At 67.4% G+C, this 54170-nt stretch carries 57 protein-coding genes and 1 riboswitch (1 of these 58 only partly in view); of the genes, 33 read left to right on the top strand and 24 right to left on the bottom strand.

All coding sequences use genetic code 11. From position 1 onward, the window contains the following. Window positions 1-20 precede the first annotated feature (20 nt). Window positions 21-980, bottom strand: coding sequence for an MBL fold metallo-hydrolase (locus tag AABN02_RS11210; RefSeq protein WP_338415018.1), 960 nt, complete (start codon window positions 978-980; stop codon window positions 21-23). Window positions 981-1122: 142 nt separating this feature from the next. Between AABN02_RS11210 and AABN02_RS11205 the strand changes: the two genes are divergently transcribed. Then, a complete protein-coding gene (locus AABN02_RS11205; protein WP_338415017.1) occupies window positions 1123-1902 on the top strand; it encodes an IclR family transcriptional regulator in 780 nt (259 codons plus the stop codon). 247 nt (window positions 1903-2149) lie between these two features. Beyond that, window positions 2150-2782: a LysE family transporter gene (locus tag AABN02_RS11200; RefSeq protein WP_338415016.1), complete on the top strand. Its 633-nt coding sequence runs from the start codon at window positions 2150-2152 to the stop codon at window positions 2780-2782. A 55-nt stretch (window positions 2783-2837) separates the two neighbouring features. Here the strand turns inward: AABN02_RS11200 and AABN02_RS11195 are convergent, their stop codons facing one another. Further along, complete coding sequence (locus AABN02_RS11195) at window positions 2838-3449, bottom strand: LysE family transporter (protein WP_338415015.1); 612 nt, start codon at window positions 3447-3449, stop codon at window positions 2838-2840. Between the two features lie 80 nt (window positions 3450-3529). On the opposite strand from AABN02_RS11195, the gene AABN02_RS11190 reads away from it, so the two are divergent. Beyond that, a complete protein-coding gene (locus AABN02_RS11190; RefSeq protein ID WP_338415014.1) occupies window positions 3530-3772 on the top strand; it encodes a hypothetical protein in 243 nt (80 codons plus the stop codon). 46 nt (window positions 3773-3818) lie between these two features. Here AABN02_RS11190 and AABN02_RS11185 read toward each other — a convergent pair whose 3' ends face one another. Together AABN02_RS11185 and AABN02_RS11180 are read right to left on the bottom strand one after the other, a co-directional pair. Beyond that, a complete protein-coding gene (locus tag AABN02_RS11185; protein ID WP_338415013.1) occupies window positions 3819-5105 on the bottom strand; it encodes a glycoside hydrolase family 125 protein in 1287 nt (428 codons plus the stop codon). A gap of 91 nt (window positions 5106-5196) precedes the next feature. Continuing rightward, window positions 5197-5706 (bottom strand): TerB family tellurite resistance protein, encoded by a 510-nt coding sequence (locus AABN02_RS11180; RefSeq protein WP_338415012.1) that lies wholly within the window; start codon window positions 5704-5706, stop codon window positions 5197-5199. A gap of 167 nt (window positions 5707-5873) precedes the next feature. On the opposite strand from AABN02_RS11180, the gene AABN02_RS11175 reads away from it, so the two are divergent. The 4 genes from AABN02_RS11175 to ribA all read left to right on the top strand — a co-directional run bounded on the left by AABN02_RS11175 (window position 5874) and on the right by ribA (window position 9677). Then, window positions 5874-6608, top strand: a complete 735-nt coding sequence (locus tag AABN02_RS11175) for a glutathione S-transferase (RefSeq protein ID WP_338415011.1) — start codon at window positions 5874-5876, stop codon at window positions 6606-6608. Window positions 6609-6678: 70 nt separating this feature from the next. Beyond that, entirely contained in the window at window positions 6679-7920 is a 1242-nt protein-coding gene (locus AABN02_RS11170; protein ID WP_338415010.1) for an acyl-CoA dehydrogenase family protein, read from the top strand. Beyond that, on the top strand, window positions 7920-9014 hold the full coding sequence (hppD, locus tag AABN02_RS11165) for a 4-hydroxyphenylpyruvate dioxygenase (RefSeq protein ID WP_338415009.1): 1095 nt from the start codon (window positions 7920-7922) through the stop codon (window positions 9012-9014). Before AABN02_RS11170 ends, hppD begins: the two co-directional genes overlap by 1 nt. Window positions 9015-9083: 69 nt before the next feature. Next, the gene (gene ribA, locus AABN02_RS11160; RefSeq protein ID WP_338415008.1) at window positions 9084-9677 is read left to right on the top strand and encodes a GTP cyclohydrolase II; all 594 of its coding nucleotides are present in this window, start codon (window positions 9084-9086) and stop codon (window positions 9675-9677) included. A gap of 4 nt (window positions 9678-9681) precedes the next feature. Here ribA and AABN02_RS11155 read toward each other — a convergent pair whose 3' ends face one another. Further along, a complete protein-coding gene (locus tag AABN02_RS11155) occupies window positions 9682-10791 on the bottom strand; it encodes a GAF domain-containing protein (RefSeq protein ID WP_338415007.1) in 1110 nt (369 codons plus the stop codon). Window positions 10792-11097: 306 nt separating this feature from the next. Here AABN02_RS11155 and AABN02_RS11150 point away from each other — a divergent pair, with 306 nt between their 5' ends. Next, window positions 11098-12618, top strand: a complete 1521-nt coding sequence (locus AABN02_RS11150) for an aldehyde dehydrogenase family protein (protein WP_338415006.1) — start codon at window positions 11098-11100, stop codon at window positions 12616-12618. Further along, window positions 12618-12992: a DUF779 domain-containing protein gene (locus tag AABN02_RS11145; protein ID WP_338415005.1), complete on the top strand. Its 375-nt coding sequence runs from the start codon at window positions 12618-12620 to the stop codon at window positions 12990-12992. The genes AABN02_RS11150 and AABN02_RS11145 overlap by 1 nt, the downstream gene beginning before the upstream one ends. Here AABN02_RS11145 and nadC read toward each other — a convergent pair. Then, window positions 12970-13827, bottom strand: a complete 858-nt coding sequence (gene nadC / locus AABN02_RS11140; RefSeq protein WP_338415004.1) for a carboxylating nicotinate-nucleotide diphosphorylase — start codon at window positions 13825-13827, stop codon at window positions 12970-12972. The two genes, AABN02_RS11145 and nadC, sit on opposite strands and share 23 nt — an antisense overlap. Window positions 13828-13993: 166 nt before the next feature. Between nadC and AABN02_RS11135 the strand changes: the two genes are divergently transcribed. From AABN02_RS11135 to AABN02_RS11115, 5 genes are all read left to right on the top strand, one after another. Then, on the top strand, window positions 13994-14491 hold the full coding sequence (locus AABN02_RS11135) for a rubrerythrin family protein (protein ID WP_338415003.1): 498 nt from the start codon (window positions 13994-13996) through the stop codon (window positions 14489-14491). A 55-nt stretch (window positions 14492-14546) separates the two neighbouring features. Then, window positions 14547-14723: a rubredoxin gene (locus AABN02_RS11130; protein WP_338415002.1), complete on the top strand. Its 177-nt coding sequence runs from the start codon at window positions 14547-14549 to the stop codon at window positions 14721-14723. Then, window positions 14723-15865, top strand: a complete 1143-nt coding sequence (locus AABN02_RS11125) for an FAD-dependent oxidoreductase (protein WP_338415001.1) — start codon at window positions 14723-14725, stop codon at window positions 15863-15865. The genes AABN02_RS11130 and AABN02_RS11125 overlap by 1 nt, the downstream gene beginning before the upstream one ends. 25 nt (window positions 15866-15890) lie before the next feature. Continuing rightward, window positions 15891-16580: a Crp/Fnr family transcriptional regulator gene (locus tag AABN02_RS11120; protein WP_338415000.1), complete on the top strand. Its 690-nt coding sequence runs from the start codon at window positions 15891-15893 to the stop codon at window positions 16578-16580. 102 nt (window positions 16581-16682) lie between these two features. Next, on the top strand, window positions 16683-17765 hold the full coding sequence (locus AABN02_RS11115; protein WP_338414999.1) for a tyrosine-type recombinase/integrase: 1083 nt from the start codon (window positions 16683-16685) through the stop codon (window positions 17763-17765). 24 nt (window positions 17766-17789) lie between these two features. On the opposite strand, the gene AABN02_RS11110 is transcribed toward AABN02_RS11115, so the two are convergent. After that, entirely contained in the window at window positions 17790-19235 is a 1446-nt protein-coding gene (locus AABN02_RS11110) for a hypothetical protein (protein WP_338414998.1), read from the bottom strand. A 40-nt stretch (window positions 19236-19275) separates the two neighbouring features. After that, the gene (locus tag AABN02_RS11105; RefSeq protein ID WP_338414997.1) at window positions 19276-19845 is read right to left on the bottom strand and encodes a hypothetical protein; all 570 of its coding nucleotides are present in this window, start codon (window positions 19843-19845) and stop codon (window positions 19276-19278) included. 131 nt (window positions 19846-19976) lie between these two features. Here AABN02_RS11105 and def point away from each other — a divergent pair, with 131 nt between their 5' ends. Next, window positions 19977-20513, top strand: coding sequence for a peptide deformylase (gene def, locus AABN02_RS11100; RefSeq protein ID WP_338414996.1), 537 nt, complete (start codon window positions 19977-19979; stop codon window positions 20511-20513). Here the strand turns inward: def and AABN02_RS11095 are convergent. From AABN02_RS11095 to AABN02_RS11075, 5 genes are read right to left on the bottom strand one after another with little or no spacing between them, the layout of a single operon-like run. Further along, window positions 20498-21439 carry an SPFH domain-containing protein gene (locus tag AABN02_RS11095; protein ID WP_338414995.1) on the bottom strand — a complete coding sequence of 314 codons (942 nt, stop codon included), beginning with the start codon at window positions 21437-21439 and terminating at the stop codon, window positions 20498-20500. The genes def and AABN02_RS11095 overlap by 16 nt on opposite strands. A gap of 18 nt (window positions 21440-21457) precedes the next feature. Further along, a complete protein-coding gene (locus AABN02_RS11090; protein ID WP_338414994.1) occupies window positions 21458-21895 on the bottom strand; it encodes an NfeD family protein in 438 nt (145 codons plus the stop codon). A 36-nt stretch (window positions 21896-21931) separates the two neighbouring features. Beyond that, window positions 21932-22672, bottom strand: coding sequence for an arginyltransferase (locus AABN02_RS11085; protein WP_338414993.1), 741 nt, complete (start codon window positions 22670-22672; stop codon window positions 21932-21934). Then, window positions 22669-23442: a leucyl/phenylalanyl-tRNA--protein transferase gene (gene aat, locus AABN02_RS11080; protein WP_338414992.1), complete on the bottom strand. Its 774-nt coding sequence runs from the start codon at window positions 23440-23442 to the stop codon at window positions 22669-22671. The genes AABN02_RS11085 and aat overlap by 4 nt, the downstream gene beginning before the upstream one ends. A 19-nt stretch (window positions 23443-23461) precedes the next feature. Then, the gene (locus AABN02_RS11075; protein WP_338414991.1) at window positions 23462-24604 is read right to left on the bottom strand and encodes an AIR synthase-related protein; all 1143 of its coding nucleotides are present in this window, start codon (window positions 24602-24604) and stop codon (window positions 23462-23464) included. A gap of 45 nt (window positions 24605-24649) precedes the next feature. On the opposite strand from AABN02_RS11075, the gene dnaX reads away from it, so the two are divergent. The 3 genes from dnaX to recR are packed head-to-tail and all read left to right on the top strand — an operon-like array spanning window position 24650 to window position 27568. Further along, window positions 24650-26557 (top strand): DNA polymerase III subunit gamma/tau, encoded by a 1908-nt coding sequence (dnaX, locus tag AABN02_RS11070; protein ID WP_338414990.1) that lies wholly within the window; start codon window positions 24650-24652, stop codon window positions 26555-26557. Between the two features lie 59 nt (window positions 26558-26616). After that, window positions 26617-26943: a YbaB/EbfC family nucleoid-associated protein gene (locus AABN02_RS11065; protein ID WP_338414989.1), complete on the top strand. Its 327-nt coding sequence runs from the start codon at window positions 26617-26619 to the stop codon at window positions 26941-26943. Window positions 26944-26977: 34 nt separating this feature from the next. Further along, on the top strand, window positions 26978-27568 hold the full coding sequence (gene recR, locus AABN02_RS11060; protein WP_338414988.1) for a recombination mediator RecR: 591 nt from the start codon (window positions 26978-26980) through the stop codon (window positions 27566-27568). A 33-nt stretch (window positions 27569-27601) separates the two neighbouring features. Here recR and AABN02_RS11055 read toward each other — a convergent pair whose 3' ends face one another. Next, window positions 27602-29401, bottom strand: coding sequence for a transglycosylase SLT domain-containing protein (locus AABN02_RS11055; protein WP_338414987.1), 1800 nt, complete (start codon window positions 29399-29401; stop codon window positions 27602-27604). After that, window positions 29398-30168 carry a hydroxyacylglutathione hydrolase gene (gene gloB / locus AABN02_RS11050; protein WP_338414986.1) on the bottom strand — a complete coding sequence of 257 codons (771 nt, stop codon included), beginning with the start codon at window positions 30166-30168 and terminating at the stop codon, window positions 29398-29400. The genes AABN02_RS11055 and gloB overlap by 4 nt, the downstream gene beginning before the upstream one ends. On the opposite strand from gloB, the gene AABN02_RS11045 reads away from it, so the two are divergent. From AABN02_RS11045 to AABN02_RS11025, 5 genes are read left to right on the top strand one after another with little or no spacing between them, the layout of a single operon-like run. Next, a complete protein-coding gene (locus AABN02_RS11045; protein ID WP_338414985.1) occupies window positions 30167-31024 on the top strand; it encodes a methyltransferase domain-containing protein in 858 nt (285 codons plus the stop codon). The genes gloB and AABN02_RS11045 overlap by 2 nt on opposite strands. A 14-nt stretch (window positions 31025-31038) precedes the next feature. After that, window positions 31039-31539 carry a ribonuclease HI gene (gene rnhA / locus AABN02_RS11040; RefSeq protein WP_338414984.1) on the top strand — a complete coding sequence of 167 codons (501 nt, stop codon included), beginning with the start codon at window positions 31039-31041 and terminating at the stop codon, window positions 31537-31539. Window positions 31540-31591: 52 nt separating this feature from the next. Next, window positions 31592-33055: a cache domain-containing protein gene (locus AABN02_RS11035; protein ID WP_338414983.1), complete on the top strand. Its 1464-nt coding sequence runs from the start codon at window positions 31592-31594 to the stop codon at window positions 33053-33055. Next, window positions 33052-33498 carry a response regulator transcription factor gene (locus AABN02_RS11030; RefSeq protein ID WP_338414982.1) on the top strand — a complete coding sequence of 149 codons (447 nt, stop codon included), beginning with the start codon at window positions 33052-33054 and terminating at the stop codon, window positions 33496-33498. Before AABN02_RS11035 ends, AABN02_RS11030 begins: the two co-directional genes overlap by 4 nt. Continuing rightward, window positions 33491-34345, top strand: coding sequence for a response regulator transcription factor (locus tag AABN02_RS11025; RefSeq protein WP_338414981.1), 855 nt, complete (start codon window positions 33491-33493; stop codon window positions 34343-34345). Before AABN02_RS11030 ends, AABN02_RS11025 begins: the two co-directional genes overlap by 8 nt. 28 nt (window positions 34346-34373) lie before the next feature. Here the strand turns inward: AABN02_RS11025 and AABN02_RS11020 are convergent, their stop codons facing one another. From AABN02_RS11020 to AABN02_RS11010, 3 genes are read right to left on the bottom strand one after another with little or no spacing between them, the layout of a single operon-like run. Next, window positions 34374-35333, bottom strand: a complete 960-nt coding sequence (locus AABN02_RS11020) for a hypothetical protein (protein WP_338414980.1) — start codon at window positions 35331-35333, stop codon at window positions 34374-34376. 56 nt (window positions 35334-35389) lie between these two features. Further along, a complete protein-coding gene (locus tag AABN02_RS11015; protein ID WP_338414979.1) occupies window positions 35390-35530 on the bottom strand; it encodes a hypothetical protein in 141 nt (46 codons plus the stop codon). Further along, window positions 35527-36315, bottom strand: a complete 789-nt coding sequence (locus tag AABN02_RS11010; RefSeq protein ID WP_338414978.1) for a hypothetical protein — start codon at window positions 36313-36315, stop codon at window positions 35527-35529. Before AABN02_RS11010 ends, AABN02_RS11015 begins: the two co-directional genes overlap by 4 nt. A gap of 210 nt (window positions 36316-36525) precedes the next feature. Between AABN02_RS11010 and AABN02_RS11005 the strand changes: the two genes are divergently transcribed. Both AABN02_RS11005 and kynU read left to right on the top strand, forming a co-directional pair. Then, window positions 36526-37383: an alpha/beta hydrolase gene (locus AABN02_RS11005; protein ID WP_338414977.1), complete on the top strand. Its 858-nt coding sequence runs from the start codon at window positions 36526-36528 to the stop codon at window positions 37381-37383. A 5-nt stretch (window positions 37384-37388) separates the two neighbouring features. Then, on the top strand, window positions 37389-38672 hold the full coding sequence (gene kynU, locus AABN02_RS11000) for a kynureninase (protein WP_338414976.1): 1284 nt from the start codon (window positions 37389-37391) through the stop codon (window positions 38670-38672). Here the strand turns inward: kynU and AABN02_RS10995 are convergent. The 4 genes from AABN02_RS10995 to AABN02_RS10980 all read right to left on the bottom strand — a co-directional run bounded on the left by AABN02_RS10995 (window position 38651) and on the right by AABN02_RS10980 (window position 44029). Further along, the gene (locus tag AABN02_RS10995; RefSeq protein ID WP_338414975.1) at window positions 38651-40933 is read right to left on the bottom strand and encodes a molybdopterin-dependent oxidoreductase; all 2283 of its coding nucleotides are present in this window, start codon (window positions 40931-40933) and stop codon (window positions 38651-38653) included. The genes kynU and AABN02_RS10995 overlap by 22 nt on opposite strands. Before the next feature lie 86 nt (window positions 40934-41019). Then, window positions 41020-41916 carry a DUF2145 domain-containing protein gene (locus tag AABN02_RS10990; RefSeq protein WP_338414974.1) on the bottom strand — a complete coding sequence of 299 codons (897 nt, stop codon included), beginning with the start codon at window positions 41914-41916 and terminating at the stop codon, window positions 41020-41022. Continuing rightward, window positions 41913-42389, bottom strand: coding sequence for a hypothetical protein (locus tag AABN02_RS10985; RefSeq protein ID WP_338414973.1), 477 nt, complete (start codon window positions 42387-42389; stop codon window positions 41913-41915). Before AABN02_RS10985 ends, AABN02_RS10990 begins: the two co-directional genes overlap by 4 nt. Window positions 42390-42430: 41 nt before the next feature. Further along, window positions 42431-44029, bottom strand: a complete 1599-nt coding sequence (locus AABN02_RS10980; RefSeq protein WP_338414972.1) for a 3,4-dehydroadipyl-CoA semialdehyde dehydrogenase — start codon at window positions 44027-44029, stop codon at window positions 42431-42433. Window positions 44030-44141: 112 nt separating this feature from the next. Here AABN02_RS10980 and AABN02_RS10975 point away from each other — a divergent pair, with 112 nt between their 5' ends. Continuing rightward, window positions 44142-45857, top strand: coding sequence for a methyl-accepting chemotaxis protein (locus AABN02_RS10975; protein ID WP_338414971.1), 1716 nt, complete (start codon window positions 44142-44144; stop codon window positions 45855-45857). Between the two features lie 18 nt (window positions 45858-45875). On the opposite strand, the gene AABN02_RS10970 is transcribed toward AABN02_RS10975, so the two are convergent. Next, complete coding sequence (locus AABN02_RS10970; protein WP_338414970.1) at window positions 45876-46331, bottom strand: MarR family transcriptional regulator; 456 nt, start codon at window positions 46329-46331, stop codon at window positions 45876-45878. 117 nt (window positions 46332-46448) lie between these two features. Between AABN02_RS10970 and AABN02_RS10965 the strand changes: the two genes are divergently transcribed. Genes AABN02_RS10965 through AABN02_RS10950 form a run of 4 tightly spaced genes read left to right on the top strand, consistent with a single transcriptional unit; the run spans window position 46449 to window position 50523 of the window. Then, complete coding sequence (locus AABN02_RS10965; protein ID WP_338415071.1) at window positions 46449-47675, top strand: 3-hydroxybenzoate 6-monooxygenase; 1227 nt, start codon at window positions 46449-46451, stop codon at window positions 47673-47675. A 16-nt stretch (window positions 47676-47691) separates the two neighbouring features. Then, the gene (locus AABN02_RS10960) at window positions 47692-48756 is read left to right on the top strand and encodes a cupin domain-containing protein (protein WP_338414969.1); all 1065 of its coding nucleotides are present in this window, start codon (window positions 47692-47694) and stop codon (window positions 48754-48756) included. Between the two features lie 30 nt (window positions 48757-48786). After that, window positions 48787-49488: a fumarylacetoacetate hydrolase family protein gene (locus AABN02_RS10955; protein ID WP_338414968.1), complete on the top strand. Its 702-nt coding sequence runs from the start codon at window positions 48787-48789 to the stop codon at window positions 49486-49488. Window positions 49489-49539: 51 nt separating this feature from the next. Further along, a complete protein-coding gene (locus AABN02_RS10950) occupies window positions 49540-50523 on the top strand; it encodes a tripartite tricarboxylate transporter substrate binding protein (RefSeq protein WP_338414967.1) in 984 nt (327 codons plus the stop codon). Here the strand turns inward: AABN02_RS10950 and AABN02_RS10945 are convergent, their stop codons facing one another. Beyond that, complete coding sequence (locus AABN02_RS10945) at window positions 50524-51435, bottom strand: LysR family transcriptional regulator (protein WP_338414966.1); 912 nt, start codon at window positions 51433-51435, stop codon at window positions 50524-50526. It lies immediately after the preceding gene. A 127-nt stretch (window positions 51436-51562) separates the two neighbouring features. On the opposite strand from AABN02_RS10945, the gene AABN02_RS10940 reads away from it, so the two are divergent. The 3 genes from AABN02_RS10940 to AABN02_RS10930 form a co-directional block, all read left to right on the top strand. Then, window positions 51563-52567 carry a tripartite tricarboxylate transporter substrate binding protein gene (locus AABN02_RS10940; protein ID WP_338414965.1) on the top strand — a complete coding sequence of 335 codons (1005 nt, stop codon included), beginning with the start codon at window positions 51563-51565 and terminating at the stop codon, window positions 52565-52567. 25 nt (window positions 52568-52592) lie between these two features. After that, window positions 52593-53792: a M20 aminoacylase family protein gene (locus AABN02_RS10935; protein ID WP_338414964.1), complete on the top strand. Its 1200-nt coding sequence runs from the start codon at window positions 52593-52595 to the stop codon at window positions 53790-53792. A 182-nt stretch (window positions 53793-53974) separates the two neighbouring features. After that, a riboswitch (glycine riboswitch) is annotated at window positions 53975-54092 on the top strand. A gap of 28 nt (window positions 54093-54120) precedes the next feature. Beyond that, on the top strand, window positions 54121-54170 hold the beginning of the coding sequence (locus tag AABN02_RS10930; RefSeq protein ID WP_338414963.1) for a D-amino acid dehydrogenase. Its footprint extends 1207 nt past the window's final position; the window shows 50 of its 1257 coding nt (coding positions 1-50); the start codon lies at window positions 54121-54123; its stop codon lies beyond the right edge, outside the window.

The following is a 54170-nucleotide window of genomic DNA, read 5'->3' as shown; positions in this document are numbered from 1 at the left end:
CAGTGGAACAGCAGAATCGATCAGCCTTCGAGGGCCTGCCACATGGCGACATCCCGCTCGGCGGTCCAGATGCGCGGGTCGCGGTGGCCGGTCGCCTCGTCATAGGCGCGGGTCACGTCGAAGGGCATGCAGTGGTTGAAGATCACCCAGTGGCCGAACTTCGGCTTCAGCGCGGCCAAGGTCTCCTCGTACACCTTGCGCAGGTCACGGCCCTCGGCGGCACCGGCCTTCACGCTCGCGTACAGCTCGCTCACGAACGCCCGCGTGCCGGCCAGACCCGCCTGCACTTGCTCCGGCGTCTGCAGCGCGGCGCCGCGGCCGGGCACCAGCTTCTCGGGGTTCAGCGCGGCGATGTTGTCCAGCGTCTGCGGCCAGTCCTGGAAATAGGCGTCGCCCGCATACGGCGTGGCGTCGAACTCGACCAGGTCGCCCGAGAACAGGATCTTTTCCTTCGGCAGCCACGCCACCGTGTCACCCTTGGTGTGGCCGCGGCCCAGCTGCAGGATCTGCACTTCCACCGAGCCTAGCCAGATCGTCATCTTTCCGGTGAAGGTGATCGTCGGCCATGTCAGGCCCGCCGGCACCGACTCGACGTTCTGGAACAGCCGGGGGAAGCGGCCGATCTCGCTGGCCTTGTCGAACTCGCCGCGCTCGACGATCAGGTCGTAGGTGTCCTGGCTGGCGATGATCTGCTCGGGCTCGTAGGCCGTGGCGCCCAGCACGCGCACCGCGTGGTAGTGGCTCAGCAGCACGTACTTGATCGGCTTGTCGGTCACCTCGCGGATGCGGCGGATCACGTCCTGCGCCATCACCGGCGTGGCCTGCGTGTCGATGACCATCACGGCGTCGTCGCCGATGATGATGCCGGTGTTCGGGTCGCCCTCGGCGGTGTACGCATAGGCGTGGTCGGACAGCTTGTCGAAGCTGACCTTCTTTTCTTCCAGGTCGGCGGCGGAGGCGAAGGTCTTGGTCTGCGTCATGGGGGAGGCTTCCGAGGTTTGTTTCTGTCGAACGTGTTCGTCTAATCCGAACGATGGGTTGATCTTAGTCAGTGTGTTTGTTAATGTCTAATGCATTCGCATTAGTGAAAACCCGTAATCCCTTGCTTGCTTGATCCCAGCCATGGCCACGTCTGAACTGTCTGAAGAATCCCCGTCCCGCGGCTCGCGCGGCATCCAGAGCATCGAGGTCGGCGGCCAGTTGCTGCACGCACTCGCCCACGCCGGCCGCCCGCTGGCGCTGAAAGACCTCGCGCGCGAGGCCGACATGACGCCCGCGAAGGCGCACCCCTACCTCGTCAGCTTCGGCGCGGTCGGACTGGTCGAGCAGGAGGCGGACACCGGTCGCTACGGGCTCGGGCCGCTGGCGCTGCAGTTGGGGCTGATCGCGCTGCAGCAGGTCGATCCGGTGCGGCTCGCGTCCGCGGAGTTGCCGGCGCTGGCGCGCGAGGTGGGGCACACGGTGGCGATCGCCGTGTGGGGCAACCGCGGGCCGACCATCGTGCGGCTGGAGGAAGGGCCACAGGCGGTCCACGTCAACATGCGGCACGGCACGGTGGTGTCGGTCGATGGCACGGCGTCCGGGCTGCTGTTCGCGGCGCATCGGCCGGCGGCGGAGGTCGAGGCGATCCTGAAAGCCGAAGGGGCGGGGCGCACGCTGGCTGATCTGGCGCCGCAGCTGGAACGGGTGCGCGCGCAGGGCTGGAGCGGGGCGGTCGATGGCTCGGTGCGGGGGGTCAGCGCGGTGGCGGCGCCGGTGTTCGACGGCTTCGGGCAGATGGTGCTGGCGCTGACGGCGATCGGGCCGAGTGCGACGCTGGAGGTGCGGGGGGAGGCGGAGGTGGTGCGGGTGTTGCGGGAGCGGGGAAGGGGGGTGTCGGGGCGGTTGGGGTGGCGGGGGTGATGGACGTGGGCCGGGTCGGCGGTTATGCTGGCGCATGAGGTGCTGTGCTCATCGCGGTGCAGGGTTTGACGGGCCATTTAGGGAGAAGTTATGCGTCACGCTGGAGAAAATCAATGCCGACAACGACTTGCGGGCGCCCTTCGCTCCGAGTTAGGCGTCACGAGCCACGTTAGACAGCAGGGCCGCGAGGTCTAAATTAAGTTAGGCCGCATAGTTCAACATCCATTTTCACTAAACGAAGAAATACATGGCCCTCTCAACTTGGCTACTTTTTGTTGCAGCAGTCTTGGTTTTAACAATCACACCAGGGCCAAGTGTCCTAATGTGCATCTCAACATCGGTTCAGTATGGGCCGCGCCGTGCGCTGGTAGCCTCAGTCGGTAGCACGATAGCAATTGCTTGCATCATGCTACTTTCGATGTTGGGTCTCGGCACAGTTCTCGCTGCATCCGAAACGCTATTCTCAGCATTAAAGTGGCTTGGCGCGGGATATCTTGCATACTTGGGAATTACTTCTTTGTTGGCCAAAGCGTCCAATCTCTCCGTTCCAAAATCCAACGCTTCGGAGTTGAGCACCAGATCGCTCTTTACTCGCGGTCTATTTGTTGGCGCCAGCAACCCCAAAGCGTTACTCTTCTTTGGCGCACTGTTTCCACAGTTTATAGATCCATCCGCACCGCAACTGATTCAGTTCATAGTCCTGGGTACCACGTTCATTTTCTTCGAACTCTTCTGGCTTTCCGTGTATGCAATCACTGCTGCGCGTGCAAGAACTTGGTTACAGAAGCCTCGGCGTGCAACGCTCTTCAACCGCATTACCGGTGTAGTTTTTCTTGCTGCTGCCGGTCTACTCGCAACAACTAGGCGTAATGCGGCCTGACCCAGCCTTCAACCGGACTTGCCTTCGGCAAGCGGGTTAAGGCGCACGTTAGCCGTCACAACAGGCCGCTGCCTATGTAAAGGGCTAGAGCGATCATGACGACGGCGACGAATGCGTCCAAATAACGCCAAACACCAGGCTGATTCACCCATCTGGCAACGTAACGTGCGCCAAGGGTTAGTGTGAGGAACCAAATTGCAGAAGCAGAAATAGCACCCGCCGCAAAAATAAATTGCTTATGGTTTGGCAAAAGTGCCCCAACTGTTCCAATAACCAATACCGTATCCATCCACGCCACAGGATTGAATAGTGAGGTAATAATAAGTAATCGTTGGTTTTTGCCGGCGCTATTTTCTAATCCTGCGGATACATCTTTCTGTGGGGCAACGGTCCGCAACGTAGCAGCAAATCCATGCCAAAGCATCAGAACGACACCAAGCCACATAGCACCTCGCTGCAGCAAGGGCTTTTCATCTAGAAAAACAGAAACGCCAGATATTCCTAAAAATATCAGTAAGGCATCACTTCCAACACCAACAGCCAATAGTTCACTTAGTGGCCTACGCTGAAGCGCTTGCCGCAAGATGAGTAAATCCTTGGGTCCTGGGCAAATGAACAGACCAAGACCAAGTGTTAAGCCTTGTGCAAAGGCAGGGAGGTCGAACATGATTCAATCCGACAACCTCCTAAGCTGAACCGGGCTGTGCTTGAAAGCTTCTATCCTACAATATTTTTGCACCTACGAAAATGGCTGATCAAGAGATCCCTGAGCTGAAGCGCGAGCAACTCGGCAAAGGTGTTCGTGGAAAGTATCTCAAGAACTTCACACAGGGCAGCAACGTCGTTGTCCTGCAGCCTGAGATCCTGAAGGCGTTTCCGACATCCGAGGCGGTCAACAAGGCATTGGCCAGCATGTTGGCTTTTGCGAAAGAAACGCAGGGTTTGACTGGCCGCGCAGGCAAGGCGCCGCGCAAGCGTACCGCCGTCTAGTGTTACTTGTGAGGCGGGTATTTCGGCTCAGTGTTGACCGTGTCTGTCACAACAGATATGGCCGCTGCGCCTCCAACCTCAGCACCAACTCCCCAAACAACGAATTCGCCCACGCGAACCAGGGCCGAGTGAACCGCCGCACATCGTCCTGGTGAAACGACTCGTGCATGAACCCGGTTCCGGCATGGCTCGCCTTGAGCATCGCCAGGCAGCGCAGGATCTCGGCGTCGTCCATGCTGGTCATCGCCTGCATCGTCAGCGCGATCGGCCAGATCATGCCCAGCCCGCAATGCGGCCCGCCAATCCCGCAGCCCGCCCGACCGCGGAAGAAAAACGGGTTGTCCTCGCTCAGCACGAAGGCGCGGGTGGCGCGGTAGCGCGGGTCGTCCACGGACAGGCAGCCCAGGTAGGGCAGCGACAGCAGGCTCGGCACGTTCGCATCGTCCATGTAGAGCGCATTGCCGTAGCCGTCGGTTTCATAGGGCAGCACCCCGTCGGTCGGCAGCGCCGCCGCGACCTCATCCGCCAACCCCCGCGCCGACTCTGCCAGCGCCACCCGCCCGAGCGCCGTGGCCAGCGCATCGAGCTGGCGCAGCGCGGTCACGGCCATGAAGTTGGCGGGGATCAGGTAGGGGTACTGGCAGGCGTCGTCCGACGGCCGGAACCCGGAGCGGATCAGCCCGTTCGGCCGCGCCGGCCAGCCCTCGCCGTCGAAGGGCAGCGTGTCGGTCGGGCTGAGCGCCATGCGCTGGAAGCGGTAGGGGCCGGGACCGTCGCGGCGCTGCTGCTCGCGCATCGTCTGCACCACCAGCGCCATCGCCCGCGCCCAGTGCTCGTCGAACGGTGACGTGTCGCCACACGCCTGCCAGTAGCCGTGGCCCAGCCGGATCACGCTGCACAGCGAGTCCAGCTCCCACTTGCGCTCGTGCAGCTCGGGGCGCATCGCCGTGCGGTCGTCCGCCCATTGGCTGCCTTCCTGGCCCTTGTTGAAGGCGTTCGCATACGGGTCGATCAGCACGCAGTCCACCTGCCGGTTCACCACCCCGGCCAGCATTCGCTGCAGCCGCGGCTCGGTCGGCGCCAGCGCGAGGTAGGGCCACACCTGCGCGGTCGAGTCGCGCAGCCACATCGCGGGGATGTCGCCGGTGATGACGAAGGTGTCGGGGTGCACGCCGTCGGTGAAATCAACCGTCGTGTCGAGCGTGTTCGGCAGCGCGTTGGCGAAGAGCTGGCCGAGTTCCTCGTCCGCGATGCGGGCGCGCACGCGGTCAATCTCGGCTTCGACGGCCTCGCTGGTGAAGCAGCGCTGGTGCAGCGGGGGGCGTTCGGTCATGTCGGGCTCTGCAAGTGACAGCGCCCCCGCTGCAGCAGGGCAGCGGGGGCGCTCGGGTCAGTCCGGATTGATCAGTTCAGATCAGATCGAATCAGTTCAGCGACAGCTTGACCTGATGCCCCGGCTGGTTCTTCGGGTGGTTCTGGTTGGTGAACACCGTGCGGTCCGCCTTGGTCATGATCACTTCGAAGAACGGCTGGAAGCGCGCTTCGGTGATGTTGAACGCCTTCAGGAACTTGGCGAACATTTCCTGCTCTTCGCGCTCCGGCTGGCCATCCGCCAGCGACGAGTCGATCAGGTTGACCATGATGCACATCTTCTGTGCGTCGCTCAGCAGCGGCGCGGCTTCAGCCAGGAAGGTGTCGACCGAGTTCTTGCGGCGGTACTTCATCGCCGCATCCAGCAGCGCCTGGTTCTGCGCGCCGACGCCGATCGTGCCCTTGCCGTCATCCTGGCCACCCAGCACGGACAGCAGATGACCAACTTCCTCGGTGTCCATCTCGCCATCAGCGCTCATCATGTAGATCAGCGAGGTGGTGAACGCCAGATGCGGCGTCATCTTGTCGCCGGTGTCGGTCTTGAACATGTCGAACAGGCCCATGCGGGAAGCTCCTTCAAAGGGGGTTGAGGTGAAAAGGTGAAATTCGAAGCCGTCTGACCGGGATGCTGGTCCGAAGTTCCCGTGGTGCCGGACGACTTTTCGAATCTGGGGCGTGGCTGCCGCAATGCAAGAGCGGCGCGGACCGTTTCGTTCGATACAGTCCGCCCATGGCATATGAACTTCATTACTGGCCGACCATTCAGGGTCGTGGCGAATTTGTGCGACTGGCGCTGGAGGCGGCGGGTGCGCCTTACATCGACATCGCGCGCGGTGACGAGGCTGCGGGGCAGGGCGTGCCCGCGCTGATGCGCCAGCTGAACGATCGCAAGGCGGTCCAGCCACCGTTCGCGCCGCCGTTCCTCAAGGACGGTACGGTCGTGATCGGGCAGACCGCGGTGATCCTGCACTACCTGGCGCTGGAGTGGAAGCTGGTCGGGCGCAGCGAGCAGTCGCGCACCTGGACCCAGCAGATCCAGCTCACCATCGCCGACATGGTCAACGAGGCGCACGACACCCACCACCCCATCGGCATCGGTCTCTACTACGAGGACCAGAAACCCGAGGCGCTGCGGCATGCGCAGGAGTTCTGCAGCGCCCGCCTGCCCAAGTACCTGCAGTGGTTCGAGCAGATCGTTGCCCGCAATCCGGCGGGCACGCGCTTTCTGGTGGGCGGCAAGATGAGCTATGCGGACCTGTCGCTGTTCCAGTTGATCGAGGGGCTGCGTTACGCCTTTCCGAAGGCGGCGGCGAGCGCACTGGCCAAGACACCCTTGATCGTGGACCTGCACGACCGCGTGGCCGAGGTGCCGCGCGTGGCGGCGTATCTGGCGAGCCCGCGGCGCATCCCGTTCAACGAGCAAGGCATCTTCCGCTGCTACCCGGAACTGGACCTGGTCACGTAGGCGACCTTGGCGGCGCGGTGGTGGTGCTTCAATCACCAGCATCCCACCGCCCACCCGCAGGAGCCAGAGCATGAACCGGGAACTCTCCCCCAAGAGCCAAGACCTCGTCGACCGCGTCCAGGCGTTTTTCGACCAGTACATCACCCCGAACGAAGCGCGCTACGAAGCCGAGATGCATGCGCTGCGTCAGGCGGGAAATCCGTGGCAGGTCGTGCCGCTGATCGAGGAACTCAAGCCGATCGCCCGCGCCGCCGGGCTGTGGAACCTGTTCCTGCCGCACCCCTACAAGGGCGAGGGCGGTGTCTCCAACCTTGACTACGCGCCGCTGTGCGAACTCATGGGGCGCGTGGTCTGGTCCGGCGAGGTGTTCAACTGCTCCGCGCCGGACACCGGCAACATGGAGACCATCGAGCGCTACGGCACCGCCGCCCACAAGGAGCGCTGGCTGGAGCCGCTGCTCGACGGCAAGATCCGCTCGGCCTTCCTGATGACCGAACCCGCGGTGGCGTCTTCGGACGCGACGAACATCGAGTGCTCGATCCGCCGTGACGGCGACGAATACGTCATCAACGGCCGCAAATGGTATTCGTCGGGCGCCGGCCACCCGAACTGCGCCATCTTCATCGTGATGGGCAAGACCGATTTCGAGGCCGCGCGCCACGAGCAGCAGTCGATGGTGCTGGTGCCGCGTGACACCCCGGGCGTGACGGTGTTGCGTCCGCTGCATGTGTTCGGCTACGACGACGCGCCGCACGGGCACATGGAGGTGCTGCTGGAGAACGTGCGCGTGCCGGTCGAGAACATCCTGCTCGGCGAAGGCCGCGGCTTCGAGATCGCGCAAGGCCGCCTCGGCCCGGGCCGCATCCACCACTGCATGCGCTCCATCGGCGCTGCGGAGCGGGCGCTGGAGATGATGGTCGACCGCCTGTCCACCCGCACCGCCTTCGGCAAGCCGCTGTCGGCACAGTCGATCTGGCACGAGCGCATCGCCGAGTCGCGCTGCATGATCGACCAGGCGCGCATGCTGACGATGAACGCCGCCTACAAGATGGACACCGTCGGCAACAAGGGCGCCAAGCAGGAGATCGCGATGATCAAGGTCGTCGCGCCGAACGTGTCGTGCAAGGTGGTGGACTGGGCGATCCAGGCCTATGGTGCTGCCGGCGTGAGCCAGGACACTTGGCTGGCCGAGATGTACGCCCACCAGCGCACGGTGCGGCTGGTGGACGGCCCGGACGAGGTGCACCGCAACGCCATCGCCAAGATCGAGATCGCGAAAAGAACGGTCGCGCGGGCCGCCGGGGAGCGCTGATGTCTGCCGCGCCGGTAGCGCCCGCCGACCTGTTCGACAACCCGATGGGCCTGATGGGCTTCGAGTTCGTCGAGTTCGCTTCGCCCACGCCGGGCGTGCTGGAGCCGCTGTTCGAGCTGATGGGCTTCTCGCTCGTCGCGCGCCACCGCTCCAAGGACGTGGTGCTGTACCGCCAGGGCGAGATCAACTTCATCGTCAACCGCGAGCCGCGCAGCGCCGCCGGCTATTTCGCGGCGGAACACGGCCCGTCCGCCTGCGGGCTGGCGTTCCGGGTGAAGGATTCCCACAAGGCCTATGCCCGCGCGCTGGAACTCGGCGCGCAGCCAATCGAGATCCCGACTGGCCCGATGGAGCTGCGCCTGCCGGCGATCAAGGGCATCGGCGGCGCGCCGCTCTACCTGATCGACCGCTTCGAGGACGGCAAGTCGATCTATGACATCGACTTCGAGTTCCTCGATGGCGTGCCGCGCCGCCCGGAAGGCCACGGGCTGAAGCTCATCGACCACCTGACGCACAACGTCTACCGTGGCCGCATGGCGTTCTGGGCGGGCTTCTACGAGCGGCTGTTCAACTTCCGCGAGATCCGCTACTTCGACATCCAGGGCGAATACACCGGCCTGGCCTCCAAGGCGATGACCGCGCCAGACGGCAAGATCCGCATCCCGCTGAACGAGGAATCCTCGCGCGGCGCCGGGCAGATCGAGGAATTCCTGATGCAGTTCAACGGCGAGGGCATCCAGCACGTCGCGCTGCTCACCGACAACCTGATCGACACGGTGGACCGGCTGGCGCTGGCCGGCGTGCCACTGATGAGTGCACCCAACGAGGTGTATTACGAGATGCTCGGCGAGCGCCTGCCCGGCCACGGCCAGCCGGTGTCGGCGTTGCAGACCCGCGGCATCCTGCTCGACGGATCGACTGCGGGGGAGCGACCGCGGCTGCTGCTGCAGATTTTCTCGCGCACGCTGCTCGGCCCGGTGTTCTTCGAGTTCATCCAGCGCAGCGGCGACGACGGCTTTGGCGAGGGCAACTTCAAGGCACTGTTCGAGTCGCTGGAGCGGGACCAGGTGCGCCGCGGGGCCTTGAAGGTCTGACACTGCGGTGTGCGGGGCGTGGCGGCGTGCCGGACTGCACGGTTCTGGGCCTCAGGCGACAATCCGAAGATGACTGACATCGACAAGGGCACCAGCGCCCGCCTGCCCACCCCCCACGGCGAGTTCACGATCACCGCGTATTTCGACCGCAGCACCGGCATCGAGCACCTGGCGCTGCACTGCGGCGACGTGGCTGGCGACGAGGTGCTGGTGCGCGTGCACTCCGAGTGCCTGACCGGCGACATCTTCGGCTCGCTGCGCTGCGACTGCGGCCCGCAACTGCAGCTCGCCTTGCAGCGCATCGCCCAGGCTGGGCGCGGCATGGTGATCTATATGCGCGGCCACGAGGGACGCGGCATCGGCATCGAGCAGAAGCTGCGCGCCTACAACCTGCAAGACCAGGGCATGGACACGGTGGAGGCCAATCTGGCGCTGGGCCATCCGGCGGACAGCCGCCGCTTCGAGGCCGCGGCGCAGATCCTCACGGACATGGGGGTGCGCTCGGTCTGCCTGATGAGCAACAACCCGCTGAAGGTGCTGGCCTTGGAAGCACAGGGCATCACCATCGTGCAGCGCGAGCCGCACGAGATCGACGCCAATCCCGAAAACGCCGCCTACCTGGGCACCAAGCGCGACAAGCTCGGGCATTTCCTGCGCGGCTGAGGCGCTATCGCTGCAAGCGGCGGTAGAGCGTCGTGCGGCTGATGCCCAGGCGCCTGGCCGCTTCTGACAAATTGCCATTGCACTCGGCGACCGTGCGCTCGGTCTCGTCGGGCAGTGGGGCGGGGATGACCGGCGCCGCTGGTTCCGGCGTGACATCGATGCCGCCCCGGCCCGCTTCCACCTGCACCCACAGGGGCGATCCATCGGGCAGACGCAGCTCGAACGGCCAGCCCTGGCTGGCGTGGCTGTGGCCGTGCAAGGCCTCCACGGAGGTGTCGAACACGGCATCGATGCGCAGCCCCGCGATGTCCTGCCGTGCCAGCCCGAGCAGCTGCAGGCCGGCCATGTTCGCCCCGATCAGCCAGCCGTCTTCGGAAAGGGCCAGCAGACCTTCGGTCAGCCCGGCGATGCCCTCGCGGTACTTGTGGATGCGCAGGCGCAGGCTGTCGCGGTGGCGGGTCTCGAACAGTCGGTGCTCGATCATCCGGGCCGCCGACCGGACGAGGCCCAGTGTGTGTCGGTGGAACTGGCGGTGGTCGCTGGAGATGTCGATCGCACCGAGCAGCGCGCCGGCCGGATCGATGATCGGCGCCGCCGCACAGGTCAGGAAGCCGTTGCGTTCCAGGTAGTGCTCGCTGCCGTGGACCACCACCGGCCGCTGTTCGGCCAGCGCGGTGCCGATCGCATTGGTGCCACGCCACTGCTCGTGCCAGTTGGCGCCTGGGCGCAAGGCCACGCGCTCCGCCCGGTTGGCGAAGCTGGTGTCGCCCAGCGTGTCGAGCAGCAGGCCCTGCGCATCAGAGAGCAGCACGATGCTGTCGGTCTCCCGGATCTGCTCGTGGATGAACTCCATCGCGGGACGGGCGTGGGCGACCAGTTCGTGCTGCTGCGCGCGGGCCTGGGCGAGTTGCACGGCCGAGGCGTGGGGCGTGCCGGTGCGCCCGGACGGCGAGAGACCCGCCGCCTGGCTGCGTTGCCAGGAGCGCAGCAGTGCGGGATCGGACACGGCCAGATCCCGCGGTGCCTCGCCCGCCTCGACCATCTCCCGGCGCGCTTCCCGCAGGCGGGCCGGGGTGAGTGCAGACGGGGTGGTCGGCTTGTTGACCTTGCTCATTCAGTAGTTACCCTTATGTTCTCGTCTGCCAATCGTCGCGGTCTGGACCGTCACCGATTCGACCAATCTGCGGCGCTGGCTTGATGAAATGCAAGGTGCCTGCGGGATACCCTGATTTCCTCCGGTGCCTGCCGTTCCAGTTGTTCACCCGGTCCAGTGGATTGAACAGGGTTCAAGCAGGAAACGGGCCATTTCTCGGCAACCGATCCTGGGGTGTCCAGCGGGTTTCAGGCTGGCACGCGGCTCGCGTAGAAGAGAGTGTTCGCAACCCTTTTCGCTACACGGTCACACCGCAGGAGACATTCCATGATCTACGCCCAACCCAACACCCCCGAAGCCAAGGTCCAGTACAAGGCCCGCTACAACAACTTCATCGGCGGCCAGTGGGTCGCGCCGGTGAACGGCCAGTACTTCGACGTGATCACCCCGATCAGCGGCCAGGTCTACACGCAGGCCGCCCGTTCCACCGAAGCCGACGTCGAGCTGGCGCTGGACGCCGCCCACGCCGCCAAGGCCGGCTGGGCCGCCACGCCCCCGAGCGTGCGCGCCAACCTGCTGCTGAAGATCGCCGACCGCCTGGAGCAGAACCTGGAGCTGCTGGCCTATGCGGAAACCGTGGACAACGGCAAGCCGATCCGCGAGACGCTGAATGCCGACATCCCGCTGACGGTCGACCATTTCCGCTACTTCGCTGGCTGCGTGCGCGCCCAGGAAGGCGCCCTGAGCGAGATCGACGGCGAGACCATCGCCTACCACTTCCACGAGCCGCTCGGCGTCGTCGGCCAGATCATTCCCTGGAACTTCCCGATCCTGATGGCGGCCTGGAAGCTGGCTCCGGCCCTCGGCGCTGGCAACTGCGTGGTCCTGAAGCCGGCGGAATCGACCCCGATCAGCATCCTGGTGCTGGCCGAGCTGATCGCCGATCTGCTGCCCCCGGGCGTGCTGAACATCGTCAATGGCTATGGCCGTGAAGCCGGCATGCCGCTGGCCACCAGCAAGCGCATCAACAAGATCGCCTTCACCGGCTCGACCGCCACGGGCCGAGTCATCGCCCAGGCCGCCGCCACCAACCTGATCCCGGCCACGCTGGAGCTGGGTGGCAAGTCGCCCAACATCTTCTTCGAAGACATCATGGATGCCGACGATGCCTTCTTCGACAAGGCGATCGAAGGCATGGTGCTGTTCGCGTTCAACCAGGGCGAGGTCTGCACCTGCCCGTCGCGCGCGCTGATCCAGGAATCGATCTACGAGCCTTTCATCGCCCGCGTGCTGGAGCGCGTCAAGGCGATCAAGCAGGGCAGCCCGCTCGACACCGACACCATGATGGGCGCGCAAGCCTCCGCCATGCAGATGGACAAGATCCTGTCCTATCTGGACGTCGGCAAGGCCGAAGGCGCGCAGGTGCTGATCGGTGGCGAACGTGCCGAACTCGGTGGTGAACTGGCCGGCGGCTACTACATCCAGCCGACGCTGTTCAAGGGCAATAACAACATGCGCGTCTTCCGCGAAGAGATCTTCGGCCCGGTGCTGGCCGTGACCACCTTCAAGGACGAAGCCGAAGCCCTGGCCATCGCCAACGACACGGTCTACGGTCTGGGCGCTGGCGTGTGGAGCCGTGACGGCAGCCGCGCCTACCGCATGGGCCGCGCCATCCAGGCTGGCCGTGTGTGGACCAACTGCTACCACGCCTACCCGGCACACGCGGCATTCGGTGGCTACAAGGAATCCGGCATCGGCCGCGAAACCCACAAGGCCATGCTGGACCACTACCAGCAGACGAAGAACCTGCTCGTCAGCTACTCGCCGAACGCGCTGGGCTTCTTCTGATGCCCGGGGACACGACGTTCGCCGTGTCCACCCGCGTGTCGGCCACCGATGCTGCGCTGGCCCACCTGGCCACGCTGCATCGGCAGCATCCCGGGATGCTGCTGTACCAGTCGGGAGGCTGTTGTGATGGCAGCAACCCGCTGGCGCTGAATCCCGGCGATCTGTCGCTCACCGTGACCGACCAGTGTGTCGGGACGGTGGGCGCCGTGCCGTTCTACATCGACACGCGCCAGTGCGGCTACCTGCTGGGACAGGCGCTGACCATCGATCTGCGGCCCGGCAACCTCGGCTCGTATTCGCTGGAAGACGGCACCGGCTGGTACTTCGTGACGCTCACGCCGACCTGCCCACTCACTTCACGATCTTCATCGTGATGTCCACCGCGCGCAGGTGCTTGGTGATCGAGCCCACTGCGACGCGGTCCACACCCGTCTCCGCCAGCGAGCGCACGTTTTCCAGCGAGGCGCCGCCGGAATACTCCACCAGCGTGCGGCCGCCGCAGTCGCGGTGCTCGTGCACCATGCGCGCCACCGTCTTCACCAGCTCCAGCGGCAGGCTCTCCACCAGCACCAGATCGATGTCCTCGTCGAGCGCGACGCGCGTCTCTTCGCGGGTGCGGATCTCGGCCATGATCGGCACGTTGAGACCCATCGCCCGCGCGTAGTGGATGGCCTCGCGCAGGCCGCCCGCGGCGGCGCTGTGCACGTCCTCGATCAGGAAGCCGTCGTACAGCCCGAGCCGGTGGTTCAGGCCGCCGCCGACCAGCACGGCGTATTTCTGCGCACTGCGCATCCCCGGCAGTGTCTGGCGGGTGTCGACGATGCGTGCACCGGTGCCGGCCACCGCGTCCACATAGCGGCGCACCGAGGTGGCCGTGCCGCTGAGGGTCTGCAGGAAATTCAGCGCGGTGCGCTCGCCTGTGAAGATCGCGCGGGCGCAGCCGGTCACTGTGCAGAGCAGGTCATCGGGCTGCACGCGACTGCCTTCCGGCATGGCCCAGCTCACCGAGATGGTCGGGTCGATCATCTGGAACGCGGTCGCGAACCACGGCTGGCCACAGAGCACCGCGGCCTCGCGCGTTGTCACGCGGGCGGTCACGATCTGCCCGCGTGGCAGCAGCACGGAAGTGACATCGCCGGGGCCGATGTCCTCGGACAGGGCTTGCTCCACGCACAGGTTCAGGTCGGCGGGCGGGGGGGTGGTGTTCATCAGGACAGTTCCGGCAAGGGCAGCAAGGGCAAACGGGGCATGGGCCGATTTTCGCCGCAGTCGGCGCACCCCATAAGATAGAACCTATCAATCGATTCGCCAAACACAATTGGTCTATCACGCCTGCGAGGTCTACGATTCACCCATCGACCACCAGGAGCACCACATGAGCACCCAGCGCCCCGAGATCAAGACCATGGCCAACCTCGAATCCGCCTTCGCCGGCGAGTCGATGGCGCACGTCAAGTACCGCTACTTCGCCAAGCTGGCCCGCGCCATGGGCGACGAGGACACCGCGCGCACCTTCGAGGCCACCGCCGACCAGGAACTCATGCATGCCTTCGGCCACCTGGACCTGCTCTACCCGAAGGCCGACATGACGCCGGCCCGCGCGCTGGAAATCGCCATTGCCGGCGAGACCTACGAATACACCGAGATGTACCCCGGCTTCCGGGCCACCGCCGAGGCGGAAGGCCAGGCCGCCGCTGTCGCTGAAATCGACGGGCAGATCAACGAGAGCCGCGAACACGCCGAGCAGTTCCAGCGTGCGCTGCAGGACACGCTCGCCAAGGCGCAGAAGCGTTTCGCTGCACTGGCCCGGGTCGAGGAGCGCCACGCCGCGCACTACCAGGCCCAGCTCGACAAGGTCCGCGCCGCGGTCTGAGTTCGTTCATCTGCCCCCTCCAGAATCCAACCCTTTTCACCGGAACCCTCACACCATGGCAACCCTCCACACCACCTACGTCTGCGTCGTCTGCGGATTTGTCTACGACGAGGCCGCAGGCCGCCCTGAAGACGGCATCGCGCCGGGTACCCTCTGGGCCCACGTGCCGGCCGACTGGTGCTGCCCGGACTGCGGCGTCGGCAAGGCCGACTTCGAGATGGTGCAGATCTGATGACGGCGCCGGTCGTCATCGTCGGCTCCGGGCTGGCCGGCTGGACGGTCGCCCGCGAACTGCGCAAGCTGGATGCGGCGGTGCCCATCGTGATGGTCACCGCCAGCCCCGGCCACTTCTACGCCAAGCCGACGCTGTCCAATGCGCTGGCCCTTGCACGCACGCCGGCGCAGATCGTCAGCACTGCCGCGGAACCGATGGCCGCCGCATCCAGCGTCACGCTGCTGGCTGAAACGACGGTGACGGGCATCGACGCGGCCGCGCACACCGTGTCGCTGTCCGACGGGCAGACGCTGGCCTACCGCGATCTGGTGCTGGCCAACGGCGCGCAGCCCATCGTCCTGCCGATGGCCGGCAACGCGGCGCAGCGGGTGTACCGCGTCAACCACCTCGAGGACTACACCGCCTTCCACGCTGCGCTGGGCGACGCGCCCAAGCGTGTGCTGGTGATCGGGGCGGGTCTGATCGGCTGCGAGTTTGCGAACGACCTCGTGATCGGCGGCCACCAGGTCCGCGTGGTGGACCCGGCGCCGCGTCCGCTCGCCAGCCTGCTGCCAGCGGAAGCCGGCTTGGGCCTGCAGACCGCACTGGCCGCCGCCGGCGTGGTCTGGCACTTCGGCACCTCGGTGGCGTCGCTGGATCAGTCCGACAGCGGCAGCCTGCTGGCCACCTTGGCGGACGGGCAGACGCTCGAAGCCGACCTCGTGCTGAGCGCAGTGGGCCTGCGGGCCGACACCCGACTGGCGCAGGCTGCTGGCGCGGTCTGCGAACGGGGCATCGTCGTGGACGAGCGGCTCGGCACCACGCTGCCAGGCGTCTGGGCGCTGGGCGACAACGCGCAGTACCCGGGCGGGCGCATCCTGCCCTTCGTGATGCCGATCATGTCGGCGGCCAAGGTGCTGGCAGCGAATCTCGCCGGGCAGTCCGCGACACTGGCGTTCCCGGTGATGCCGGTGGCGATCAAGACGCCGGCCTGGCCCGTGCTGGTGGTGCCACCGCGGATGGGACTGGCGGGCACCTGGCAGTCTGCCGGGGAGCTGCGCTGGGACTTCCGGGATGCCGACGGTGCCTTGCGCGGCTTCGTGCTCGCCGCGGGACAGCGCAGTCAGCGGGCCGCCTTGATCTCGACGCTGGTGGCTTGACGCGGACGGGGCCTAGGATGGCGGGATGCTGTCCTCTGACCTGTCCTTCATCGTCGACCACTCCACCTGGGGCCGCGCCCTCAGCCCTGCCGAACGTGCCCTGGTCATGGCCACCACGACCGAGCGCCACGTCCGTGCAGGGGAGGGCATCGTCAGCGTCGGCGATGCCGCGGCGCACTGGCTCGGCCTGATCGACGGCCTGGCCAAGATGTCGGTCACCGCCGCCGATGGCCGCATCACCACGCTCACCGGGGCGTCCCGCGGGGCGTGGTTCGGGGAGGGCTCCCTGCTGCGGCATGAGCCCTTCCGCTACGACGTCATCGCCCTGCGCGACAGCCACATCGCGGAGCTGCCCCGCGCGACCTTCGAGGCGCTGCGGCAGGGCAGCCTGCCGTTCAACCACTGCCTGCAGCACCTGATGAACGCGCGGCTCGGCCTGTTCATCGGCATGCTGCGCAATGACCGGCTGCTTGCGCCGGACGCCCGTGTGGCCGCCTGTCTGGCCAGTCTGTACAACCCGGATCTGGCGTTCGACCCCGGGCCGCGCCTCGACCTGACCCAGGCGGAAATCGCCTTGCTGGCCGGTGTCTCGCGCCAGCGGGCCAATCAGGCACTCCAGCGGCTGCATGAACGGGGGCTGGTCTGCCTGGGCAGCCGGGGCCTGCAGATCCCCGACGTCAACGGCCTCCAGACCTATGCCTTCAAGCCAATTTAAATACTAACGGCTAAGCATCAGGGAAACCGGATACCCTGCGATACCGGGCTGCGCAGTTCCCATGGGTTTGCGAATCAGGTGTATTTTCGTTAGTATCTTTTCATGCTGAACGAGACCCTCTCCCTGTTTGCCCCATCGGATGGAGATGCGCTGGCCGAGGCGCTGAATCTCCAGTTCACGACCTGGCTGGCATCGTCACCGGCCCGTGGCCCGCGCCAGCAGGGCGCCTTGCGCGAGGAGTCGGCCCAGATCTATGCCGACATGTGGCAGGCGTTCATCGCCTACTGCGCGCCCTTCGACGAGGACTCCGGCACGCGCAGCGTTCTCCTAGATCCACGGAGGGAACTGAGTCGGGACGATCTCGTCCGGTTTCTGGCGTTCGCCGCCATCCGGCCGCAACGGCAGAGCCGGACCGGACGTGTCCACGCAGAGCTGACACCGCGTTACGCGTGGCGCCTGCTCCAGTTGATCGACCGCGTGCTCAACCACGGCCGTGAAGAACTGGGGCAGGAGCCTCTCGAAGCCCCGCTGCAACTGATGCAGGAAGCGCCTTACCGTTACGCCAACGCATCGGCGCTGACGCCCGTGCCGGACGTGCTCACCGAGTCCCAGGCGGCGGCTCTGATCGCCCACTGCACGTCCGTGTCCAAGGTCACGGACGGTCTGGGCTCCCCATGGAAGGTGATCCGCGACCGCAGCGCAGTGGCATTGATGCTGGGGGCCGGTCTGGCGCCTGGCCAGGTGCGCGTGCTGTCGCTGGACGACGTGTCGATCGACGGTGGCAACGAACCCGGCGTGCCATGGCGGCTCTCGGTGGCCGCCGATGGCAGTTCTGCGGCGCATCAGGTGCCCATTGCCCAGTGGGCTGCGCGGGAGCTGCGCTTCTGGCTGGATGTGCGTGCCCGGCAAGGGGCGGCCATGTTGCAGTCACCGTGGGTGTTTCCATCGACGATCACCGGCAAGGCCTGGTCGCACCCGGCGTGTCACCGGGCCGCGGTGGCCGTGATGGAGGAGGCGGGCATCGATGGCGGATCCCCGTTCCGCCTGCGGCACACCTTTGCCGTTCGCCAGTTGCTCAATGGCCATGCAGAAGAGGAAGTGGCCCGCTGGATGGGCTACGCCGACACCGGACCGATGAAGCGCTACCGGCACGTGCTGGCCGCACCACCGAGCGGCATTGCCTGAGTCGCTGTACGGTGACCGTCCCGTTCAGAGTGGCAGGCGTTCGCAGCGTGTGAGCCGGGCGTATTCCTGCTGCGCCTGCGCGCTCGCGTGCCGGTCGAACTGGGCTTGCAGCCGCGCCAGCTGCCGCAGCCGCATCAGCTTGTCCAGTTGCGTCAGGCTGCGGTCCAGTGTCTGCTGTTCCTGTGCGATGCGGACCAGGCGATCCTGTTTCGCCACCAGCACGGGGTAGGTCGCGGTCTGGCCCAGCAGAAAATTCTGCGCAACCCCCACGTCATTGGCGAGGAACTGGGCATAGGCCGCCGTGTGCGGATGGGCGGCGGCGGGCCAGCGCTGGGTCAGTGCGCGGCGCAGCGTGGCCTGCAGGCGGTCAATTTCGGCGCCCACCCGCTGGGATTCCTCGACCAGGCGGTGCAGCCGGCCGGTCATCTCCTTCTGGCGGGTTTCCAGCGCATCGACCAGCGCACGCCCCCGCAGCGGGAGCCGAAGGCGTTCCGCCAGCGCCATGGAGACACGGCCGTATTCGTTGTCTGGCTCGGTGACGGTGTCGACATAACGCAGCCACACCGGCTGCCAGCGTTCGAGGTAGGTTTCGGTCGATGCGCGGGGCAGCTCGGCACTGTCGCCTTCGATCACCGCGTAGAGGTGGGCCTCGTGCAGGCTCACGACGCGGTTGCCGTCCAGATCCGCCGAGCGTAGCAAGGGGCTTCCGGTCCGGGTGCGGCCGGTGAGTGCCGAGAACAGCTGCGTGGTGTAGTCGCCGCTGCCCGGGTCCGCGCCACCGGCCGGGCAGCGTTGGCCCGTGCCCAGATGGTCCACCGGCTCGGCGGTGAAGGCGCAGCGGTTGTGGCGGCCCAGGCTGCGCAGGTCCCGGGCGCTCGGCCGGATGAGGCGCTGGAATCCGCTGGAATGGCACTGGGACAGGACGAAACGCATCGGGGTGTTCGCCGGCACATGGCTGGCGAGGGCGTCCAGTTCCCGCACCGAGAGGCCCGTGTTGTCCCACAGGCGCAGCGTGTTGCCCGCGGAATCGGCGGCGTCGGACAGCCCCGGGCCGGTATAGACCAACAGTCCCCGGTCGGCGGTGCCCAGGGTCGCGAAGTCCTTGTCCAGCGCGGCCGACAGCGTGTCCGCCCGCGCGCCGGCCAGCGTGCTGCCGATCCGGAAGCGTCGCCCGGACACGGCGTTGAAGGCTTGCTGGCCAAACACGCGCGCCAGTGGCTGCAGCGCCGCTTGGCCGTCGGTCGCCTTTCCTCCGGGTCGGGTTTCGATCACCTCCGGCGTCGGATCGGCGGTGAAAGTCTGGGTGCTTGAACCACCGGGCAGGCCGCGCAAGGTCTCCGCCAGCCAGAGGGTGGTCGCTGCGCTGCGGTTGTCCGGACTCCGGGCATCTGGCTCGCCCGCCACCAGCCAGGCGTGCGTGGCGCCGGCGGCCGATCCCAGCCCGCCCGCGAGCGCGCAAGCGAGCACCACGACCAGACCGGTTCGGCCGGCAGCGCGGCGTCTGCGTGGCTCAGTATTCGACGGGCTGCGTGGTCGGTGGTTCATGGGGCATCAGGGTCGGAACTGGCGGGGCGACAGGGGGTCTCGCGGGCGCAATCGGAGCGGGCGCCGGTGCAGGCGGTGACACGGGTGTCCAGGTCTGGCGGCGCTGCACCCGCAGACGGGGCCGGTGCGTGAGCGCGGCGTACAGCCCGCCAATGAGCAGCGCCACACCGCCCAGCACCAGCGAGGCTGGACGGTGCCAGCTCAATCCGACCAGCCCGCCGAGCATCAGCCCCCCAGCGCCGCAGAGCAGCCCGAGCACCAGCGAGGCCCGTCTGGCTGATCGGCCACCCATCAGGACCCCCAGCGCCCATGCCACGCTGCCACAGGCATACAGGCCGGCCATCAGCAGGGGCAGATCGGCAAAGCCTTGCCACAGCCATTCGCTGTAGACACGCTGCGCCCAGTCCTGCGTCGCGACGCTGTCGCCCAGCGTCAGATCAATGGCGATCAGGCCGAGCGCGATCAGCAGCAAGGCCAGCCAAGGCAGCAGCAGCCACGCCAGAACGGCGCGGCGGTGTATCCAGCGGTGGATCAACGAAGCAACTCCAGGGCCGGAAGCGGCCACAAAACGCCAATATTCTCACATCAAGCCGGTACCGCCTCGTTTGTCGATCGCCGTTCCCGACTGAGGTATCGTGCGTGCATCCCCCTGATCGACGACGAAACATGCCCGTACGAGACATCCTGAAAATGGGAGATCCGCGCCTGCTGCGGGTCGCCCACCGTGTCGAGGCGTTCGACACCCCCGAGCTGCACGCGCTGGTGGCCGATCTCTTCGACACCATGCACGCCGTGAATGGCGCTGGTCTGGCGGCGCCTCAGATCGGCGTCGACCTCGCGGTCGTCATCTTCGGTTTTGGACAGAACCAGCGCTATCCGGATGCGCCCCCAGTGCCACGCACGGTATTGATCAACCCGACGGTCACGGCGCTGTCAGACGAGGAGGAGGACGGCTGGGAAGGTTGCCTGTCCGTGCCCGGCCTGCGCGGTGTGGTGCCCCGCTGGTCCCGCATCCGCTACAGCGGCTGGGACCAGACTGGCGAGCGCATCGAGCGGGAGGTCACCGGCTTCCATGCGCGGGTGGTCCAGCACGAGTGCGACCACCTGATCGGCACGCTCTACCCGATGCGCATCCGGGACTTCAGCCGCTTCGGGTTCACCGACGTGCTGTTTCCCGGACTGGATGCTCAGGACGACGACTGATCGTTGTCCTTGCCGCCCGCAGGCGGCTTGCGCATCAGCGCCATCGCGGTGCCGATGAGCCCGGCGACCTCGCTCATGTTGCCGGGCACGATCATCGTGTTGTTCTTCTGCGCCAGCTGCGCGTAGGCCTCCACCGCCTTTTCCGCCACCTTCAACTGCACGGCCTCGGCGCCGCCGGGTTGCTGGATGGCGCTGGCGATCTTGCGGATGGCGTCCGCGGTGGCGTCGGCCACCAGGGTGATCGCCGCGGCTGCGCCGTTGGCCTTGTTGATCTCGGCCTGCTTCTCGCCCTCGGACCGGGCGATGAAGGACTCGCGCTGGCCCACCGCGATGTTGATCTGCTCCTGCTTGCGGCCTTCGGAGGCGGCGATCAGCCCGCGCTTCTCGCGCTCGGCGGTGATCTGCTGCTGCATGGCGTGCAGGATCTCGTTGGGCGGCGTCAGGTCCTTGATCTCGTAGCGCAGCACCTTGACGCCCCAGTTCAGCGCCGCCTCGTCGAGCGAGGCGACCACCGACGCGTTGATGATCTCGCGCTCCTCGAAGGTCCGGTCCAGCTCCATCTTGCCGATCACCGAGCGCAGCGTCGTCTGCGAGAGCTGGGTGATGGCGCTCACGTAGTCGGACGAGCCGTAGCTGGCGCGCATCGGATCGGTGACCTGGAAGTAGAGGATGCCGTCGACCTTGAGCTGCGTGTTGTCGCGCGTGATGCAGACCTGGCTGGGCACATCGAGCGGGATTTCCTTCAGCGAATGGCGGTAGGCCACGCGGTCGACGAAGGGAATCAGGAAGTTCAGCCCAGGCAAGAGGGTGCCGTGGAACTTGCCGAGCCGCTCGATCACCCAGGCGTTCTGCTGGGGCACGACCTTGAGCGCTCGGGAGACGAAGAGGATCGCCACGACCAGCACAACCAGCGCAAACATGTCCATGGGGGTCTTTCGAGGCGCTCAGGGCGCTTGGGTGGAGGGGATGGGGCCAAGCACCAGGCGGGCGCCATCGACAGCAACGATGGCGCATTCACCGGGACCGGGAGGCAGTCCGTCGCCCTGCCAGCGCGCCTGCCAGGGCGCGCCGCGGTAATGCACGGTGGTCAGGCCATCCTGCTGCCAGCGGGTGACCTTGACGTGGTGCCCGATGTCCAGATCGAACTCGGCGGCCGGCCGACCGCGGGCGGTCCGCAGCCGCCACCACCACAGCAGCGCCATCGCCACACCGCCCACCACGGCACACACCAGCATCTGGCTGGGGAGCGGGGCGCCCAGCTGCGCGGTCAGGCCCGCAGCCGCCATGCCGATCGACAGCAGCAGCAGGTAGACCGTGCCGGTCAGCAACTCGGCACCGACCACAAATCCAGCGGCGATCCACCACAGCATTGATTCGCTCATGCAGCCAGTGTAGGCCGCTGTCGAGTCAAACCGGTGTCAACCGTGGCGATGCCACGTTCCCGCGGTCAGAACCTCGTTCGGCCGGTACTGTTCCTTGTAGACCATCTTGCGGCTGTTCTCGATCCAGTAGCCCAGGTAGACAAACGGCAGGTTCAGCGCGCGGGCCTGCTCGATCTGCCACAGGACGTTGAAGGTGCCGAAACTGGCCTCGTCCTCGGGCTCGTAGAAGGTGTAGACCGCCGAGAGGCCGTCGTTGAGCACGTCCAGGATCGACACCATCTTGAGCGCGCCGGGCGTGCCGTCCGCCTGCGCAGGTTCCCGGAACTCCACCAGCCGCGAGTTCACCCGGCTTTGCAGCAGGAACTGGGTGTACTGGTCCACCGAGTCCTGGTCCATGCCGCCGCCGCTGTGGCGAACCGTCTGGTACTTCAGGTACAGCGCGTAGTGCTCCGGCACGAAGCGCAGGCGGGTCACGCTGACTTGCAGCGCCTGGTGGTCACGCCAGGCCCGGCGCTGGCTGCGGTTGCGCTTGAATTCGCCGACGCACACGCGCAGCGGCTGGCAGGCCTGGCAGCCGTCGCAGTAGGGCCGGTAGGTGAACAGCCCGCTGCGCCGGAATCCGGCCGAGACCAGCTCCGAATAGGTGTCCGCGTTGATCAGGTGCGAGGGGGTGGCGACCTGCGATCTGGCCATGCGCCCGTCCAGATAGCTGCAGGCATAGGGCGCCGTGGCATAGAACTGGAGTTCCGCTAGCGGGAGATCCTGGGGGTGCGTCACGCGGGTTCACCGGTCAGTGGATCGGAGTCGAGCGGCAACTGCCGCCACAGCGCCACATCATAGGTCCAGCGCGGAGGCGGGGGCAGGGCGGTTGCGCGGGCGATGTGGGTCTCGAAGGCGGCGCGCTCGACCGGCGCCGCGCCCAGCGAGGCCAGATGTCGGGTCTGCTGCTGGCAGTCGATCCACGCGACGCCCTCGGCGCGGCAGAAGGCCACCAGCGCAGACAAGGCGATCTTCGAGGCATCGGTCTGCAGCGCGAACATCGATTCGCCGTAGAACATCCGCCCGATGCAGACACCGTAGAGGCCGCCGACCAGCCGCCCGTCGATCCAGGTCTCGAAGGAGTGGACCCCACCCGCGGCGTGCCACCGGTGGTACGCCTGCTGCAGTTCAGGGACGATCCAGGTGCCGTTCTGGCCTTCGCGGGCCACACCGGCGCAGTGGCCGATCACCTGCGCGAAGGCGCTGTCGATGCGCACCTCGCAACCGGGTGTCGCCACGAAGCGCCGCAGCACCTTCTTCAGCGAGCGGTGCAGCCTGAACTGCGCCGTCTGCAGCACCATGCGCGGGGCCGTGCTCCACCAGAGGATCGGCTCACCGGGGCTGTACCACGGAAAGATGCCGCGCCGGTAAGCCTGTTCCAGCCGCGGCAGGCTGAGTTGGCCGCCCGCACAGAGCAGGCCCGGCGCGTCGGTCTCCGGCCCGAGCGCCCGGCTGGTCGGCGGAAACGGCGCCCGTCCGTCGTCGTTGTCCGGGAGCCAGTCGATCATGCGTAGACCCGGGGGAAGGTCAGCGCAGTTGCAGGTCGTCGTTGCTGAACGAGATGTCCAGCGGCTCGATCAGCACCTGCTTCGGGCCCGCCTCGACCACGCCAGCGTTCCAGGCCGCGATGCCCTGGGCGCGGGCGATCTCCACCGTGCGCTCGGCGTCCTCGGCCTTGACGAAGATCGCGAAACCGGCGCCCATGTTCAGCGTCGAGTAGGCCTCGCGGTCGTCCTGCCTGGCTTGTTCCTGGATGAACTTCAGCACCGGCGTGACCGGCGGCACCGTGTGGATGCGGTAGGTCAGCTCGCTCGGGTGGCGCAGCAGCTTGCGCCAGCCGTGGCCGGTGATGTTGGCGCAGTAGTGCGGCGTGATGCCGGCCTTCCACAGCGCCTCGGTGACCGGCGAATACAGCACGGTCGGGGCCAGCAGCGCCTCGCCGTAGGTGACACCCGGGGAGATTTCCGTCAGGTAGCCGTTCGGCAGGCGCTCGACCAGCTTGCGCGCCAGGCTCAGGCCGTTGGCGTGGATGCCGCTGGAGGCCAGCAGGATGATCGCGTCGCCCGCGCCAAGTTTGTCGCCGACTGACAGGCGTTCCTTCGGGTTGATCAGGCCGGTGCAGGACGCAGCCAGGTCGATGCGGCCGGCTTCGACGATGCCCGCCAGCGCCGGCGTTTCACCCCCACCCCAGGCCACGCTGCAGACCTCGCAAGCGCGTTTCCAGCCAGCGACCAGGGCTTGCGCGCGCTGGTTGTCGCCGAACCAGTCCGAGCCACCCGCGGCCCAGTAGGCCTGCACCACCAGCGGCGTGGCGCCGACGGTGATCAGGTCGTTGATCGCCATGGCGATCGTGTCCTGCGCGATGCCGTCGTAGTAGCTCTTGCCGGTGAGGGTGGCCATCTCGTCGGCCACCAGCGTCTTGGTGCCCAGGCACTCGACGATGGACGCCAGGTAGAACGGGCCGACATCGACCACGTAGGCCGATTCGCCGCGCGAGGCCGCGACTTCGGTGAAGCCATGGCTCGCCAGATGGACGGCGGTGGACGCGGCAGCACGCTGGGCCGTGACCTTCAGCGGGTCGATCAGGTCGTAGTTGACGCCGGCCTGCTCGTAGCTGAGGGTGCCGGTCTGGTCGGTGGAGTGGTCGGAGGGCGGGGCAGATTGATTCATGGGGCCGGATTATCGACCAGCCCGGCCCGCCTACAATCCGCCCCCATGTCGTATATCGTCCTCGCCCGCAAGTACCGGCCCCGCAGCTTCACCGAAATGGTGGGCCAGGAGCACGTCGTGCAGGCCCTGAGCAACGCGCTCACGCGCCAGCGCCTGCACCATGCCTACCTCTTCACGGGGACCCGCGGCGTCGGCAAGACCACCGTCTCGCGCATCCTCGCCAAGAGCCTGAACTGCGTCGGCCCGGACGGCACCGGCGGCATCACCGCCCAGCCCTGTGGCGTCTGCAACGCCTGCCGCGACATCGATGCGGGCCGCTACGTCGATTACGTGGAACTCGACGCCGCTTCGAACCGCGGCGTGGACGAGATCAGCCAGTTGCTGGACCAGTCGGTCTACAAGCCGGTGGTGGGGCGCTTCAAGGTCTACATGATCGACGAAGTCCACATGCTGACGATGACCGCGTTCAACGCGATGCTCAAGACGCTGGAGGAGCCGCCCGAGTACCTGAAATTCGTGCTTGCGACGACCGATCCGCAGAAGGTGCCGGTCACCGTGCTGAGCCGCTGCCTGCAGTTCAACCTGCGGCCGATGGCGCCGCAGACGGTGCAGGCGCATCTCGAACAGGTGCTGCAGGCCGAATCCGTGCCGGCCGAGGTCGGTGCGCTGCGGCTGCTGTCGCGCGCCGCCCGTGGCTCGATGCGGGACGCGCTGTCGCTGGCCGATCAGGCGATCGCCTTCGGGGGCGGAACGCTGGATGAAGCGGGCGTGCGGCAGATGCTGGGCGCCGTGGACCGTGGCCACGTGGTGCGCATCGTCGAGGCGCTGGCCGCCAGTGACGGCGCGGCGCTGGTGCGCACGGTCGATGAACTGCGTGGCCTGGGCCTGTCGGCCGCGGGCACGCTGGAAGAACTGGCGACCTTTGCCCAGCAGATGGCGCTGGTGCAGGCCGTGCCGGACGCCGCCGATCCGACCGACCCGGATACCCCCGCCGTGCGCGCGCTCGCGCCGCTGCTGGCGCCGGACGAAACGCAGGTGCTGTACAGCATCGCGCTGCACGGCCGGGCCGAACTCGCGCTGGCGCCGGACGAATACAGCGGGCTGATGATGGTGCTGCTGCGCCTGCTGGCCTTCCGGCCGCAGGGTGCAACCGTTGTCGCCGCACCGTCGGTGGCGGCTCCGGTGGCTCCAGTGGTTGCACCTCGGCCTGCCCCACCCGCTCCCGTTGCAGTGAAACTGGCGCCCGCCGTGGTGTCGTCGCGCGAACTGCTGCGGCCGGTCGTGGCGAGCGCGCGGGTTGCGGTGGCGCCCGAACGTCCGGCCCCAGCGCCGATTCCAGCACCGGCCGCACAGGCCAGCAAGCCGCGCACGGTCGCGCCCTGGGAAGAAGGCCCGCCCGCCGACTGGGACGACATTCCGATGGAGGGCGATCCCGCGCCGAGCACATCGGTCGTTGCGCCGTCCATCCGCGTCGTTGCTGCCGCTCCGGCTCCCATCACCGAGCCGGAGCCGTCCGTCACCTCGCAGGACTCGCAGGACTCGCTGGACGATCCCCTCGTGACCCGCTGGTCCGCGCTGTTCACCGAACTGGCAGGCCGCGGCGGCATGAACGGCCTCGTGCGCGAACTGGCGTGGCAGGCCCAGTGCCTGGCGATCGACGAACAGGCGACGCCCCGGCGCTTCGTCCTGCGGGTCGAGCGCGAATCGCTGCGCCAGCCCGGACACCGGGACCGCCTGCAGGCGGCGCTCGCCGAGTGGCTGGGCGAAGAGACCGTGCTGGAGGTCGTGGCCGGCGCAGTGACCGACAGCGCCGCCCGCCGCGACGCCGCCCGCCGCCTGCAAGCCCAGAACGACGCCGAAGCGGCCATCACGCAAGATCCGATGGTGATCGACCTGCTCGCGCGTTACCAGGGCGCGCGGATCGTGCCCGGCTCGATCCGCCCGGTCGCCTGAACCTCGGCCGCATCCTCCGATTTTTCTCTCCGCAAGACCGCTCCCAGAAAGGACACCCCATGCTCAAAGGACAGCTCGCCGGCCTGATGAAACAGGCCCAGGCCATGCAGGACAACCTGAAGAAGGCCCAGGACGAACTCGGTCTGATCGAGGTCGAAGGCCAGTCCGGCGCCGGTCTGGTCAAGGTCGTGATGACGTGCAAGCACGACGTCAAGCGCGTCACCATCGACCCCAGCCTGCTGGCCGATGACAAGGACATGCTCGAAGACCTGGTCGCCGCTGCGTTCAACGACGGCATCCGCCGCGCCGAAGCGCTCAGCGCCGACAAGATGGGCAAGCTGACGGCCGGAATGCCGCTGCCGGGCGGCATGAAGTTCCCGTTCTGATGCGGCTGGCGTTGGTTCCAGGGCGGGGCCGCGCGTGAGTGCGCCGGACGCACTGGCCACGCTGGTCGAGGCCCTGCGCCGCCTGCCCGGCGTGGGCGTCAAGTCGGCGCAGCGGATGGCTTACCACCTGCTGCAGCACGACCGCGATGCAGCGATGCAGTTGTCCTATGCACTGGACCACGCCGTCCACAGCATCCGCCATTGCGAGCGCTGCCACACCTTCACCGAGCAGCCGGTGTGCCTCACCTGCCTCGATCCGATGCGCGACGAGCACACGCTGTGCGTCGTGGAAACGCCCGCCGACCAGGCCGCGATCGAGCGTACGGGCAGCTACAAGGGCCTGTACTTCGTGCTGATGGGCAAGTTGAGCCCGCTCGACGGCGTCGGCGCCCATGACATCGGGCTGCCGGAGCTGATGGAGCGGGTGGGCGACGGGGTGGTGCAGGAGTTGATCATCGCGACCAGCTTCACCGCCGAGGGCGAGGTCACCGCCCACGTCATCGGTGAGGCGCTGCGGCCCCGCGGCGTCAAGGTCACCCGGCTGGCGCGGGGTGTACCGATCGGCAGCGAACTCGAATTCGTCGACCTCGGCACCATCGCCTACGCCTTTTCGGACCGCCGCTGAACACGGCGATCCGGGGCGGCAACGGCCCGGCGCTTACTTGCGGGCCAGGCGCGTCGGGCTGATCTTGGTGCCCTTGACCGCTGCCGTGCGGTTGCGCGGCGTCACAGCAGCCAACTCGCGCTTGGCAGCCTTGCCCGCCAGACGGGCGGCCGCCTTGTCGGCTTTGCCGCCCGACTTGCCGGCATTCAGGCGCTCTTCGCGGGCGGCCAGCGCCAGTTCCCGGCGGGACAGCTTGCGGTCGGCCTTGTCGGCCGAGGCCATTTCACGCCGCGAGGCACCGGCTTCCTTGACCGGCTGCCAGATCACGAGCGACTGCGCCTTGCGGAAGCGCGTTTCGTCGTCGATGTGGTTCCAGTTCGCGATCTGCGTGGCGGTCACGCGGTAACGCTTGGCCAGCGCGAGCACGGTGTCGCCCTTGCGTGCCTTGATGGCCACCTTGCGCAGCGGCGGCACATCCGGCGCCAGCGCCATGTGGGCGTTGTCCGCCACGTGTTCCGGCACGTCCTGCACGCGCTGCTCGCTGCGTTGCACCAGCAGCGTGGAGCCGGCCTTGACCAGCATCTTGGGCGGGATGCGGTTCATCTCGCGCAACGAGTCCTCGCTCATGCCGGTCAGGCGCGCGGCTTCGGCACTGCGCATGGTCTTGGGCACAACCCAGGCGGTCCAGGTGGCCAGCGGTCCGCGAAACTCGCTCAGACGGTGAATGAAACCGTCGGCGTTGTCGTAGGGCAGCAGCACCTGCGGCGTGCCGGCTGCCAGGATCACCGGCTTGTTCATCTGCGGGTTGAGCATCTTGAACTCTTCCAGCGTCATGCCCGCCAGACGTGCCGCCACGCTCACGTCGATGTCACGCCGGATCGGCACACTGACGAAGTACGGGTGGTTTTCGAGCGCGGGCAGACTCAGGTTGAAGTTCTGCGGCGCCGTCACGATGTTCTTGACCGCCTGGAACTTGGGCACGTAATGCCGCGTCTCCGCGGGCATGTTCAGGCTTTCGTAGTCGGTCGGGAGGCCAGCGCGGCGGTTGCGCTCGATGGCGCGTTTCACATTGCCTTCGCCCCAGTTGTAGGCGGCCAGCGAGAGCTGCCAGTTGCCGTCGAACATCTTGTTCAGGCGGCCAAGATAGTCCAGCGCTGCACGGGTCGAGGCCAGCACATCGCGCCGGTCGTCGCGGAACATGTTCTGCTTGAGGTCATAGTCCTTGCCGGTCATCGGCATGAACTGCCACATGCCGGACGCCCGGGCCGAAGACATGGCCTGCGGATTGAAGGCACTCTCGATGAAGGGCAGCAGCGCCAGTTCGGTCGGCATCTTGCGGCGCTCAAGTTCCTCGACGACATGGAACAGGTAGCGCGAGCCACGCTCGGTCATGCGCTTGACGTAGTCAGGTCGGCTGGAGTACCAGACTTCATGCTCGCGGACCAGATCACCCTCGAGCGTCGGCATCCCGAAACCAGCCCGCACGCGGCCCCACAGGTCCTTGCGGGCGTTGGCGTCGTTGAGGACCATGGCCTGACCGCTCAGCGGGTCTTCCATCGGGCCGACGGCGTTGCGCGGATCTTCGACGACGGACGGTGCAGCGGCCGGCAGCGTCGAGCGCGCCACCATCGGCTCGATGCCCGGCACCGGGGAGAGCGGACCTTCCGGGTGGATGATCGCCTGCGGCTGTTCCTTCGAACCGACGGTCGTGACCATCGGCGGCGGCTTGACTTCGTTGCTGCTGTCCGGGATCGAGGCACAGCCGGTCAGGGCGAGCATCAGCGCGGAAAGGGCGAAATGGGTCGGGCGGATGGCTCGGGCGCTCAGGGCCTTGATGCGGGCATAACGGGTCATCGAAACTGGTCTTTCCAAAGTCGTATCGTCGCGAGCACCGACACCGGATCCCGGCCCTCGGCGCCTCGGGCGACCGCACAGGCGATCACGTCAGGCTGGTCGCAACGCAAATAGGGGTTGATCTGCCGTTCCTGCCCGATCGTCGAAGGCAGGGTAGGGAGACCGCGGTCACGCAGGGACTGGCACTTGGCCTCGTACGCCGCCAGGGCGAGGCTGTGCGGCTCGACTGCGCGCGCGAAACGCAGATTGGCCAAGGTGTATTCGTGGGCACAGCAGACCCGCGTCTCTGCGGGCAGTGCGGCAAAGCGGCCCAATGACGCAGACATCTGCGCCGGCGTGCCTTCGAACAGGCGGCCACAGCCGCCAGAGAACAGCGTATCGCCACAGAACAGGATCGATCCGGTGAAAAACGCCAGATGTCCGAGCGTGTGCCCCGGGACGGCCATCACTTCGATGTCCAGTCCGAGGCTCGGCAGGGCGATGCGGTCACCGTCATGGACGGGAATCACGGGGACCGGTATCGGCTCGTTGCCCGGCCCCCAGACCTGCGCCGCCTGCGCCCGCGGATGGGCGAGCAGCGTCCGCAAACCACCGACATGATCGGGATGCTTGTGGGTCACTAGAATGCCCGCAAGCTGCAAGTCGGCCCGGTCCAGTGCGGCAATGACCGGCGTCGCGTCACCCGGATCAACCACCACCGCCTCGCGGCCGTTGTGGATCATCCAGATGTAGTTGTCGTCAAAGGCGGGTAGAGATAGCAGATTCATGGCGCAGGATTCCCTGATTATAGAGATGGCCCCCTGGCTGCAGGCACCGGCTGGCCGATATCTCCTGGCCTGGGAGCAGCGACAGCTTGACCGGGTGGTGGCGGACATCTTCGGGTACCACGCGGTCCAGGTGGGATGGCCGATGGTGCAGGCCTTGCGCGCCAGCCGCATCAGCCACCGCTGGATGCTCAACGACGGGCAGATCGACGCCGATCTCCTCTTCACCCCGGCACTCCTGGAGGATGCCGATACCGGTCTGCACGGAGGGGATGGCGCCTTGCCAGTCAGCGTGCTCACCGACTACGACGCACTGCCGTTCCCCAGCAACAGCCTCGATCTGGTCGTGCTGCCCCACACGCTGGAGATGACGGCGGACGCCCACCACACCCTGCGCGAAGTCGAGCGCGTGTTGATGCCGGAAGGCCGGGTGGTGATCGTCGGGTTCAATCCGACGAGTCTCTGGGGGCTTTGCCACCAGTTCGACACCATCGGGCGGCGCGTCGGCATGACCAGTCCGGTGATGTCCGAAACCGGCGAATTCATTGGCCCGCGGCGCCTGCGGGACTGGCTGCGCCTGCTCGGCTTCGAGATCGAATCGGGGCAGTTCGGGTGCTATCGTCCGCCCTTTGCCTCGCAAGGGTGGCTGGACCGCAGCGCCTGGTGGGACCACGCGGGCGAGCGCTGGTGGCCGGTGTTCGGCTCGGTCTACATGCTGGTGGCCGTCAAGCGGGTGCGCGCGATGCGCCTGCTCGGCCCGGAATGGAAACGCAAGCGCCGCACCGGCGCCGCGCCCGCTGTCGTCGCCCAGCGCCAGCCACACCCCACCGCCGGCCCCTCCCGGAACTCGACCGACTGAATCACCGCACTTGCATGACCGAAGACACCGTTTCCCCCGCCGCCGCCGCGGCCACCAAGCCGGCGCTCGCCGTGACCCGACCCAAGGTGGTCATCTACACCGATGGAGCCTGCAAGGGCAATCCGGGCATCGGCGGCTGGGGCGCCTGGCTCCAGAGCGGCGACCACGACAAGGAACTCTTCGGCGGCGAGGCCAACACGACCAACAACCGCATGGAGATGACTGCGGTGATCGAGGCGCTGGCCAGCCTGAAGCGCACCTGCGACATCGTGCTCTACACCGACAGCGAGTACGTCAAGAACGGCATCACCACCTGGATCCACGGCTGGAAGTCGCGCGGCTGGAAGACCGCCGCCAAGCAGCCGGTGAAGAACGTCGAACTCTGGCAGCGCATGGACGCGCTGTCGCAGTTGCACAAGATCGAGTGGCGCTGGGTCAAGGGCCACGCGGGCGATCCGGGCAATGAGCGGGCGGATGCGCTGGCGAACCGTGGCGTGGAGTCGGCACGGGCATAGCGCTGACTGAGTCAGGCCCACAGTAGGCAGGGAGCATGGAGGAGTGCTGGAGATGGTTCAGAACGAAAATGACGACAAGCGCAACAACAAGCGCAAGAATTTTCCAATCTTGCAAATTGCATTGCCGCGCACACCGTGGGAGTTCAGCCTGCTGGTGCTGATCACTGCGCTGGTGCCGCTGATGGTGGCGGTGGCGGCCATGCGCTGGGTGATGGATGACGCGTCTCATGCGCTGGTGGAAACCCAGGTGGTCAAGACCGAGGCCATCTGGATGGATGCGCTGAGGGACGAGCTGAAACATTTCGTGGAGATCACCGTCAAGTCCGTGCAGCATGTGGTGGCGAGCAACCCCAGGGATGCGACGGCGACGGCCGCCCGTGATCTCGTGCGCCGCATGGACGCCGGTGAGGACGCGTACATCTTCATCTACACGCTGGATGGCCGCAGTGTGGTCCATCCCCGTTTGCCTGAACTGGAGGGCAAGTCGATCACCACCGCGGCCTATCCCAAGTTGGGTCCGGTCATCGAGATGCTGCTGGCCGAGGCCAGAAACCCCAAGAATGGCGGCTTCGTCCAGTACGACTGGATACGTCCGTCCACGGGTCTGGTCGAGCAGAAGCTGGGGTATGTCACGGTGATCCCGGAGCTTGGATGGATGGTCGGCACGGGCCTGTACCTGAAACCGCTGCAAAAGACCTCCGACCAGATCCGTGGCACCGCGCAGACCGCCATCAGCGACACCTTGCGCAAGGTCTGGATCATTGCGCTGCTGGCCGTCGGGGGGGTCTTCGCGGGGTTGGCCTATCTGAACGTCCACAAGCAGATGGAAGCCAGCCACCGGATTCAGGCGCTGCTGGGCAAGCTCGAAACGGCCCGGGAAACACAGCGGCAGGAGATCGCCATGATCTTGCACGATGAAACGATGAGTTCGCTGTACACCGTGAAATGCAAGCTGCTGACCGCCATCGCGCGGAAGGATCGGGCCAGCGAGATGTTGCCGGAGATCAGCCAACGGCTGGATGCGGCCATCAACCAGGTGCGCGACACCTCGCACAAGCTCCGCCCGATCCTGCTGAACCAGCCCGACGGCCTGCCGAGCGCGCTGCAGGAAGCCGTCCGGGAGTTGAGCGAGCGCAGTGGCTTGGCCACGCAGGTCAGCGTGGAAGGGATGGGCATAGCGTTGCCGATGGCGCTGGCAGAAGCCACGTTCCGTGTGGTGGAGGAGGCCTTGCGCAACATCGAGAAGCACGCCCAGGCGCGCGAAGTCTCGCTCGTGATGTCCGTGTCGCTGTCCGACGGTCTGAACCTGCGGCTGCGCGACGATGGGGTGGGATTTTCAATTTCAATGTACGAGCGGCAGTCTGATCGCGGGCTGGGATTGACCAACATGCATCAGCGCATCAAGGAGCAAGGCGGCCGTTTGGTGATGGCCTCCAGTCAGGTGCCTGGAGAATGCGGCACAGAGATCACGATCCAGTTTTCGGCGGCGGCACTGGTGGAAAAGGAGAACGCATGACGACCGATGGCCTCACCCGCGTGCTGATTGTTGACCCCCACAACTCCCGTGCTGCCCAGCGAGAGTTGCTGGACGTGGTGCTGGCTGACCGCTGCACGGTGGTCGGCGACTGCGGGAGTGCGGCCGAGGCGCTGGCTCTCGTCGAGCTTGAGCGGCCACAGATCGTGCTCACTGGCTTGATGCCGAATGGGATGCCGGGGGTCGCGTTGATCCGCACGCTGGCCCAGCGGTATCCGGCACTCGGCCTGATCGTCTGGACCTTCCACGACAGCCCCGAATACGTGCGCGATGCCATGCGTGCCGGTGCGCGTGGCTACATCCTGAAAAGCGCACCCATCGACGATGTGGGCTTGGCCATCGAGTCCGTGCTGGCGGGCGGCCGGTTCTGCTCCCAGGGTGTGGTCAATCCCGATGATGCGGCGCAACGGGGTACCCATGGCTGACACGCTCGATGCACGCCCGATCCGCACCATGGCTGACACGCTCGATGCACGCCCGATCCGCATCGTGCTGGTCGATGACGAGCGCATCATCCGCGAGGGCCTCCGGGCGGTCATGGCCGACTACCCTCGGTTCGTCTTCGTGGCCGAGGCCGAGTACCCGGATGACGTCCTGCCGCTGATCGAAAAGCACGCGCCGGACATCGTGATCACCGATCTCAAGATGTACAAGAACGCGCAGGCCAAAGCGTATTCCAAGTTCGCGGGCCTCGATCTGGTGACACAACTGAAGTCCACCCATCCGGATTTGCCGGTCATGGTGACTTCGTTCTTCAGCGACAGCGATGTGCTGGTGCGGGTGTTCGAGGCTGGGGCGGCCGGCTTTGTCCCGAAGATGCGGCTGGAGGACTACCCGGCGGCCATCGAGTCCATGCATGGCGGGGCGGCCTATTTTCCAGTCGAATTGTGGAAGGCGCTGTCCGCGCTCAAGCACAAGCCGCGCCTCTCGCCCCGCGAGCTGCAGGTCAGCCATCTGGTGGCCTACGGGCTAAAAAGCAGCGAGATCGGACGCATGCTCGGCAACATGGCCCCCGGCACGGTGGACACGCACCGCAGCAGCATCATCGGCAAGCTCAACATCAGCGGCGACCGGCTGCAGAACGAATGCATCGAGCTGACCATGAACCGCTGGCCGGACTGGCACTACCGCCCCGCCGTGCCCAAGGCGGTCGATCTGCACCGGCTGGCCGTGGGGGTGGACCAGATCATCGAGCGTCTGGCGCTCACCCCCATCGAGGTGGAGATCCTCAACCTGGTGGAGCTGAAGAAGCGGGAACGGGCCGCCACCTGAGAAGCCCGCCCCCGCGCCCGTCCTCGCCTCATCCGCCGAAGCGCGTCACGCCCAGGGTCGCCTTCGTGTCGTGGATGTCCTTCCAGCCCGCCTGAAAGCGGCCCTCCTGCAGGGTGTCCAGCTGGCGGGCCAGGCAACTCTGCAGCCGGGCCACCTGGCGCCCGATCTGGCCGCTGGGCTTGAACGGCCGCGTCACCAGCAGGTTGGGCGAGCCCATGAACGTGAGGTTGTAGGCATCGAGGTTCTGGTAGCTGCGTTTGACCGCCACGAAGGGCGGCTGGATGGGCACATCGAACTCGGCCAGCATCAAGCCGCTGGTGGGCGTGTGGCGGCTGATGGATGGCAGTGGCCAGCCGCCATCGGTGAAGATGGCCTGCACCTGGTTGGCGTTCAGCAGCTCGACGGCCTTGTCGTCCGACTCGGCGATCACCAGCTCCATGCCGTGGTTCAGGGCCTTGTTGAGCGTCTGGCCGAGCAGCTGCGTGGAGCCGACCACCGCCACCTTGGCCCCCTTCAGTTCGGAGAACTTGCGCAGCACCTTCTTTTGACTGAAGACGGACAGCTTGTCCGATGGCCAGCGTGACCCCCCGCGCAGCGTCAGGATGTGCAGCAGGTTGGTGTGCAGCGGCATGACAGCCTGCAGCGCGGCAATGTGCTCATCGCCCCCCTTGGCCATTTGCTGCAGCGTGTCGAGCTGGACCAGCCCCAGTTCCACCTGGCTGGCCGACAGCATCATCAGGTTCGGCAACCCGCCGACGCTGGGCACCGCGCACACGCGGATCTCGGCGCCGCAGACCGCCTGGATGTCGCGCACCATCAATTCGTAGAGCTTGCCGGCTGGCCCGCTGCCGATGCGCAGCTCGCAGGCGGCGCCCGGGTTGGTGGCGGTGCTGGCTTCGGCCGAGCCTGTGGCCTGGGCACCGACGAACGTGCAGGCGGCACTCAACAGGGCAAGGAGGGCGGTCTTGGTGGCAGTGCAGGTACGCATGGGTTTTCTCCAGATTCCAGATTCCAGATACAGGATTCGGATTCACGATCCACTTTTCACCGGACGATCTCCGGGGCTGGGCGGCCGGCTTCCGGGTTGCCCGTGGCGGGCAGGTCAGGGCTGAACCACCACAGACCGATCACGATGGCCAGAAACAGCACGGAGGCGGTCCAGCGCAGCCAGAGCCAGAATTTCATGACCAGCTCCTTGTCGAGGACGGGGTACCTGCGCTGATGAGCACTTCCAGCGGTGGCAGCGGGCGTTCGCGGCTCCGGCTGGTGGCGGGAGCGCGTACCGAGCGCATCTCCACATCCAGTTCGGCAAACACGGTGTTGAAACGGGTCTGCACCGCGCGCAGCGCTTCGTCGGTCAACAGGCCCTGCAGCAGATCCTCGGTGGCGCTGGGGTGCAACGCGGCCATCACGACCTGGCCTGCCTGCGCAAATTCCCACTCGAAGACCTTCTGCTGCACCTGCTCGCGAAAGGCGCTGAGCGCGGCGTGTGCCTCTTCCAGGCGGGTGCAATTGGCCTCGTAGAACGCCTGCATGCGCTGCACGGCGTGTTCCTGCGTGGCGAGATTCTGGGTCGCATCGACACGGCGGCGGGCGTCGATCATTTGCTGCAACGACCTGATCTGCGCGCCAATGCCCACCAGTGCCTGCCGGAATCCCTGCAGCCGCTCCTCGCGCCGCAGGCAGTCAGTCTGCAATTGCTCGATCGGATTGCGGCGGGCCTCGCGCTTGTGCAGCCCCAGCACACGGTTTTCCAGCATCTGCACGCCCAGCGGCACGGCCTGGATGGCCGCGAAGCCCACGCCGGCCAGCAGCGCCAGGGCACCCAGACCGATGCCGGTGGACACGGCCGACCAGACCAGCCCGCTGCCTGCGGCCAGTGCGACGACGGTGCCAGCCGTGCCAGCCGCGCGCACTGTCCAGGTCTGGATGATCTGTGGCGTCAAGTTGTCAGGACGGGTGAGCTTCATGGCCGGACTCCTTTGTTGGGACCTTGTTGGGGCTTTGCTGGGTGAAAGCCTGGCTCCAGTCTCTTCTTCCGGGCGTGCAGCCGCATCTGGACGAGAACGCAGCGGGACTCTGGGCGCGAGGGTAAGTACAAACCCTTCATGCCCCCCTTCCGGTCTCTTCCAGGACGCCCGAACGTGGCGATACTGCGCATCTGATCCCGAGGAACTCCGATGCCGCTCTACCGCGATTTCACCGACCAGGCGCAGATCGACGCCCAGTACAACGCCTCGCTGCAGGTGCCGGACCCGGCCGCGGAGCTGGCGCACTACGTCCGCCAGGCCAGCCGCGCCCGCGCCACGCTGCGCGATGTGCAGGACGTCCGTTACGGCCCGACGCTCGCCGAGACGCTCGACATCTATCCGGCCGACCAGCCGGATGCGCCGGTGTTTGTCTTCATCCACGGCGGCTACTGGCGCGCGCTGTCGTCGAAGGACTTCGGCGGCGTGGCGCTGGGTCTGCAGCCGCTGGGCGTCACCACCGTGGTGATCAACTATGCGCTGTGCCCCACCGTGACGATCGACGAGATCGTGCGACAGACGCGCACCGCGCTGGCCTGGGTGCTGCGCCACATCCGCGCACATGGCGGTGATCCGAACCGGGTGGCGATCGGCGGCCACTCGGCCGGCGGACATCTGACGGCGATGGCCCTGCAGACCCGCTGGACCGAGGACTACGGACTGCCCGCCAACCCGTTCAAGGGGGCGTTGCTGGTCAGTGGCCTGTACGACCTGGCGCCGCTGCGCCACAGCTACCTGCAGCCACAGATCCAGCTCGACGACGGCATCATCCGCCGCAACTCGCCCGCGTTCAGCGTGCGGCCCTGCACCACGCCGATCCGCGTCACCTGGGGCGGAGCCGAGCCATCCGAGTTCGCGCGCCAGTCGCAGGTCTTCCACGATGCGTGGCAGGCGGCGGGCAACACCGCCGTGCTCGCGCCCGTGCCCGGCGCCCACCACTACAACGCCATCCACGGTTTCGAGAAGCCCGATGGCGACCTCGCCCGCTGGGTGGCGGACGTGCTGGCCTGAACGCCATGGCTGCCGTGACCCGCGACACCTGCGCCGCGCTGGACGCCGCCGACGCACTCGCGCCGCTGCGCGAACAGTTCGACCTGCCACCCGGCCTCATCTATCTCGACGGGAACTCGCTCGGCGTGCTGCCATGCGCCACCGCGGGCCGTGTGCAGGACGTGATCCGCCGCGAATGGGGCCAGGACCTGATCCAGAGCTGGAACAAGGCCGGCTGGATCGACGCCCCGCAGCGCGTCGGCGACAAGATCGCCCGGCTGATCGGCGCCGCGCCCGGCGAGGTGATCGCCACCGATTCGACCTCGGTCAACCTCTACAAGGTGCTCAGCGTGGCGCTGGCCAGCGTGCAGGCGGCAGACACGGACGCCCGACGCCGCGTCATCGTCTCCGAGCGCGACAACTTCCCGACCGACCTCTACATCGCCGAAAGCCTCGCCCGACAGCACGGCTTCACGCTGCGGCTGGTCGAGACCGGCGAGATCGCCGCGCAACTCACTGGCACAGCGGGCGACGAACTCGCCGTGCTGCTGCTCACCCACGTCCACTACCGCACCGGCCGGATGCACCCGATGGCCGAACTGACTGCTGCCGCCCACGCGGCGGGCGCGCTGGTGGTCTGGGATCTGGCGCACTCGGCGGGCGCGGTGCCGGTCGACCTGAAGGGCTGCGATGCCGATTTTGCGATCGGCTGTGGCTACAAGTACCTCAACGGCGGCCCCGGCGCGCCGGCCTTCCTGTGGGTGCATCCGCGGCATCTGGCACAGGCGGTGTGGCAGCCGCTGTCGGGCTGGATGGGCCACGCGGCGCCGTTCGAGTTCACGCCGGGCTATCGGCCAGCGGCCGGGGTGAAAGCCTTCCTGTGCGGGACGCCGTCCCCGATCGCGCTGGCCGCGCTGGATTGCGGCTTGGACACGGTGCTCGCCGCTGAGGCGCTCGGCGGCATGGCCTCGGTGCGCGCCAAGTCACTGGCGATGACGGAGTTGTTCATCGCGCTGGTGGCGCAACGCTGCGCGGGCCATGGCCTGTCAGTGCAGACACCCGCTGATCAAGCATTGCGCGGCAGCCAGGTGAGCCTGCACCGCGAGGAGGGCGCCTACGCCATCGTGCAGGCGCTGATCGCCCGCGGCGTGGTCGGCGACTACCGCGCGCCAGGCATCCTGCGCTTCGGGTTCACGCCGCTGACCCTGCGCTTCGTCGATGTCTGGGACGCGGTCGAACAGCTGCTGCAGGTGCTCGAATCCGGCGAATGGCGGGAGGCCCGTTTCCATCAGCGCGCCGCCGTCACCTGAACCGCCACCCCTGACAGCACCGCATTACCCGACAGCGGATCCCGCAAACGCTCGTCCAGCACTGCGTTCAGATTGGCGCCCGGCCGCTCGGCCGCGACGCTCAGCCGGGTGCCCGGCAGGTCATGCCCCCAGCCATGCGGCAGACAGACAACGCCCGGCATCACGCTGTCATCGACATGGATCTGCACGGTGATGTGCCGATCGGCCCGCCCCGCATCGTCCGCCAACCGGATGCGGGCCGCGGCGCCATCCGCCAGCCCGAGCCGCTGTGCATCGGTCGGATGCAGTTGCGCGGCGCCGCGGAATGGCCCCTTCGCCAGCGTCGGCAGGTTGTGCATCCACGAGTTGTTCGAGCGGACGTCGCGCCGGCCGATGATGACCAGCGGCGGCGCGGGTTCGTGCAGCGCCGCCAGCGCGCGGGGCAGATCGCCGAGCAGCATCGGCGGGGCCAGGTCGACCCGGCCGCTCGGCGTGCGCAGCACTTCCGGCAGGCGCGGGGCCAGCGCGCCGAGGTCGACGCCAGACGGCGCGTCCAGCAGCGCCGCCAGCCGCACGCCGCCCGGCTTGCGGCCGAAATCGTCGCCATGCGGCCCGGCGCGCAAGGCCAGGTCCAGCCGCCGTTCCGGTCCGCGCCAGCGCGAAGCGTCGGCGAAGGCTGCGTCCGCCCGGTCACCCGCAAAACGCTCGGCTTCCTGCCGCGCCAGCCGGTCGTCCAGCGCGGCCACATCGACCACGCCGTCCGGCCCGCGACCCTGCGCGATTTCGCTCAGGCGCAGCAGGATCTCCCACTCCGCCGGCTGCCCCGAGTCGGCCAGCCCGACCGGCGGGCTGTAGCGCGCGTGGTTGCGCAGCGAGAGCTGCCCGAAGGCGACGTCGAAATGCCCGTCCTCCAGCGGCGAGCGGCCGGGCAGGATGACGTGGGCGTGGCGGGTCGTCTCGTTCAGGTAGATGTCCACGCTGACCATGAAGTCGAGCGTGTCCAGCGCCGCCGCGAGCCGCGGGCTGCCGGGCGCGGACAGCACCGGGTTGGAGGCGACCGTGATCAGCGCCTTCACGGCGGGCTGGTCGGGCGAGGTGGCGGGGGTCTCGATTTCTTCGGCGAGGCAGGTGATCGGCCACTCGCCCAGCACCTCGGGCGCGCCGCTCACCCGGCTGTGGTGGCGCCCGGTGGTGACGCCACGGCCGACGCCGGGCTTGCCCATGGTGTTGGCGGCGAGCGCTGCGGCCTTCGGGAACATCACGCCGCCCTCGGCATCGAGCCGACCGGTCAGCACGTTGAGCACGTCGATCAACCATGCCGACAGCGTGCCGAAGGTCTGTCCGTTGGTGCCGATGCGGCCATAGACAGCGGCCCGCGGCGCAGCGGCCAGTTCGCGCGCCAGCCGGCGGATCGCCTCGGCGGGGATGGCGCAGCGCTCGGTCACCGCTTCCGGCGTGAAGGGCGCCACCGCCTGCCGGACGGCTTCGACATCGGCCGCACCCACGACGGTGGCCGCCGCACCCAGCCGTACCAGGCCTTCCTCGAACAGCGTGTGCGCCATCGCGGCGAGCAGGAACACGTCCGCGCCGGGGCGGATCGGCAGGTGCTCGTCGGCCACCTTGGCGGTTTCCGTGCGCCGCGGATCGATGACCACCAGCCGCCCGCCACGCTGGCGCAGCGCCTTGGCCCGGCCGCGGAAATCCGGCACCGTCCACATGCTGCCGTTGCTCGCCATCGGGTTGGCGCCGATCACCAGCAGCCAGTCCGTGCGGTCGATGTCGGGCACCGGCACGCTGAACCAGTGGCCGTACAGCAGCCCGCAGGCGAGCTGCCGCGGCATCTGGTCGAGCGTGGAGGCCGAGTAGACGTGTTTCGTGCCCAGCGATTTCACCAGCGTCGGCACCGTCAGCCCCAGCCCGAACTTGTGCACGATTGGATTGCCCAGCGTGATGCCCACGGCGCCGCGGCCGTGGCGCACCTGCACGTCAGCGAGTCCGCGGGCGATTTCAGCGAAGGCTTCGTCCCAGCCCACCGGGACATGCTGGCCGTCGCGGCGGATCAGCGGCTGGCGCAGACGGTCCGGGTCGTCGTGCAGGTCTTTCAGCGCGATGGCTTTCGGGCAGAGGTAGCCGCGGCTGAAGGGATCGGCCTCGTCCCCGCGGACGGTGGCGACGTGCTCGACCCCCTGCGCGTCACGGGCGATGTCGAGGACCAGTCCGCAGCAGGCCTCGCACAGCGGGCAGATGCGGTGGGCGGTGCGGTGTGCGGGGCTGTGGGACATGCGGACTCTCCGGCGTCGGGCTGGTCCGACCGATTCTGGCGGGTACCAACCTTGACCTGCGTCACGCAGGCGTCAGGCGTGCTGGCTCAATCCAGCGCCAGGACCGTGTCGCCTTCGCCCGGCTCGCAGTCGGCGCCGATGGGTGTCCAGCCGCTGTGGATGACCACCCGCGGCCCGGCGTGGCAGACCTCGACCCGGCGGGCGCCCGGGACCGTGGCCTGCACGAAGGCCTCGATCGACGCGGGCATGCTGACCCGGTAGCGGGCGTGCTGCAGGTCGTCCGCGGGGTGGTCGTCGTTGTGCAGCCAGGGGCTGAAGGCGCTGAGCCAGAGCAGCGGGGCGAAGCCGAGGTCCAGGACGCTCGGCGCATACCCCTGCGCTTGCAGCCATTGCTGCGCCGCCGTGCGGTCGGCGTCCACGAGTCCGCCGCGGGCGGTGGCGAACAGCTCGACTGCCCACTGGTTGCAGTTCTGGTAACGCTGTCCCCAGGCGTAGGCATTGGCGCTGTAGGTCGTGCCGAGCAGCGCCAGCGCCTGCCGGGTGTCTTGCACGGTCCGCTCCAGCGCCTCGGCATCGTCCAGCGGCAGGAAGACCAGCGACAGCGCGCCGCGGCCCGGGTCGTCCGTGCCGAACAGGAAGCCCGACAGGCCCTGGTCGAACAGGCGTGGTCGGCCCTCGTCACAGGCGTAGTAGAGCTGGCGCACCGACCACGGGCCGTTGGCGCTTTCGCGCAGCGTGAAGCCGGCGTGGGAATGGCGCAGGCCGAGGCGGTCAAGGTTCAGACCGGAGCGCGAGACCAGCGCCACCCGCTGCCCGCTGCGGGCGAGTTCCGCCTTGACGATGGCGCTGACGCGCAGAAGGCGGTCCTGCTGTGCGGCGGTGAGGGTGGTGGGGCGGTCGCACAGGCGCGGCAGTTCGGCCTGTGCATGGAACGGAGCCGCAGCGAGCAGGCCGAGCAGCGCCCGGCCGGCAGCGCGCCTCACAGCGTCACGGGATGCGACGCCAGCTCGCGGTACCACTCGTCGTGCAGCGCCAGGAAAAACGGCTCGCGTGTGTCGGTGCGGGCGAACTCGATGCCGTAGGGCTTCTGGCGGGTGCGCACCTGCTGGCCGGTGGCCAATCGGGCTTGCTCGAACGCCGGGCGCGGCAGGTAGAGCGCGAACTCGGCGGCCTCCTGCGTGGTCACGCCCTGGAGCGTCAGGCGCACCAGCCCCGGGCGGTCCGAGGCCTCGGCAATGTCGATGACGCGGTAGTCGCCGTCCGCCACATCGTGACCAGGCGACGAGCTGTTGCTGGACTTGCCGATCGACGTGGACAGGCTGCCGACCGCACTCGACGCGCTGTCGGACGCGGACGACGCCGCTGTGCTGGCCGCATGCACCGGCAATGCGGCTGCACCAGTCAGTGCAGCGATAGCGACTACAACGGCAATCCGATGGCGAGGGAGAAAGGGCATCAAAGGCTCCTGGGGCACCTGGACAAGGCGCCGATTGTGGCTCAGCGCATGGCCTGCACGCCGCCCAGTACCGCCGCACTGGCCTGCACTGCAGCACGCCGGTGGTAAAAATTCAGCGCCCGCAGACCGCCCAGTTCCTCGCCACCGCCGGCGCGACCGGGGCCGCCGTGCAGGGACTGCGGCATCACGTTGCCGTGGCCGCTCTGCAGTGTGGCGACTTCGGGCGTGATGACGTGGACGCGGCCGTGGCTGGCAGCGAGGTCCAGCGCGGTGTCGGCCAGCGTGGTCGCCGACTCGGCGCCGTCTTCACCGTACAGCGAGCAGACGAGCGAGCCCTCTCCACGCGCGACCAGCGACCGGACGTGCGCCGCGTCCCGGTAAGGCAGCAGCGTGGCGACCGGGCCGAACACCTCGGTGGTGTGAACGACCGCGTTGCCATCGGCCTCCCGCGTGCCGAGCAGCACCGGGGCGATGCACGCGGCGATGGCCGGATCGGCGTCGATCAGCGCGGACTTTCGGCCGTCGAACAGGGTGTCGGTGTGGGACTGCAAGGCGGCCAGCCCGTCCTGCACGCTGCGCAGCTGGGCGCGGCTGACCAGCGAGCCCATGCGCACGGCGTCATTGCGCGGATTGCCCACGGTGGTCTTCGCCAGGCGCGCACCGATCGCCTCGGCTGCCGCGTCATAGAGCGCCTCGGGCACGAAGATGCGGCGGATGGCAGTGCACTTCTGGCCCGATTTCACCGTCATCTCGCGGACAACTTCCTTCACCAGCAGATCGAAAGCTGGGCTGCCCGGCGCCGCCCCCGGCATCAGCACGGCCGAGTTGACGCTGTCCGCCTCGATGTTCACGCGCACCGAACGCTCCGCGACCGCCGGATGGCGCCGCAGCAGCGCCGCGGTGTCGGCCGAGCCGGTGAACGACAGCACATCGAACGGCCGCAGCGCGTCGAGCAGTCCGGCCGAACTGCCGCAGACGATGTTCAGCGCGCCCGGCGGGAGGATGCCCGCGTCGACCACGTCGCGCACCATGCGCTGTGTCAGCCATGCGGTCGAGGTGCCCGGCTTGACCACCACCGGCACACCCGACAGCAGCGCCGGTGCCGCCTTCTCCCACAGGCCCCACGCCGGGAAGTTGAAGGCATTGATGAAGAGCGCGAGTCCCTGGACTGGCACCTGCACATGCTGGCTGCCAAACGCGCCGCCCTTGGCCAGCGGCGTCACGTCGCCGTCCAGCAGGGTGCGTCGATCCCCCAGCGTGTCGCCGAGCTTGGCGTAGGTGCCGATCGTGTAGATCGCGCCATCGATGTCCACGGCCGAGTCGTTCTTCACCGTGCCGCTGTTGGCGGTGGCGATGGCGTAGTAGCTGTCGCGGTTGGCCTGCAGCACCTGCACGATGGCGCCGAGCAACCCGGCGCGCTGGCGGTAGCTCAGGGCGCGCAGCGCGGCGCCGCCGACGCGGCGGGCGTGCTCGAAGCCACCGGGCAGGTCCAGGCCGGTCGCGTCCACGCGGACCAGTTCGGTGCCGAGCACGGGATCGAACAGCGCTGTGGGCGCACCAGTGCCAGCCGTCCAGCGGCCGCCGAGGTGGTTGTGGAGCAGTTCGGTAGAAGAGAAGGGGGAAGTGATGGTGGCAGTCATTTATGCATGATAGTGCATCAATTAGATTGCTTGTTGATTTTCATGCATGAAAATGCAACTCAAGGCAATGGATTCGGTGCCGATACCCGGTCAGTGCTGACGAGGTAATTCCATGCCACAACTGAAGAACAAGATTTCCCATCGACTGGGCGGCGTACTTGGACTGCAGATGCTGGCGATGCTGGCCATCGTCGGCATGGCGCTGTGGCAGATGGGCGTCATGCGCACGCAGGGTGCGGAGGTGTCGAGCAACTGGTTGCCCAGCGTCGCGACAGTTAACCAGCTGAACACCAGCACCGCTGATTTCCGGGCCGTCGAGTTCCAGCATGTCCTGAATACCGACGATGCCCAGATGGCGACCATCGAAAAGGCGATGGCCACTGTCCAGTCGGAACTGGAGACCAGGCACCACGCTTACGACAGCCTCATCAGCAGCGACGCAGAGCGCAAGCTCCACGACACCTTCGAGGCGCGGTGGAAGCACTACCAGCAACTCCATGACCAGGTATTGGCGCTCTCGCGCAAGAACGAGAAGATCCCGGCCAAGGACCTGCTGGAGGGCGAGTCCCAGCGTACCTTCGAAGCCATGGGCCAGGTGCTGGACCAACTGATCGACCTGAATCAGGCGGGCGCCAGATCAGCGGTCGAGGCCAGCGATGCGGCCTACCGCACTGCGCGCAACGCCATGCTCGCCGCCGCCGCGCTGGCCCTCGTGATGGCCATCGCCGCGGGTGTGTGGCTCATGCGCTCCATCACCAAACCGCTGCACGAAGCGCTTCAAGCAGCGAACCGGGTCGCCGAAGGGGATCTGTCCTGCACGATCGAGCACCAGTCGCTGGACGAGTCCGGCCAGGTGCTGCAGGCCTTGCAGCAGATGCAGACCAGCCTGGAAGGCGTGGTCACCAAGGTGCGCGACAACGCGGAGAGCGTGGCCGCCGCCAGCCAGCAGATCGCGCACGCCAGCCAGGATCTGTCCTCGCGGACCGAAGAACAGGCCAGCGCGCTGGAAGAGACCGCGGCGACCATGGACGAACTGGCTTCCACCGTGCGCACCAACACCGAGAACGCCCAGCAGGCCGATCAACTGGCCCGCAGCGCCTCGGCCGTCGCCATGCAGGGCGGCGAGGTGGTGGGCAAGGTCGTCACCACGATGCAGAACATCAACGCCAGCTCGCGCAAGATCAGCGACATCATCGGCGTGATCGACGGCATTGCCTTCCAGACCAACATCCTGGCGCTCAACGCCGCGGTCGAAGCTGCCCGCGCAGGGGAGCAGGGCCGGGGATTTGCCGTGGTGGCCTCCGAAGTCCGCAGCCTGGCGCAGCGCAGTGCCGATGCGGCCAAGGAAATCAAGACCCTCATCAGCCGCAGCGTCGAGCAGGTGGCGCAAGGTACCGACCTGGTGGACCAGGCCGGCAAGACCATGGGCGAGATCGTCGGCTCGATCCAGCGTGTGAGCGACATCGTCACCCAGATCACCAGCGCCACGCAGGAGCAGAGCCTGGGGATCCAGGAGGTCGGGCAGGCCATCAGCCAGCTCGACCAGACGACCCAGCAGAACGCCGCCATGGTCGAAGAAAGTGCGGCCGCCGCCGAAACCCTCAAGGAGCAGGCACTGCAACTGGTGCAGACGATGGAGGTGTTCAAGCTGTCGGCGCAGGGCAGGTCCCCGGCGTACGTGTCGGCACCTCCAGCCCCGGCCAGACCGGCGCTCAAGCCGCACACGATCGCGGCCATGCCCAGGCGTGCAGCGCCAGCGCAGCCGGCTGCCCGCACCCGCGCTCCGGCCGAAGTGACCACTGCTGGCGACAACTGGGAAAAGTTCTGAGGCCTGCGGGCCGGACCGTCAAACCTCGCCCCGGTCCGGCTCCTGGCGACTCGACACCAGCACCGCGAGCATCCGCATGAACTCGCCCCGCTCCGACGCGGGCAGCGGATCCAGGATGCGTTCCTGCGCCCGCAACATTGCGGGCACCACGTTTTCGACGAGCTGCTGACCGGCCGCGGTCAGCGTCAGCAGCCGCACGCGGCGGTCCTGCGCAGACGCACTGCGCTGCATCAGGCCCCGCGCCTCCAGCCGATCGATCACGCCCGCAATCGTCGAGGTGTCGAAACCGATCGTGCGTGCCAGCGTGCGCTGGTCGATGCCGGGTGCGTTCTGCACCGCCTGCAAGGCCGCGTATTGCACCGGCGTGACGCCGAAGGGCTCGGTCTCCTGCATGAACAGCGCCACGGCAATCTGGTGCAGGCGACGGATGTCATGTCCAGGCAGGCTGTAGAGGTCGAGCGTCGGCGTAGGCATCCCGGGTTTTCACGGATTAGATCGCGGAAGATGTTAGCACTACACTAATCATCAGCATGCTGATGATATGCATGCTGATTGACAGGATGCAAACGCATGAGCAGCACGAGCAAGTTGATGCACACCCCGACAGACCACACGGATCTGACAAGCGCACCGGTGGTGCTGGTGGCCGGAGGCGGCATCGGCGGCCTGGCCGCCGCGCTGGCCCTGGTGCGCCAGGGTTTCCGGGTCACGGTGCTGGAGCAGTCGCCGGAGATCGGCGAGATCGGCGCCGGGATGCAGCTCGGCCCGAACGCCTTCCACGCCTTTGACGCGCTGGGCGTCGGCGCACGGGCACGCAGTCGGGCGGTGTACACCGACTTCATGGTCATGCACGACGCGATCGACGCATACCAGGTCGGCAAGATCCCCACCGGCGAGGCCTTCCGCGCCCGTTTCGGCAATCCGTATGCCGTGATCCACCGCGCCGATGCCCACCTCTCGCTGCTCGAAGGGGCGCAGGAGACCGGGCTGGTGGACTTCCACACCTCCACCCGCGTGGCCAGCGTCGAGCAGGACGCCGACGGCGTCACCGTCTTCACGCAGGACGGCCGCAGCTTCCGCGGCGTGGCGCTGATCGGCGCGGACGGCGTCAAGTCGGTGGTGCGCGAGCAGTTCGTCGGCGATCCGGCGCGGGTCACCGGCCACGTCGTCTACCGCGCGGTCGTGGACAAGGCGGACTTTCCGCCGGAGTTGCAGTGGAACGCCGCCAGCATCTGGGTCGGCCCGAACTGCCACCTCGTCCACTACCCGCTGCGCGGCGGCGAGCAGTACAACGTCGTCGTCACCTTCCACAGCCGCGAGCAGGAGGAATGGAGCGTGCGCGAGGGCAGCAAGTCCGAGGTGGAGAGCTACTTCCAGGGCATCTGCCCGCAGGCGCGCCAGCTCATCGACTTGCCGAAATCCTGGAAACGCTGGGCCACCGCCGACCGCGAGCCGATCGGCCAGTGGAGCTACGGCCGTGTCACGCTGCTCGGCGACGCCGCCCACCCGACCACGCAGTACATGGCCCAGGGCGCCTGCATGGCGATCGAGGACGCGGTGACGCTCGGCGAGGCCCTGCGCAGCTGCGGCAACGACTGGACGCAGGCGCTCGACCTCTACCAGCGCGCCCGTGTGGCCCGCACCGCGCGCATCGTGCTGTCCAGCCGCGAAATGGGCCGCATCTACCACGCCAAGGGCGTCGAGCGGCTGGTGCGCAACGACCTCTGGCGCGGCCGCACGCCCGAGCGTTTCTACGACGCGATGGAGTGGTTGTACGGCTGGAACGTCGGCAACTGCCTGGACGCGGCCAAGCACTGACTACCTGGAGAACTGCATGGACAAGCACCTGGACGACGCCCCGCTCGCCCGCCTCGAAGACCTGCCCCCCGCCTACGTCCAGTCGCTGCGCGACAAGAACCTCGTGCCGCTGTGGCCCAGCCTGCGCGGCGTGCTGCCCCCAAAGGTGCCGACACGCCAGACCCAGCCCATCCACTGGGCCTATGCCGACATCAAGCCGCTGCTGCTGCAGGCCGGTGAGCTGACGCCGATCGAGAAGGCCGAGCGCCGCGTGCTGGTGCTGGCCAACCCCGGCCACACGCTGGAGAAGATGCAGGCCAGCGCCGCGATCTACCTCGGGATGCAATTGCTGCTGCCCGGCGAATGGGCGCCGTCGCACCGCCACACGCCCAACGCGGTGCGCATGGTGGTCGAAGGCGAGGGCGCCTGGACAACAGTGGACGGCGAACAATGCCCCATGTCGCGCGGCGACCTGATCCTCACCCCCACCGGCCTGTGGCACGAACACGGCCACGACGGCGACGCGCCGGTCGTCTGGCTCGACGTGCTGGACCTGCCGCTGGTCTTCTACATGGAGGCCAGCTACCACCTCAACGGCGGTCGGCAGGAGGTCAAGCCCGGCCGCGGCGAGCAGGCCTACCGCCGCGCCGGTGTCATGCCCAGCCCGGTCTTCGGCCGCAGCGGCAAGCGCTATCCGATGCTGCGTTACCCGTGGGTCGACACCCGCGCCGCGCTCGAAGCCCTGGCCGAGGACCAGCCCGCCCTCGACTCGGTGCAGATCACCTACGTCAACCCCGAGACCGGCGAAGACGCCGAGAACATCCTCGGCTTCTACGCCCAGATGCTGCGCCCCGGCCAGACGCTGCAGCTCCCGGCCCGCTCGCCGGCCTGTGTCTTCCACCTGATCGAAGGCAGCGTCGACGTCGCCATCGACGCCGCCACGCCGCGCACGTTCACGCTCGCCGAAGCCGACACCTGCTGCGCGCCCGGCTACACCGGCGTGACGCTGTGCAACCGGTCCGCCGACCGGCCCGCCTTCATCTTCCTCGCCGACGAAGCGCCGCTGCACCGCAAGCTTGGCGTCTACGAAGTCCGCGCCTGACGCGCCACCCCCACACACCGACACCACCCGATGACCACCTACCTCTGGAACCCGCCCGCCGTCCAATCCCTGCCCGTGCGCGGCTCGGACGCCCGCTTGCCCATCAACCGCATCTTCTGCGTCGGCCGCAACTACCACGCCCACGCCGTCGAGATGGGCCGCCCGGTCGACAAGGCCGCCGAGCGCCCGTTCTACTTCACCAAGTCACCGCAGACGCTGGTCGAAAGCGGCGCGACCGTGCCGTACCCACCCGGCACGTCGAACTACCACTACGAGATGGAACTGGTGCTCGTGATCGGCAAGCCGGGCTTCCGTGTCGCCGCCGAGAATGCCCACGACGTCATCTACGGTTACGCCTGCGGCCTGGACATGACGCGCCGCGACCTGCAGCTCGTCGCCCGCGACAAGGGCCGGCCCTGGGATCTGGGCAAGGACATCGAGCAGGGATCGGTCTGCAGCGAAGTCGTGCCGATGCCGGGTGTCGTGATCGAGTCCGGCGAGATCGCGCTCGCGGTCAACGGCCAGACGAAGCAGCACTCGGACGTGGACAAGCTCATCTGGAACATCCGCGAAATCATCGCTGACCTGTCGCAGTTCTATCACCTGGAACCCGGCGACCTGATCTTCACCGGCACCCCGGAAGGCGTTGGCGCGGTGCTGCCCGGGGACCAGATCCGCGGGCAGGTGGCTGGGGTAGGCGAGGTTGCGCTGCACATTGGCGCGGCCGAATAATTCGCGACCATAACGACACCACGAGATCGCAAGATCCACGGAGACAAACCGATGAACCGCCAGACCTTCCTCGCCGCGCTGATCGGCGCAGCCGCCTTTGCCCACCTGCCGGCCCGCGCCGAGACGGTGGCCGAGTTCCCTTCCAAGCCGGTGACGCTGTTCACCGCCTTCGCGCCCGGCAGCGGCCCGGACGCCACGCTGCGCATCCTGTCCGAGAAGCTCGGCAAGCTCTGGAACCAGCGTGTCATCGTCGAGAACCGCCCCGGCGGCGGCGGCTTCATCGCGATGGACGCCGTCAAGCGCGCGCCGGCCGATGGCTACACCCTGCTCCAGCTCGACAGCGACCACCTCTCTGCCGTGCCGCACCTCTACAAGCAGCGCGGCGCGGACGCGGTGAAGCACTTCGAGCCGGTGGCGTCGATTTTCCGCACCACCTTCCTGGTCGCGGTGGGCGCCGAGTCGAAGTGGAAAACCATGGGCGACCTGATCGCTGCCGCCAAGGCCGAGCCGGGCAAGGTGACCTACGGCTCGTGGGGCGTGGGCAGCCCCGGCCACCTCGGCGGCGAATTGCTGGAAGAGCTGACCGGCATCCGGATGCAGCACATCCCCTACCGCGAGGTGAGCCAGCTCTTCCCCGCGGTCGGCTCGGGTGATGTGGCGTGGAGCCTGGGCACGCTGCCGTCCAGCTCCGGCGCCTACAAGGCCGGCAAGCTGCGCTATCTGGCGGTGGCGTCCACCAGGCGCCTGCCGCAGCTGCCCGATGTGCCGACTGCTGCCGAAGCAGGCGCGCCCGCGGGCTTCGACGTGAACGCCTTCGTCGTGCTGGTCGCGCCCAAGGGCCTGCCGGCGCCGCTGCGCGCGAAAATCAATGCCGACGTGGCCAAGGTCATCGCCGATCCGGAGCTGAAGGCCCGCTTCGACACCTTCGCCTTCGAGCCGATCACCTGGACGCCCGAGGAGATCACCCGAGGTGTCGAGGCCAAGTCCAAGGTCTACGAGGTGCTGGTGAAGAAGGCCAACATCAGCCTGGACTGATCAGCCCGGAACGGCTTCGGCGTCCCGCAAGGTCGCGCGCATCCACTCGCGCACCAGCGCCAGCCCCGGCGCCGGTGTGCGGGCGGACAGCGTCACCAGACCGAAGCGGGCGCTGGCCTGCAGTGGGGGCGCCAGCGCCAGCTCGACCAGTTCCGGCCCGGCGGCGCGGATCGCGATCAGCACCGCGTCGCTGCGCAGCGCCACCGCCACCAGGCTCGGAATCTCCTCGCAGCGCAGCGTGACGCATTGAGCCGGATGCGCGGCCGGCCCGTAGCGCTCCATCAGTACCCGCGCCACCTCGTCGCTCAGCGGCGTCGAGGCGATCGGGAAGCGCTGCACATCGGCAAACGCCACTGCGCCATCCCGCGCCACCTGTTCGGCCAGCGGATGCCCCGGCCGGCAGAGAAACGCGCCGCGCATCTCCGAGACCGTGTCTACGCACAGATCGGGCGCCGGGACGATCGAACGCACGTCCACCACCAGCGCATCCAGCGTCCGTTCGCGCAGCGCCTGCACCAGCAGCGCCGTCGTCGCGCGCGAAACCTCCACATGCAGGCCCGGCCGCTGCGTGGCCACCGCCATCAACAGCGGCGTCATCAGCATCGCCCCCGGCCCCGAGCCCATGCCGATGCGCAGCACGCCCGCTTCGCCTGCGCCGATGCGCCGGCCACTGTCGAGCAACTCGTCTGCGTCCAGCACCACCTGCCGCGCCCGGGCAAGCACTTCGCGCCCGAAGGGCGTCAGCTCGCTGTGGCGGCCGATGCGGTCGAACAGCGGCTGATCCAGCTCGTCTTCCAGCGCGCGGATGCTGCGGCTGAGCGCTGGCTGCGTCAGGAACAGCGCTTCGGCGGAGCGGCTGAAGGAGCCGCTTTCCGCGAGTGCGATCAGGTGCTTGAGTTGAACCAGCGTCATGCTTGCCTCGGCGTTCAAACTATGAGTTCAACTCATCATAAGTCTGAAAACAATGCATTGGACGCCTGAATGATGGCGCTCTACGATGAAGCATCCCATCCCGAACCGTCCCCTCCGGAGAGCCGCCATGCAGCCCAAGAACTTCCCCCGCCGCGCCATCTTCCTGCTCGCCGGCCTGTGCCTGGCCGGCACCTCCGCGGTGGCGCAGACCTTCCCGAGCAAGCAGGTCAACCTGATGGTGCCGTACCCGGCGGGCGGACTCTCGGACGTGATCGCGCGCATCGTCGAGAAGCCGCTGACCCGGGCGCTCGGCCAGCAGGTCATCGTCGAGAACCTCGGCGGTGTCAGCGGGGCGCTGGCCGCGCAGAAGGTGCTGGCAGCGCCTGCGGACGGACACCTCGTATTCCAGGGCTCCCCCAACGAGCTGATCCTCGCACCGCTGGCCAACGCGGCGGTGAAGTTCAAGTCGGAAGACTTTCGCCTCGTGCAGATGATCGGCGTTTCTCCGATCACGATCCACGCCCGCAAGGGACTGCCAGCGAACAACGTCGACGAGCTGGTCGCACTGGCCAGGAAATCAGCCGCAGCGGGCAAGCCACTCACCTACGGCAGTGTCGGCTACGGCTCGTTCTACCACGTGCTCGGCGCGCATTTCGCGCAGACCATCGGGGCAGAGATGGTGCACGTCCCGTACAAGGGGGCCGCGCCGCTGCTGCAGGACATAGGGGGCGATCTGGTGGACATCTCCGTGCTGGTCACTGGACTGCAGTCGGCCGGTCTGGCCGACCAGGGGCGGCTGAAGATCCTCGGCACGCTGGCGCCCGCGGGCAAGGTCGAAGTGCCGTTCCTCAAGGCCTACCCGAGCATCAACGACAGCAAGAGCGTCAAGGGCTTCGCCTACAACATCTGGACCGGCTATCTGGTCAGGAAGGACACGCCGGAGCCGGTGGTGCAGGCGCTGAACAAGGCACTGACGACGGTGCTGGGCGATCCGGTGGTGCGGGCCGAGCTGGAAAAGCAGGGGCTGATGGTCGCCACGCCGCTGTCGGTGGCCGACGCAGCGCGTGAATACGAGACGCTGACCACCAGCTTCCGCGCCATCGCCAAGGCCATCAAGCTCGAAGCGCAGTGACGCGCGGCCGAGAACGAGCCACGCCATGACCTACCTGCTCGACGCACTGCGCACCCGGATCGGCGAATTCGTCCACCTGCGCCGCGACCTACACCAGCACCCCGAACTTGCCTTCGAGGAGCACCGCACCGCCGCACTCGTCGCCGACAAGCTCGAAGGCTGGGGTTACACGGTCGAACGCGGTGTCGGTGGCACGGGCGTGGTCGGTCGTCTGGTGCGCGGCACGGGATCGCGGCGGCTCGGGCTGCGCGCGGACATGGACGCGCTGCCGATCGACGAGGCCTCCGGCGTCGCATGGGCCAGCACCCGGCCCGGCCTGATGCACGCCTGCGGCCACGACGGCCACACGGCGATGCTGCTGGCCGCCGCGCGCCACCTCGCCGAGCACGGCAGCTTCGATGGCACGCTGCACCTGGTCTTCCAGCCCGCCGAAGAGGGTGGCGGCGGCGCCCTGCGGATGATGTCGGACGGGCTGTTCGAGCGCTACCCGTGCGACGCGGTCTTCGCCATGCACAACATGCCCGGCATCACCCAAGGCCACCTTGTCTTCCGTGACGGCGCCGCGATGGCGTCCTCCGACTACGCGACCATCACGATCGAAGGCGTCGGCGGCCACGGCGCAATGCCCCACCGCGCCGCCGACCCGATCGTCGCCGCGGCCAGCCTCGTGATGGCGCTGCAGACCATCGTCTCGCGCAACGTCGATCCGCTGCACGCGGCGGTGGTGACAGTTGGCGCGCTGCAGGCGGGTCAGGCGAACAACGTGATCCCGGCCAGCGCGCGGCTGGAGCTGAGCCTGCGGGCGCTGGACCGCGACGTGCGGGCCACCATGGAGCGGCGGCTGCGGGCGCTGGTCGCGGCGCAGGCGGAGAGCTTCGGCTGCACGGCGCGCATCGACTGGCGTCCCGGCTACGCGGTGCTGGTCAACACGCCGGCGGAAACCGCATTCGCCCGCGAGGTGGCGCTCGACCTGCTCGGCCCCGACAAGGTCACGCTGAACGGCCCGCCGCTGACGGGCAGCGAGGATTTCGCGTTCATGCTGGAGCGCGTGCCGGGCAGCTACCTGCTGATCGGCAACGGGCTGGGGGAGCAGGGCGGCGACGACAGCACGGCCGCGTCGGCCTGCATGGTCCACAACCCGGGCTACGACTTCAACGATGCCAACCTGCCGGTGGGCGCCGCCTACTGGGTGCGGCTGGCCGAGCGGTTCCTGGTGAAAGAATGACCCACCCACCCCCGTCATCCTCGCGAAAGCGAGGACCCACCCGACCAGTGGGTTCCCGCTTTCGCGGGAATGACGGGAGCGGTTGATCGATAGAATCGTTTCACAGCAGGAGAGCACCGGCCCCGAGCCGGTCACCGAAGGCGCAAACTCCCATGAACGCTCAGGTCCACGCACTGCAAGCACACACGCCGTCTGGAGAGACTTCAGGCCCGCACCACGGGTTGTGAAGCGCCGAAGGAGCAAGGCACCGGGACCGTCCCGGCGCTGAATCTCTCAGGTACCAAGGACAGGGGGAGCGGCATGAAAAACGCGAAAGCGCGTCCACATCATGCAAGTCATCGTCCTCGGTGCCGGCCTGCTCGGCACCACGTCTGCCTA

Source organism: uncultured Sphaerotilus sp. (assembly GCF_963924895.1).
Classification (GTDB): Bacteria; Pseudomonadota; Gammaproteobacteria; order Burkholderiales; family Burkholderiaceae_C; genus Sphaerotilus.
This window is presented reverse-complemented; position numbering and strand designations above follow the sequence as displayed.

Bases quoted from the DNA above. Each gene is read 5' to 3' on its own strand.
- AABN02_RS11210 (WP_338415018.1), bottom strand. From the start codon at position 980: ATGACGCAGACCAAGACCTTCGCCTCCGCCGCCGACCTGGAAGAAAAG.
- AABN02_RS11205 (WP_338415017.1), top strand. From the start codon at position 1,123: ATGGCCACGTCTGAACTGTCTGAAGAATCCCCGTCCCGCGGCTCGCGC.
- AABN02_RS11200 (WP_338415016.1), top strand. From the start codon at position 2,150: ATGGCCCTCTCAACTTGGCTACTTTTTGTTGCAGCAGTCTTGGTTTTA.
- AABN02_RS11195 (WP_338415015.1), bottom strand. From the start codon at position 3,449: ATGTTCGACCTCCCTGCCTTTGCACAAGGCTTAACACTTGGTCTTGGT.
- AABN02_RS11190 (WP_338415014.1), top strand. From the start codon at position 3,530: ATGGCTGATCAAGAGATCCCTGAGCTGAAGCGCGAGCAACTCGGCAAA.
- AABN02_RS11185 (WP_338415013.1), bottom strand. From the start codon at position 5,105: ATGACCGAACGCCCCCCGCTGCACCAGCGCTGCTTCACCAGCGAGGCC.
- AABN02_RS11180 (WP_338415012.1), bottom strand. From the start codon at position 5,706: ATGGGCCTGTTCGACATGTTCAAGACCGACACCGGCGACAAGATGACG.
- AABN02_RS11175 (WP_338415011.1), top strand. From the start codon at position 5,874: ATGGCATATGAACTTCATTACTGGCCGACCATTCAGGGTCGTGGCGAA.
- AABN02_RS11170 (WP_338415010.1), top strand. From the start codon at position 6,679: ATGAACCGGGAACTCTCCCCCAAGAGCCAAGACCTCGTCGACCGCGTC.
- hppD (WP_338415009.1), top strand. From the start codon at position 7,920: ATGTCTGCCGCGCCGGTAGCGCCCGCCGACCTGTTCGACAACCCGATG.
- ribA (WP_338415008.1), top strand. From the start codon at position 9,084: ATGACTGACATCGACAAGGGCACCAGCGCCCGCCTGCCCACCCCCCAC.
- AABN02_RS11155 (WP_338415007.1), bottom strand. From the start codon at position 10,791: ATGAGCAAGGTCAACAAGCCGACCACCCCGTCTGCACTCACCCCGGCC.
- AABN02_RS11150 (WP_338415006.1), top strand. From the start codon at position 11,098: ATGATCTACGCCCAACCCAACACCCCCGAAGCCAAGGTCCAGTACAAG.
- AABN02_RS11145 (WP_338415005.1), top strand. From the start codon at position 12,618: ATGCCCGGGGACACGACGTTCGCCGTGTCCACCCGCGTGTCGGCCACC.
- nadC (WP_338415004.1), bottom strand. From the start codon at position 13,827: ATGAACACCACCCCCCCGCCCGCCGACCTGAACCTGTGCGTGGAGCAA.
- AABN02_RS11135 (WP_338415003.1), top strand. From the start codon at position 13,994: ATGAGCACCCAGCGCCCCGAGATCAAGACCATGGCCAACCTCGAATCC.
- AABN02_RS11130 (WP_338415002.1), top strand. From the start codon at position 14,547: ATGGCAACCCTCCACACCACCTACGTCTGCGTCGTCTGCGGATTTGTC.
- AABN02_RS11125 (WP_338415001.1), top strand. From the start codon at position 14,723: ATGACGGCGCCGGTCGTCATCGTCGGCTCCGGGCTGGCCGGCTGGACG.
- AABN02_RS11120 (WP_338415000.1), top strand. From the start codon at position 15,891: ATGCTGTCCTCTGACCTGTCCTTCATCGTCGACCACTCCACCTGGGGC.
- AABN02_RS11115 (WP_338414999.1), top strand. From the start codon at position 16,683: ATGCTGAACGAGACCCTCTCCCTGTTTGCCCCATCGGATGGAGATGCG.
- def (WP_338414996.1), top strand. From the start codon at position 19,977: ATGCCCGTACGAGACATCCTGAAAATGGGAGATCCGCGCCTGCTGCGG.
- AABN02_RS11095 (WP_338414995.1), bottom strand. From the start codon at position 21,439: ATGGACATGTTTGCGCTGGTTGTGCTGGTCGTGGCGATCCTCTTCGTC.
- AABN02_RS11090 (WP_338414994.1), bottom strand. From the start codon at position 21,895: ATGAGCGAATCAATGCTGTGGTGGATCGCCGCTGGATTTGTGGTCGGT.
- aat (WP_338414992.1), bottom strand. From the start codon at position 23,442: ATGATCGACTGGCTCCCGGACAACGACGACGGACGGGCGCCGTTTCCG.
- AABN02_RS11075 (WP_338414991.1), bottom strand. From the start codon at position 24,604: ATGAATCAATCTGCCCCGCCCTCCGACCACTCCACCGACCAGACCGGC.
- dnaX (WP_338414990.1), top strand. From the start codon at position 24,650: ATGTCGTATATCGTCCTCGCCCGCAAGTACCGGCCCCGCAGCTTCACC.
- AABN02_RS11065 (WP_338414989.1), top strand. From the start codon at position 26,617: ATGCTCAAAGGACAGCTCGCCGGCCTGATGAAACAGGCCCAGGCCATG.
- AABN02_RS11055 (WP_338414987.1), bottom strand. From the start codon at position 29,401: ATGACCCGTTATGCCCGCATCAAGGCCCTGAGCGCCCGAGCCATCCGC.
- AABN02_RS11045 (WP_338414985.1), top strand. From the start codon at position 30,167: ATGGCGCAGGATTCCCTGATTATAGAGATGGCCCCCTGGCTGCAGGCA.
- gloB (WP_338414986.1), bottom strand. From the start codon at position 30,168: ATGAATCTGCTATCTCTACCCGCCTTTGACGACAACTACATCTGGATG.
- rnhA (WP_338414984.1), top strand. From the start codon at position 31,039: ATGACCGAAGACACCGTTTCCCCCGCCGCCGCCGCGGCCACCAAGCCG.
- AABN02_RS11035 (WP_338414983.1), top strand. From the start codon at position 31,592: ATGGTTCAGAACGAAAATGACGACAAGCGCAACAACAAGCGCAAGAAT.
- AABN02_RS11030 (WP_338414982.1), top strand. From the start codon at position 33,052: ATGACGACCGATGGCCTCACCCGCGTGCTGATTGTTGACCCCCACAAC.
- AABN02_RS11025 (WP_338414981.1), top strand. From the start codon at position 33,491: ATGGCTGACACGCTCGATGCACGCCCGATCCGCACCATGGCTGACACG.
- AABN02_RS11020 (WP_338414980.1), bottom strand. From the start codon at position 35,333: ATGCGTACCTGCACTGCCACCAAGACCGCCCTCCTTGCCCTGTTGAGT.
- AABN02_RS11015 (WP_338414979.1), bottom strand. From the start codon at position 35,530: ATGAAATTCTGGCTCTGGCTGCGCTGGACCGCCTCCGTGCTGTTTCTG.
- AABN02_RS11010 (WP_338414978.1), bottom strand. From the start codon at position 36,315: ATGAAGCTCACCCGTCCTGACAACTTGACGCCACAGATCATCCAGACC.
- AABN02_RS11005 (WP_338414977.1), top strand. From the start codon at position 36,526: ATGCCGCTCTACCGCGATTTCACCGACCAGGCGCAGATCGACGCCCAG.
- kynU (WP_338414976.1), top strand. From the start codon at position 37,389: ATGGCTGCCGTGACCCGCGACACCTGCGCCGCGCTGGACGCCGCCGAC.
- AABN02_RS10995 (WP_338414975.1), bottom strand. From the start codon at position 40,933: ATGTCCCACAGCCCCGCACACCGCACCGCCCACCGCATCTGCCCGCTG.
- AABN02_RS10985 (WP_338414973.1), bottom strand. From the start codon at position 42,389: ATGCCCTTTCTCCCTCGCCATCGGATTGCCGTTGTAGTCGCTATCGCT.
- AABN02_RS10980 (WP_338414972.1), bottom strand. From the start codon at position 44,029: ATGACTGCCACCATCACTTCCCCCTTCTCTTCTACCGAACTGCTCCAC.
- AABN02_RS10975 (WP_338414971.1), top strand. From the start codon at position 44,142: ATGCCACAACTGAAGAACAAGATTTCCCATCGACTGGGCGGCGTACTT.
- AABN02_RS10970 (WP_338414970.1), bottom strand. From the start codon at position 46,331: ATGCCTACGCCGACGCTCGACCTCTACAGCCTGCCTGGACATGACATC.
- AABN02_RS10965 (WP_338415071.1), top strand. From the start codon at position 46,449: ATGCACACCCCGACAGACCACACGGATCTGACAAGCGCACCGGTGGTG.
- AABN02_RS10960 (WP_338414969.1), top strand. From the start codon at position 47,692: ATGGACAAGCACCTGGACGACGCCCCGCTCGCCCGCCTCGAAGACCTG.
- AABN02_RS10955 (WP_338414968.1), top strand. From the start codon at position 48,787: ATGACCACCTACCTCTGGAACCCGCCCGCCGTCCAATCCCTGCCCGTG.
- AABN02_RS10950 (WP_338414967.1), top strand. From the start codon at position 49,540: ATGAACCGCCAGACCTTCCTCGCCGCGCTGATCGGCGCAGCCGCCTTT.
- AABN02_RS10945 (WP_338414966.1), bottom strand. From the start codon at position 51,435: ATGACGCTGGTTCAACTCAAGCACCTGATCGCACTCGCGGAAAGCGGC.
- AABN02_RS10940 (WP_338414965.1), top strand. From the start codon at position 51,563: ATGCAGCCCAAGAACTTCCCCCGCCGCGCCATCTTCCTGCTCGCCGGC.
- AABN02_RS10935 (WP_338414964.1), top strand. From the start codon at position 52,593: ATGACCTACCTGCTCGACGCACTGCGCACCCGGATCGGCGAATTCGTC.